Source organism: Streptomyces sp. NPDC006261 (assembly GCF_040613515.1).
Taxonomy (GTDB): Bacteria; Actinomycetota; Actinomycetes; order Streptomycetales; family Streptomycetaceae; genus Streptomyces.
On record NZ_JBEXSI010000044.1, the window covers coordinates 1 to 57,671 of the forward strand.

Below are 57,671 nucleotides of genomic sequence, written 5' to 3' on the forward strand. Positions count from 1 at the left end.
ACGACGTCCTGCGCCTCGCAGGAGCCCTGGAACACTCCTCCGAACACCCCATCGCCCAGGCCGTGGCAGCCGGCGCAACCGACCGCCTCGGCGGCCCCGACCCCCTCCCCACCCCCGAAGACTTCGCCAACATCCCCGGACTCGGCGCCCAGGGCGTCGTCGACGGCCACACCGTCCTCGTCGGCCGCCCCCGCGTCCTCGCCGAAGCGGGCATCGCCCTCCCTCCGGAGCTGACCGCCGCCCTGGCGGTGGCCGAGGAGCAGGGGCGTACAGCGGTGGCCGTCGCCTGGGACGAGGCGGCCCGGGGCGTGCTCGGGGTGGCCGACGCAGTCAAGGACGGCAGTGCGGCCGCCGTGGCCCAGCTGCGGGCCCTGGGGCTGCGGCCCGTCCTCCTGACCGGCGACAACCGGTCGGTGGCCGAGGCCGTGGCCCGCGAGGTGGGCATCGACGAGGTCCACGCCGAGGTGCTCCCCGAGGAGAAGGCGGACATGGTCAAGCGCCTTCAGGCCGAGGGCCGGAGCGTCGCGATGGTCGGCGACGGGGTCAACGACGCGGCGGCCCTGGCCACGGCAGACCTGGGGCTGGCGATGGGCACCGGGACGGATGCGGCGATCGAGGCGAGCGACCTCACGCTGGTTCGTGGAGATCTCAAGGTGACCGCTGACGCAATCCGCCTTTCCAGGCGTACTCTTTCCACCATCAGGGGCAACCTCTTCTGGGCCTTCGGCTACAACGTCGCGGCACTGCCCCTGGCTGCAAGTGGCCTGCTCAACCCTATGATCGCGGGAGCCGCCATGGCGTTTTCGTCCGTGTTCGTCGTCACGAACAGCCTTCGGTTGCGTGCCTTCACGTAACTTCCACAAAGAGATTTAGATCACACCGTTCTCAGGGTAACCATCCGGTGCGTTCGTGAGTCTTAGAGTGCGATGCCAAGGATGTCTTGGGGGACGTCCGATGGAGTGTCTTGGGGGACGCTCCTGTGGCAAGCGTTGAGCCGGGGCACGTGCACCGGGGAGCTTTGAGCGGCCCTCCCGTGCGTACGTACCCCGGCAGACCGCAGCACAACAACGGGGGCTCCGGCTCCCTGCAGACGCCCGGCCGGATCCCGTGGGGGGAATCCGCTCCGGGATATGGGAAGCGCCCTGACCGTCGACCCGTGGGGGGATCGGCGGCAGGGCGTTTCTCGCTCCGGACCGATCAGACCGGCCCCCGGGCCCGCAGCTTCACGTCACGGGACACTCACGGGGCTTACGAGGCCCCCGAAAGGCCGAATCGCCCCGGACACCGCGCTCTGTGCGAAGCGCGGTACGCGGGGCGAAGGCAGTCGGCCGAAGAGGCCGGGCACTACGGGTGGTGCGGTGGTACGCGACCGGTGAGGTCAGCGCCCCTCGACGGGGACGAAGTCGCGCAGGACCTCGCCCGTGTAGATCTGACGCGGGCGGCCGATGCGAGAACCCGGCTCCTTGATCATCTCGTGCCACTGCGCGATCCAGCCCGGAAGGCGGCCGAGCGCGAAGAGCACGGTGAACATCTCGGTCGGGAAGCCCATGGCCCGGTAGATCAGACCGGTGTAGAAGTCCACGTTGGGGTAGAGGTTGCGCGAGACGAAGTAGTCGTCGGAGAGCGCGTGCTCCTCCAGCTTGAGCGCGATGTCGAGCAGCTCGTCGGACTTGCCGAGCGCGGACAGCACGTCGTGGGCGGCGGCCTTGATGATCTTGGCGCGCGGGTCGAAGGACTTGTACACCCGGTGGCCGAAGCCCATCAGGCGGACGCCGTCCTCCTTGTTCTTCACCTTGCGGATGAAGGAGTCGACATCGCCGCCGTTGGCCTGGATGCCTTCCAGCATCTCCAGCACCGACTGGTTGGCGCCGCCGTGCAGGGGGCCCCACAGCGCCGAGATACCGGCGGAGATCGAGGCGAACATGTTCGCCTGCGAGGAGCCGACCAGACGCACGGTGGAGGTCGAACAGTTCTGCTCGTGGTCCGCGTGCAGGATGAGCAGCTTGTCCAGCGCCGAGACGACGACCGGGTCCAGCTCGTACTCCTGGGCCGGGACCGAGAAGGTCATGCGCAGGAAGTTCTCGACGTACCCGAGGTCGTTGCGCGGGTAGACGAAGGGGTGCCCGATCGACTTCTTGTACGCGTACGCCGCGATCGTCGGCAGCTTCGCCAGCAGGCGGATCGTCGAGAGGTGGCGCTGCTCCTCGTCGAACGGGTTGTGGCTGTCCTGGTAGAACGTGGACAGCGCGCTGACCACCGAGGACAGCATGGCCATCGGGTGGGCGTCACGCGGGAAGCCGTCGAAGAACCGCTTGACGTCCTCGTGCAGCAGCGTGTGCTGGGTGATCTCGTTCTTGAAGGTCGCCAGCTCGTCGACCTTCGGAAGGTCGCCGTTGATCAGCGTGTACGCGACCTCGAGGAACGACGAGCGCTCGGCGAGCTGCTCGATGGGGTATCCGCGGTAGCGCAGAATGCCCTGTTCACCGTCGAGGTACGTGACGGCGGATTTATAGGCGGCGGTGTTGCCGTATCCGCTGTCCAGCGTCACCAGGCCGGTATTGGCCCGGAGCTTCCCGATGTCGAAGCCCTTGTCGCCGACGGTGCTGTCGATCACCGGGTAGGTGTACTCGTCATCGCCGTACCGCAGTACTACAGAGTTGTCGCTCACGTCATCCCTCACCGACGTAGTGCCTCTTCTTCGAGGTGCCCTGACTGTCTCCACCCTCCCCCATTCGGCTCAGGAGAGTGCACTCGGGGTCGTCCATTGGACCTACTGGCGGCACTGAGTGCCGCCAACTTACTCATCCTGCCCCCTTGACTGCGGTTCCGGAAGACCTCCGTGATGTTTCCCACCGATTTGATCGATCATTTCTGCGCGGGGATCACGAGAAGTCTTCTCCTGAGCCGCCCCGGAGCCGAAAATCCAGTGCCGTACACCGTCTGCCTGCGGAAACCGTGCGGACGGCCTGACCGATCGCCTTACGGGACCCGACCAGGACGACGAGCTTCTTGGCCCGCGTCACGGCCGTGTAGAGCAGGTTGCGCTGGAGCATCATCCAGGCGCTGTTGGTGACGGGGATGACGACGGCGGGGTACTCGCTGCCCTGGGAGCGGTGGATCGTCATGGCGTACGCGTGGGCCAGCTCGTCCAGCTCGTCGAAGTCGTAACCGATCTCCTCGTCCTCGTCGGTGCGGACGGTGAGCTTCTGCTCGTCGGCGTCGAGGCCGGTGACGACGCCGACCGTGCCGTTGAAGACGCCGTTCTCGCCCTTGTCGTAGTTGTTGCGGATCTGGGTGACCTTGTCGCCGACCCGGAAGACACGGCCGCCGAACCGCTTCTCGGGGAGGTCGGGCCGGCCCGGGGTGATGGCCTGCTGGAGCAGCCCGTTCAGCTCGCCGGCCCCGGCGGGCCCGCGGTGCATCGGCGCGAGAACCTGCACGTCGCGGCGCGGATCGAGACCGAACTTGGCCGGGATGCGGCGGGCCGCCACATCGACGGCGAGCTTGCCCGCGTCCGCCGTCTCGTCCTCCACGAAGAGGAAGAAGTCGCTCAGCCCCTCGGTGAGCGGGGGCTGCCCCGCGTTGATCCGGTGGGCGTTCGTCACGACGCCCGACTGCTGCGCCTGTCGGAAGATCCGGGTGAGCCGGACGGCGGGGACCGGGCTGCCCTCCGCGAGCAGGTCGCTCAGCACCTCTCCCGCCCCGACCGAGGGCAGCTGGTCGACATCACCCACGAGAAGGAGATGGGCACCGGGTGCCACCGCCTTCACGAGCTTGTTGGCGAGCAGTAGATCGAGCATGGACGCCTCGTCGACGACGACCAGGTCGGCATCGAGCGGACGGTCCCGGTCGTACGCCGCGTCCCCGCCCGGCTTCAGTTCGAGCAGCCGGTGAACGGTCGACGCCTCGGCCCCGGTCAGCTCGGCAAGCCGCTTGGCGGCCCGGCCCGTGGGCGCGGCCAGCACCACCTTCGCCCGCTTGGCCCGCGCCAGCTCGACGATGGACCGCACGGTGAACGACTTCCCGCAGCCGGGCCCGCCGGTCAGGACGGCCACCTTCCGACTGAGCGCGAGCCGCACGGCCTCCTCCTGCTCGGGCGCCAGCGAGGCCCCCGTACGGGTCGCGAGCCAGGCCAGCGCCTTCTCCCAGTCCACGTCCTGGAAGGCCGGCATCCGGTCCTCCCCGGTCCGCAGCAGCCGCCGCACCTGCCCGGCGAGAGACAGCTCGGCCCGATGGAACGGCACCAGATAGACGGCGGTGATCGGCTCACCACCCTCCGGCGACGGCACCTTCTCCCGCACGACACCTTCCGGATCGGCGGCGAGCTCTGCCAGGCACTCGATGACGAGGCCGGTGTCGACCTGGAGGAGCTTGACCCCGTCCGCGATGAGCCGCTCCTCGGGGAGGTAGCAGTGCCCCTGGTCGGAGGACTGGGACAGGGCGTACTGAAGGCCGGCCTTGACCCGTTCGGGGCTGTCGTGCGGAATGCCGACCGCCTGGGCGATCTTGTCGGCGGTGAGGAACCCGATGCCCCACACGTCGGCGGCCAGCCGGTAGGGCTGGTTCCTCACGACGGAGATCGAGGCGTCCTCGTACTTCTTGTAGATGCGGACGGCGATGGAGGTGGAGACGCCGACGCCCTGGAGGAAGACCATGACCTCCTTGATGGCCTTCTGCTCCTCCCACGCCGTCGCGATCATCTTCGTCCGCTTGGGGCCGAGGCCGGGGACCTCGACGAGCCGCTTCGGCTCGTTCTCGATGATGTCGAGGGTGTCGACGCCGAAGTGGGTGGTGATCCGGTCGGCCATCACCGGCCCGATGCCCTTGATCAGCCCGGAGCCGAGATAGCGGCGGATGCCCTGGATGGTGGCGGGCAGCACGGTGGTGTAGTTCTCCACGGTGAACTGCTTGCCGTACTGGGAGTGCGAGCCCCAACGGCCCTCCATCCGCAGCGACTCGCCGACCTGCGCGCCGAGCAACGCACCGACCACGGTGAGGAGGTCACCCGCCCCGCGCCCGGTGTCGACGCGGGCGACCGTGTATCCGTTCTCCTCGTTGGCGTAGGTGATCCGCTCCAGAACACCTTCGAGGACGGCCATGTTGGACATGACCCGACGCTACCGGGTGCCACCGACAACGCCGTTCACGCCCCGGAATCCCGTCACGCGGGATGGGGAGCGGGCCCGCCGTCCCGCCACTCGTCCGCGAGCAGGGCGTACCTGGTCGACCGCAGCCGGCCGATGAAGTCTCCGAACCGCTGGATCTCCTGCGGCGAGTACGCGGACATCGCCTCGGCCATCCGTTCCGTGTACGGCCCGAAAAAAGCAGTCGCGGCGGACGGCGCCGAGGGCCGGATGGTGACCATCCTCGACGGCGACGGCCTCGGCGACCACTGGGAGCGCCACCCCGCCGGCGACGAACTGGTCGTCTGCCTCAGTGGGTCGGTGACCGTCACCCGCGACGTTGACGGGGTGCCCGACCGCGTTGTGCTCGGGCCGGGCGAGGCCACCGTCAACCCGGCCGGGGCATGGCACGCGGTCGACATGGCGGGGCCGTCGTCCATCCGGGCGCAGGCATCGCAGGCGTACAGCCGGATGATCGCCGAGGTTGCCACCGCCGACGATGCGACCTGCCTCCCGCTCCACGAACGCCGGATCGAGGAACTGCGCCGAGCGGACCCGCCGCCGGTCCCGTACCGGGAGCTGACACCCATGGCCGGCGTCGGCGTCCTCGTCCGGCACGCCGTGCCGCGCCGCAGCCTGGACACGGTCTCGCGGCGCCGAGGTCTCGTGCTCACGACCGGCCACATCCACCAGAACAGCCGCGGTACCGCCCTGGTCGCTGAGGTCATCGACACGTGTCTGCCGACCAGGAGCGCGTAACTGGGGCCCGGTGCGGGACCCTCTCCGCATGCGCGGGGACGGTCCCTCCGGGCGGGCAGCCGCACCCGTCCCGGTGTGCTGTTACCCGGCCCGCGGGAGGCAGCACGCCTTCGGCGCACACGAAGCCGACGACTTCACCACTACCCTCGCGGTTCGCCTTGCCCAAGACGCCGGCTCACGAGCGCCTTCATCGGGATCTGGGCCTACGGGCTGATCTCGCTGTCCGTTGCAGACGGACGGCTACGCGCGCGCCCTGTTCGAGGCCTACCGGCCCAACCACCCCCGGGCAGAGGTTGACCAAGACGTCGCCATTCGAACAGAACGTGCGCTCGTGTTCTTGACGGGCCGATGGCATTGGGTGTTGTGGACCCCCGCTGGACGAGGCGGTGCTGCGGCGGCAGGTCGGCGGCCCCAGGTGACGGCAGCGTGGTTGCGGAGGATAGCGGACATGGCCGAGGCCGGACGACTGCGGCCGCACGTGCTGCCGTTCGGAGCCGGCGCCCACTCCCCAGGACTGGACCCGGTTCGTCACCGCCGTCAAGGGCGGCGAGTTCCCCGCCTGACGCACGGCGACTCCCCGGCGGACCCGTCACGGTCATCGGCCTGACGGGGCCGTTGTCATGACTCATCACCCAGCTGCTCAAACTTGACCAGGGTCGAGGTCATCACCGAGAAGACCATCCCGCTGCTGCCCTGCCGGACGGAACTGATCCAGTCCGCGGTCGCCTTCTGTACAGCCCTGGGCTGCCTCGACGCCTCGAACTCACCTATTTTCCGGACAAGCTCGACGGATTCGAGCTGCGCGTGCCCGTACTGGTATCACCCGGCGTGTTCGGTACACGGGTAATCCGGTTAACGTGCGGTGGCTCGGAGTTGACCAGCACATCGAAGAAGGGCACCACTCATGGCGCAGTCCCTCGCCGATCTCGCATCGGCAAGAGTGCGGAGGATCTTGCGGTTCTTTCCCGAGAGCTCGCAGGCCGAGCGCGAGGAGTTGCGTGCCACGGCGCGGGGACTGCTCGACATCCACGGCGAGAAGGTGCTCACCGGCCTCCGGCCGGCCGAGCGTGTCATGTGGTACCTCGCGGCCGAGGGGCGTGCCGAGGATCTTGCCGAGGTGGTCCGGAACCAGCGCAGGGACCCGGGCGGCTTCCTCGTGGCAGGCGTCCGGCGGCCCCGGCTGGTGCTGTCAGGGCTGCGGGGCCTTGCGCTGCCGGGACGGATCACCGCGCTCGGGCGTCGTGACCTGCCGGTGACGGCGCAGCTCACCTCGGTCGAGTGGCGTGGTGACGATCTGGTGTGGGGAGGGTACGCGTTCGTCGCGAACCTGCCGCGTCCGTCGGGTCGCGTGATCGGCCGGTTCGCGGTGCTGGAGCACGGTGAGACCGGTCGTCGCATCAAGCTGCGCCTGCGCCGCACCAGGAGTGAGCAGGCCACCGTCGCTTCCGGGCAGGCGCTGCACTGCTACGACCAGACGGGTTTCGAAGTCGTCGTCTCCGCGCGTCGGCTGCGCGAGCTCGCCGGACGGGGAGCCGGCCAGTGGTTCCTGTACGTCGGGGTACGGGGGCCGGGCGGGATCTACGGGGCGCGGGTGCGCCAGCGCGATGCGGGTACGGCCGGGCACAACCAGGTGCGTCATCTGGCGGACGGCTCGCGTCTCGTGGTGGGTTTCACCAAGGACGGCGTGGGCATCACGGTGGAGCAGCCTCCTGTCGAGGTCGAGTCCTGCACCGTCGTGGACGGCGAACTGCACTTGGTCGCCAGGGCACGCAGTGGCGCCGACGTCCCGACCGCTGTGCGTATCGCCGAAGGCGACACCCGACTCGACAGCCCCCTCACACCTCTGCCCGAGTCCGGTTCCGCCGACGCGTTCCGGCGCTACCTAGCGGTCTTCGGTCTTGACCGGCTGACCGCGGACGACCTGCCGGGAATCAAGACCCGTTCTTTGAAGGTGACCTTCAGGGACGCCGGCGGCAAGGGCCAGGAGGCCCGCCTCGCCGAGGGCTTCACGACCGGCAGGCACCGGCACGCCCCCGGCCGCGAGCTGGCCATCCACAGCAACGGGCCCGGCAGGCTGGCACTGGCGACGCGAGCCGTCCGCCCGGTGGTCGACACGATGACCGCTACGGGCACGGGAGAGTTGGTGCTCGGGGGCACGTATCCCCGTGAGGAGGCGGCCGGGAAGAAGGTCGTCCTGCGGCACGGCACCCGCTTCGAGGAGAAGGAGCTGCCGGTCGAGTTCGCCGACGGGCGGTTCACGGTCCGGATCCAGCCCGAGGCGGCCCCTCAGGTGGACGGTCCGGAGCTTCCTCTGTGTCCCGGCCGCTGGTACCTGTTCTTCCGCGACGCGGAGGCCTGGGACAAGTCCGGGGATGTCCCGGTGACCTTGCGTCCCGAGCAGGTGGGGGAGCTGCCCATGCCATTCAGCGGCCCGCAGCGTGCCTTCACCGTCGACCGCCGCAACTTCGACCGTATCTTCATCGAGCCGCAGCGCCGGCACGGTCCCGACGAGCACGGCGCCTACCGGCAGCGCATCCTGCGCGAGGCGTACTTCCACGAGCAGCGCGAACTCCCCTTGCGCAACGCGGTGCTCTACCAAAGCTTCGAGGGCAAGCAGTTCTCGGACTCGCCCCGTTCGGTCTACGAGGAGCTGGTGCGCCGAGGCGTCGAGGTCGAGCACATCTGGACCCAGGACGCGGGGTTGCCCGAGATGCCGCCGGAGGCGCGTGTGGTGGCCTGGGGCAGCCGCGAGTGGTACGAGGCACTGGCCCGCAGCCGTTACGTCGTCGTCAACACGGCGATCGGCGACTGGTTCGTCACCCGCCCCGGACAACGGGTCGTGCAGACCTGGCACGGCACGCCGCTGAAGAAGGTCGGCAAGGACCTGCTCAGCTCTCCCCAGGCGAATCCCGCCTATATCGCCGGCCTGCCGCACAGCTACCGGCAGTTCGACTTCGTGGTCTCGCCGAACGCGCACACCACGGAGATCATGCGCAGGGCGTACTCCATCGAAGGCGAGATGCTCGAGAGCGGCTATCCGCGCAACGACGTCTTCCATGCACCCGACCGCGAGGCGCGGGCCGCGCGGGTCAGGGAGCGGCTCGGCCTGCCCGAGGGCAAGAAGGTGGTGCTCTACGCCCCGACCTGGCGGGAGGACCAGCGGCACGCGAGCAAGCTGTACAAACTCGATCTGCGGATCGACCTGGCCGCGGCGCAGGCCGAACTCGGTGACGATCACGTACTGCTCTTCCGCAAACACTCAAGCGTGCACGGCAACGTACCGGGTGCCGGACGCGGTTTCGTGTGGGATGTCACCCGCTACCCGGACATCGCCGATCTGTATCTCGTCGCCGATGTGCTGATCACCGACTACTCCTCGGCGCTCTTCGACTTCGCGCACTCGGACAAGCCGATGCTCTTCTTCACCTATGACCTGGAGCACTACCGCGACACCCTGCGCGGCCTGTACTTCGACTTCACCACCCGGGCGCCCGGCCCGCTGCTGGAGACCTCCGAAGAGCTGGTCAAGGCGCTGCGCGACATCGGCGCCGTCGAGACGGACTACCGGGAGAAGTACGCCCAGTTCAAGAAGGACTTCTGCGAGCCCGGCGACGGACTCGCGACAGCGCGCGTCGTGGACCGCATGCTCGCCGACGGACCGCACTCCGCAGCCCCGACCGACGGCTGAGCCTGGCACACGGCAGGGCAGCTCCAGAAGCAGGTGGCGCGGCAGCCGACTTTCAGCCTTTCGTGTCCGAACTTCCCCTCCTGCGCACCGAGTCCACCTGGCTCTTCTATGCTCTACAAGCCTGTAGACGGTATCGGGGCGGAACGGAAGTCCGTGCTGCCCTGACAGACGTGCGCGCGCTTCGTGGGGAGCGCGGCCTGAGGAGGGGACCGAGCGTGACTTCGATCGATCTGGGCAAGGTGCTGGACAAGGCGTGGGCGGACAAGAGTGTGCCCGAGGTGCTGGCGGCGCCGGTGTCGGCGCTCAAGGGGGTTTCCGACCGTCAGGGTGACCTGTTGAAGGAGGCGTTCGGCATCAAGACCGTCGCTGATCTCGCGGACCTGAAGTACGTCGGCTGGGCGCAGGCCCTGGCCGCGCTGGACGCGGCGAAGTAACGGCCCTTCGGTCGCGCCGCGGTGCCGCGGAGAGAGGGCCTTTCCCGCGGCACCGCACTCCACCAGAACCTCATGCACCGCACCACCCACAGGCAAGACGAAGGGGTACGACCCGATGGTGTTCAAGCGACTGCTCGGCTCGGTGGGGGTCGGCGGCCCGTCCGTGGACACGGTCCTCGCTACCGGAGCCGCGCTGCCCGGCGGACCCCTGGCGGGGGACGTTCGCTTGAGCGGCGGCCGGGCCGGCTTCGAGATCGAGCACATCACGCTGGAGCTGCTGGCGCGCGTCGAATCCGAGCATGAGGACGGTGAGCGCGATGGGCCGGTGATCTTCGAGCGGTTCAGTGTCGGTGGCGGCTTCCGCCTGGCCGAGGGCGAGCAGCGCACGGTGCCGTTCGCGATCACGCTGCCCTGGGAGACGCCCGTCACCGAGCTCTACGGCCAGCCACTCGGCATCGTCCTGGGCGTACGCACCGAGCTCGCGGTGAAGGGTGCCAGGGACAAGGGGGACCTCGACCCGCTGACGGTCGGTCCCCTGCCGGTGCAGGAAGCGGTTCTGGAGGCCTTCGGGCAGCTCGGCTTCGGCTTCCGGTCCGCCGACCTCGAACACGGCGGTATCCGCGGCAGCGGACAGCAGCTGCCGTTCTACCAGGAGATCGAACTCACCCCGCCCCCGCACTACGCCCATCAGGTCGACGAGATCGAGGTGACCTTCCTGGCCGATCCCGCCGGAATGGAGGTCGTGCTGGAGGCCGGCAAGCGCGGCGGCCTGTTCTCCGGCGGCCACGACGCCCTGAGCCGGCACCGGGTCAGCCACACGGACACGGCTCGCAGCGACTGGAACACGGTGGTCGGCTCCTGGATCAGCCAGCTCATCGACGCGCACACCGCCCGCCTCTCCCACCAGCCGCACGTGCACAGCGACGTCCATGGCTCCTACGCCGACAAAGGCGAGCGCAGCCACCACCATCATGACGGCCACCACGACGGCCACCGGTCCGGGCCCGGGATGGGCACTGCCGTGGCCGCGGGTGCGGCGGGCCTGGCCGTCGGCGTGGCCGGCGGCATGGTGGCCGCCGAGGCGGTCGATGAGATCGGTGACTTCTTCGAAGGCGACGAGGACGAGGAGGCGTAAGCCACTAGCCTCACCGGCAGCTCCACCACGTCGTCCAGGCGTCGACGCGCCGCACGGTGCGCCCCGCGGTACGAGGAAGCCGCATGGGGAGTACGCACCGCCCGACGGCGGGACACTCGCCGAGCGCGACCGTATGGGCGAGGGCCGGGCCGTGCGGCGACCGGCCGCGCGCGACGCCCGGACATCCTCGCGTCGTGGCGGGGTAGGCGGACGGTATACCGCCCGAGAAGTCTCGTTACGGAGGAACCATGTCCGGACTGATCGCCCGCCTCACGCAGTTCACCCGCAGCCCCCAGGGTCGGCGGACGGTCGCGTCGGCCCGACGTGCCGCGTCCGACCCGCGCAAGCGCGCCCAGGCTCGCCGCCTGTTCGGCCGACTGCGCGGACGCCGTTGACGTCAGCGCTTCGGTCAGGGCGCCGGCCCGACGATGACGTCCGGCATCGCTCGCCCCACCTACCGGGGAAAGCGGAGCGGCTCTGCTCGCCTTCCACGGCACCCGCCGACGGGCGGCCCGGCGGCAGGCCAGGAGCGCCGGGCGTAATTCGGTGGCCCGTCCCCCGCCCCCGTTGTTACGGTGCTCCCGCCTCGACGCGGTGCCGACCGCAGGTGACCTCTGGGCCGTGTGCCCTGGAAAGCAGTTGATGTATGCCCCGGCCAGTGACTCCGAGCCTCCCTCGTCGCGCCCACGGCGCCGGGGCGACCGGGCCTGACCGCATGCGCAGCCGTACGTCCACCGTCTGCTGACGCTCCACGGCCTGCGGCCCCTCCCCCCGCCCTCCGACGCTCCGACGCGAGGGGTGCTCGGTACTTCCCTGCTGCTTCGTTCCTCACCTTCGGCAAGGAGTATCCGGGTGTCATACGACAACCCCCGCCACCGCTCACCCATGTCCTCCCTGGACACCTTCACCTGCGTCCGCTGCGGACTGACCGTCGCCGCGTCCGCGCCCGACGGCAGTCGGCGCAACCACTGCCCCAGCTGCCTGCACTCCCGGCACCTCGTCGACCACGTCGAGGGCGGCCCCTCCGACTGCGAGGGCCGGATGACACCGATCTCCATCGCGGTGCTCCGCACCGGTGACTGGATGGTCGTCCATCGCTGCACCCGCTGCGACGAGCTGACCTCGAATCCCGTCTGCGGGGACGACAACCAGCTGATCCTGATGCGGATGGCTGTACGTCCACTGGCGCAGCCGCCCTTCCCGCTCGAAGCGTTCGGCGACCTGTGACGCGGCGGAGGGCCCGGCCGACCGGGCAGCGCCGCCCCCAGCGGTCGAAGGACGTCCTCCACGGGCCGGCCGGGGCGCGCGGCGACGCGTTCCGGTGCGTCGGCTGCCGGCTTGACGTCTCAGTGGTTGCGCCGGGCACCGCCCATCGCAACCACTGCCCCTCCTGCCTGGTCAGCCTGCACGTGGACCGGCGGGTGCCGGGCGACCGGGCGGCGGGCTGCGGCGGACGGATGACGGCGCTGAGCCTGTCGGTACGGCAGGACGGGGAGTGGATGCTCATCCACCACTGCCTGACGTGCGGCGAACTCAGCGCCAACCGCATCGCGGGCGACGACAACGCGCTGGCTCTGATCCGGCTGGCGCTGCGGCCGCTCGCGGACGCCGGTATCCCCGCCCGGGTCCTGCTCGCGCTGTGATCCGGGGAACCTTCATGTGATCGGGGGGAAGTGATCGGGGGCCGCCCGGTGATCGTCGGGCGGCCCCGGTCTGTCCCCCGCCAGGCCGGAAAGCAAGCATCCGGAAAGCAAGAATGGGGCCCGGCCTTGCGGCCGGACCCCCCTCGCTTTCCCCCCGTCGGGCCTTCCCGTTCCCCCCGGACCCCTCCCCGGAAGTCCCGACGCCATGTGTGACCCGGGAGGGTACGCAAAGGTTGCAGCCCTTTGCGATCTCTTTACCTCTGGTCTCGTGCAGGGCTCTCAGCAGGCATGTTGCGCATAGCGCTCCGCAACCTCGGCCAGGACCTCGGCCCCGTCCCGGTCCCACAGCGCCTCGTTGAAGATCTCCACCTCGACCGGGCCGTCGAAGCCCGCCGCCTCCACTGCCGCACGGAACGCGCGGAAGTCCACGCTTCCGTCGCCCAGTTGGCCCCGGCCCAGCAGGACCCCCGCCGGGAGCGGGGTGATCCAGTCGGCCAACTGGAAGGAGTGGATGCGGCCGCCCGCCCCCGCCCGGGCGATCTCGGCGGGCGCCCGGTCGTCCCACCAGACGTGGTACGTGTCGACGACCACGCCGACCTGCTCGGCCGGGAAGCGCTCCGCGAGATCCAGGGCCTGGGAAAGGGTGGAGACCACGCAGCGGTCCGACGCGAACATCGGGTGCAGCGGTTCGATCGCCAGGCGTACGCCGCGCTCCGCCGCGTACGGGGCGAGTCCGGCCAGCGCGTCCGCCACCCGTTCGCGGGCGCCGTACAGGTCGCGGCTGCCGGGCGGGAGGCCGCCCGAGACCAGGACCAGGGTGTCGGTGGACAGGGCCGCCGCCTCGTCCACCGCCCGGCGGTTGTCGTCCAGGGCGCGGGTCCGTTCGGCCGGGTCCAGGGCGGTGAAGAAGCCGCCCCGGCAGAGGCTGGTGACGGTGAGGCCCGCGTCCGCGATGAGCCGTGCCGTGCGCTCCACGCCGTACGCCTGGACCGGCGCCCGCCACAGGCCGACCTTTCCGATGCCCGCCTTGACGCAGCCCTCCGCCAGCTCGGGCAGCGACCACTGCTTGACGGTCTCCTGGTTGAGCGAGAGGCGGGAGAGCTGGTCGTTCATCGTGTCCCTCCGTGGACCGCGAGGAGCGCGCGCATACGGTCTGCAGCCAGGTCCGGGTCAGGGAACAGGCCCAGCCCGTCGGCCAGTTGGTACGCCTTCGCCAGGTGCGGCAGCGAGCGTGCCGACTGAAGGCCGCCCGCCATCGTGAAGTGCGCCTGGTGACCGGCCAGCCAGGCCAGGAACACCACGCCCGTCTTGTAGAAGCGGGTGGGGGGCTGGAAGAGGTGGCGGGAGAGCTCGACCGTGGGGTCGAGCAGGGCGCGGAAGCCTGCCACGTCGCCGGTGTCCAGCACCCGTACCGCGTGCGCCGCCAGCGGGCCCAGCGGGTCGAAGATGCCCAACAGCGCGTGGCTGAAGCCTCGTTCGTCGCCCGCGATCAGTTCCGGGTAGTTGAAGTCGTCGCCCGTGTAGCAGCGCACCCCGCTCGGGAGGCGGCGGCGTACGTCGATCTCGCGGGCCGCGTCCAGGAGGGAGATCTTGATGCCGTCGACCTTGTCCGGGTGTTCGGCGATGACTTTCAGGAACGTGTCCGTGGCGTGGTCGAGGTCGGCGCTGCCCCAGTATCCCTCCAGCGCCGGGTCGAACATCGGGCCCAGCCAGTGCAGGATCACCGGCTCGGAGGTCTGACGCAGGAGGTGCGCGTAGGTGGCGAGATAGTCCTCCGGTCCTTGTGCCGCCTTCGCCAGTGCGCGGGACGCCATCAGGATCGGCTGTACGCCACTCTCCTCGGCGAGAGCCAGTTGCTCCTCGTAAGCCGATTCGACCTCGGCGAGGGTTGGTTCGGCGGTCGGGGGCAGCTGGTCCGTGCCCACGCCGCAGGCGATCCTCCCGCCCACCGCCTTCGCCTCCGCCGCCGATCGGCGGATCAGCTCGGCCGCACCCGCCCAGTCCAGGCCCATCCCGCGCTGCGCGGTGTCCATCGCCTCCGCCACGCCCAGGCCGTGCGCCCAGAGGTGGCGGCGGAAGGCGAGCGTGGACTCCCAGTCGACGACCGCCGGGTCGTCCGGGCTGATGTCCGCATACGGGTCCGCGACCACGTGTGCCGCCGAGAAGACCGTACGGGAGGTGGGCGGGAGGGACGCGGGGGCGAGGTCGAGCGGGGCCGTGCGCGGGGTGTACGGGCCCTGGGGCAGAAGCACGGGAGCCGTCACAGCGTCAGCTCCGGCACCTCGAAGCGGCGGCCCTGCGCCGACGACTTCAGGCCCAGCTCCGCGAGTTGGACGCCCCGCGCGCCGGCCAGCAGGTCCCAGGTGTACGGCTCACCCAGCGTCACATGGCGCAGGAACAGCTCCCACTGCGCCTTGAAGCCGTTGGCGAACTCCGTGTTGTCCGGTACCTCCTGCCACTGGTCGCGGAACGGCTCCGTGACCGGGAGGTCCGGGTTCCAGACCGGCTTCGGTGTCGAGGAGCGGTGCTGCACACGGCAGTTGCGCAGGCCCGCCACGGCGGAGCCGTGCGTACCGTCCACCTGGAACTCCACCAGTTCGTCGCGGTTGACCCGGACCGTCCAGGAGGAGTTGATCTGCGCGACCGCCCCGCCCGCCAGCTGGAAGATCCCGTACGCCGCGTCGTCGGCGGTCGCCTCGTACGGCTTGCCGTGCTCGTCCCAGCGCTGCGGAACGTGCGTCTGCACATGGGCCGTTACGGAGGTGACCTGGCCGAACAGCTCGTGGAGCACGTACTCCCAGTGCGGGAACATGTCCACGACGATGCCGCCACCGTCCTCCGCACGGTAGTTCCACGAGGGGCGCTGGGCCTCCTGCCAGTCGCCCTCGAAGACCCAGTAGCCGAACTCCCCCCGCACCGAGAGGATGTCGCCGAAGAAGCCGCCGTCGATCAGGCGCTTCAGCTTCAGCAGGCCCGGCAGGAAGATCTTGTCCTGGACCACGCCGTGCTTGATGCCGGCGTCCCGGGCGAGGCGGGCCAGGTCGAGGGCGCCCTCGACGTCCGTGGCCGTGGGCTTCTCGGTGTAGATGTGCTTGCCCGCGGCGATGGCCTTCTTGATCGCCTCCACCCGGGCCGAGGTGACCTGGGCGTCGAAGTAGATGTCGATCGTGTCGTCCGCGAGCACCGCGTCCAGGTCCGTCGACCACTCGGTCAGGCCGTGCCGGGCCGCCAGCTCCTCCAGGGCGTGGGCGCGGCGGCCGACGAGGACGGGCTCCGGCCAGAGCACCTCTCCGTCGCCCAGGTCCAGGCCGCCCTGCTCGCGGATCGCGAGGATCGAACGCACCAGATGCTGCCGGTATCCCATGCGACCCGTGACGCCGTTCATGGCGATGCGCACTGTCCTGCGTGTCACGAAGTTCCTCCATACAGCCGTAGCAAGCGCTTTCTATGCGAGATGACGCTAGCCTGCGGACAGCGGCCGGACAAGAGGGCGCCGCACGTGACCTCACGGAGGAAAGCGATGACAGTCACCCTGGCGGACGTGGCGGCCCGCGCCCGGGTGTCCCCGGCCACCGTCTCCCGCGTGCTGAACGGCAACTACCCGGTCGCCGCGTCGACCCGGGAGCGGGTCCTGCGTGCGGTGGACGACCTGGACTACGTGCTCAACGGGCCCGCCAGTTCGCTGGCCGCCGCCACGTCGGACCTGGTCGGCATCCTGGTCAACGACATCGCCGACCCCTTCTTCGGGATCATGGCGGGGGCCGCGCAGACCCAGATCGGCGGACCCGGGGACGGCTCCGGGCGGGCGGGCGGCGAGAAGCTGGCCGTCATCTGCAACACCGGCGGCATCCCCGAGCGCGAGCTCACCTATCTCACCCTCCTCCAGCGCCAGCGCGCCGCCGCCGTCGTCCTCACCGGAGGCGCGGTCGAGTACCCGGCGCACCAGGCGGCGATGTCCGTGAAGCTGGCCAAGCTGGCCGACGCCGGCACCCGGATCGTCTTCTGCGGGCGGCCCCCGCTCCCCGAGGGGGACGCGCTCGTCGCCGCGCTCGCCTTCGACAACCGGGGCGGCGGGCGGCGGTTGACCGAGCACCTGATCTCGCTGGGCCACCGCCGGATCGGTTACGTCGCCGGGCCCCCCGAGCGCACCACCACCCGGCACCGCCTCGAGGGCCACCGCGAGGCCCTGCGGACCGCCGGGCTCGGCACGGAACCCGGGGACGAGGAGCGGCTCACCGTGCACGGGCCCTACGACCGGCGCTCCGGATACGAGGCCACCCTCGAAATACTGCGCCGGGAACCGGGTGTGACCGCCGTCGTCGCGGCCAACGACACCGTGGCGCTGGGTGCTTGCGCCGCCGTTCGGGACCAGGGGCTGCGCATCCCGCAGGACATCTCGGTGGCGGGCTTCGACGACCTGCCGTTCTCGGTGGACGCCGTACCCGCCCTGACGACCGTGCGGCTGCCGCTCTTCGAGGCGGGTGCGCGGGCGGGCCGGCTCGCCATGGGCAAGGAGAACCCGCCGCCCGGAGGCATCGCCACCATCGCGGCAGAGCTGATGATCCGGGGGTCGACGGCTCCGCCCCGGGTGGGGTGAGGCCCCCTGGGGCGCGGCCGCCGGGCCCCCTGCGCGCCGGGCGCCTGCGGGCAGGGGGCGAAAGATGGGGGCAACTCCCCCATGTACGCCGGGAGTCCCCCCGCCAGGATGGTGCGTGAGCGGTCCGGTGGGCCGCTCCCGACCTGGGAGGTGCGGTGGAGAAGGAACTGATCGGCAGCGGCGGTACGGGGGCTGCTGCCCGTCTCGCCCTCCCGGGGACCAATGGGCCCGCCGTGGCGCACGGGGCCGTCCGGCCCGCCGGACCTGTCGGGTCCGCCGCGTCTGCCGCGTCTGCCGCGTCTGCTGGAGCGGCACGCACGGACCAGGGCAACACGAACTACGCGAGCACGAACCGAGCGCGCACGAACACGGGCCGGGCGCAGACGAACACAGCGCACCAGCCGAACGGCAGCGCCCCCGCCCACCGCGCCGACCCCTGGTGGCTCCCCGGCATCGTCGGGGAACCGCCCATGGGTGAGCCCGACTGGGTCGCCTTCGTCCGGGCCGTCATCGCCGACGCGCCGGCCGAGGCCGTCGTCGCCGAGCGGGAGTACCCCGGGCTCTCCGGATTCGCCCTCGTCGTGGCCCCGTTCGCCGAGCGGGCCGCCGGGCGGCTGCTGACCTCGCCGTCGCACAACGCCGTACGGGCCGGGACCGCCGTCGGGCTCGCCCCCGTACTGGAGGACTTCCGGTCCCATCTGGTACGGCGGCTGGCCCGGCTCGCGGCGCGGACGCTCGTGCTGGAGCTGCACAAGGCACGGCGGGCGGGGCGGCTGGCCGGGGAGGGGCCGAAGGAGCGGTTCCGGGACTTCGTGCGGCGGACGGCGGGGCGGGACGGGCTCGCGGCCTTCCTCACCTCCTATCCCGTGCTGGCCCGCATCCTGGCGCGCACCAGCCTGGCCGCGGCCGACGCCTTCACGGAGATGCTCGGCCGGCTCGCCGACGACCGGGATCTGCTCGCCGCCTCCGGCGTGCTGGGCGAGCGAGGACCGGGCGCCTCGCCGGGGACGCTCGCCGCCGGGCGGGGGCCGGGGGCGCTCACCGGGGTCGACGCCGGCGCGGGTGACAGTCACCGCGGGGGCCGCTCGGTGATGCTGCTGCGGTTCACCGACGGCACCCGGCTGGTCTACAAGCCGCGCCCGCTCGCGGCGCACCGGCACTTCAACTCCCTGGTCGAATGGTTCGGTTCACTGACCGGGACGCCATCCCTGCGGGCGCTGCGGGTGCTGGACCGGGGCGACTACGGGTGGGTGGAGTTCGTCGAGGAGCGGCCCTGCTCGTCCACCGCGGAGACCCATCTCTTCTACCGGCGCCAGGGCGCGCTGCTGGCCCTGCTCCACCTGCTGGACGGGACCGATCTGCACCAGGAGAACCTCATCGCCTGCGGGCCGCACCCGGTCCTGGTCGATGTGGAGACCCTGTTCCATCCGCCGCTCGCCCAGGCGCACTCCGCCGACCCCGCCGCCCGCGCCCTGCATGCCTCCATCCACCGGGTCGGGCTGCTGCCCCAGCTGCTGGTCGGGGACTCGTCCGCGCTCGACGTCTCCGCGATCGGCGGCGGCCGGGCCGCCGCCTCCCCCATCGAGACGGCCGACTGGGCGGACGCGGGCACGGACACCATGCGGCTGGTACGGCGCTCCGCCCGGTTCACCGAGTCCGCCAACCGGCCCCGGCTGGAGGGGGTCGCGGCCGATCCGTCCGCGTACACCGACGCCCTGTGCGAGGGGTTCCGCGCCGGCTACACCGCCATCAGCGACCACCGCGACGAACTGCTCGGCAGGCACAACCTGTTGACGGAGTTCGCGCAGGACGAGGTACGGGTCGTGCCCCGGCCGACCTGGACCTACACCACCCTGCTCGACGAGTCGACCCACCCCGACCTGATGCGGGACGCCGCCGAACGCCACCAGGTCCTCTCCCTGCTGCGCACCCCCGCCCTGGGCGTGCCCGCGCTGCCCGGGCTGGAGGACGAGGAGATCGAGGAGCTTTGGGCCGGCGATGTGCCGGTCTTCCTCACCCGGCCCGGCTCCACGGACCTGTGGAGCGGCACCGGGCGCGAGGTGCCGGCCGCACCGGGGCCCACCGGTCTGGCCCGGGTCGAGGCGAAGGTGCGGGCCATGGACACGGTGGACCGCCAGGACCAGGAACGGATCATCCGGGCCGCCATGGTGTCCACCTCCCCCGAACCGCCGCACCGGGCGGAGGGCGGCACGCGGGCCCGGACGGCTGCGACGGCCCCCGAACCGGAGCAACTCCTGTCCGCGGCACGGTCGGTGGGCGACCAACTCGTCTCCCTCGCCTACCGGCACGAGGCCCGCACCAACTGGATCGGCCTGGAACTGCTCGGCGAGCGCTACTGGCGGCTCACGCCGATGGCGGCCGATCTGGCGAGCGGCTACACCGGCCCCGCGCTCTTCCTCGCCCAGCTGGCCGCCCTCACCGGCGCCGACCGGTACGCCGAGGCGGCCCGTGAGGCGCTGGCGCCGGTGCCCGGGCTGCTGGACGCGCTGCACGGCCGGGCGGACGACCTCGCGGTGCTGGGCTCGGGTGCCTTCGCGGGCCTCGGCGGCATCGCGTACGCCCTGGCCGAGGTGGGTTCGCTGCTCGGCGACCGTACGGTGCTCGACCTGGCGGGCCCGGCCACCCGGCTGGCCTGCGCGGCGAGTGCCGCCGAGGACGGGTACGGGGTGCGCGGCGGGGCGGCCGGCGGGCTGGTCTCCTTGCTCGCGGTGCACCGCACCACCGGCCGGGCCGAGGCCTGGCGGGGCGCCGAGCGCTGCGCCGAGCGGATCTCCGTGGCGCCGCACCCGGCGGCCGGGGGCTTCGCGGAGGGGGCTGCGGGCATCGGCTGGGCGCTGCTGCGCTTCGCCGCGGCGGGGGGCGGTGAGCAGTACCGTACGGCGGGGCTGCGGGCCCTGCGCCGGGCGACCGTCGAGGTGACGGCGGTCCGGGCCTGGTGCGAGGGGGCCGCCGGGGTGGCCCTCGCGATCGCGGACAGCCCGGACGCGCTCGTCGATCCCGACCTGTCCTGCTGGCTTGCCGAGCGGGCCGGTGAGCTGGCGGACTGTGCCCCGCTCGCCGACGACAGCCTCTGCCACGGCGAGCTCGGTCTGCTGGAGCTGCTCGGACACGCGACCCTGACCGGCGACCGCACCCCGTGGGTGCGCCGGGCCGGGATGCTGCTGGCCGCTGCCGACCGGGAGGGTCCGCGCTGCGGGACCCCCGGCCACGTACCGCACCCGGGGCTGCTCACCGGCCTTTCGGGTATCGGGCACGGACTGCTGCGGGCGGGGTTCCCCGACCGGATCGGCTCCGCGCTGCTTCTCAACCCGTCCGCGGGGGTCGCGTGAGGGGCCCTCCAGCGGCCGGATCCGGCCCTTTCGACCGTGGTCCCTTCGACCGTGGCCCTTTCATCCGCACCGCACCTGTCGTCGACCCACCGTAAGAGACCCTCGGTTCAGCGTTCATTCCGTTCAGGATTCAGCACCCAGCAGAGAATGAGGCAGAGATGACGCACATCAGCGAATCGGCGATTCAGGGATCCGGCAAGCTCGCCCACGAGGGCGCGTACGACCACCCGGCCGGGCAGATCTCCCTCGGTATCGGCGGCGGGCTGGGGATGCGCAGCAGACTCCTCAGCGCCTCGGAGGGCGAGACCGGCAACACGATCGACCTGCCGTGGACCACCATGATCCCCCTTTAGCCACACCTCGGCCCGCATTGTGGCGCATTGGTCCACTGCCGCATGAGTTACGACTCAAGTAGCCTGCGCCCATGCGAGCCACTTCGCCGGTCATCGTCGGGCGGGACGAGGAGACCGGCCTGCTGAGCAGCGCCCTGAACGCCGTACAACGGCGTTCAGGGCGCGCCTTGTTCTTCCTCGGCGAAGCGGGGATCGGCAAGTCCCGGCTGGTGGGCGAGTGCGCCTACCGGGCCTACGGTCTCGGCATGCCCGTGCTGCGCGGCCGGGCCACGTCGACCGGTCTCGTCGTCCCTTTCCGGCCACTCGTGGAGGCTCTCTCCTCCCGTTTCCGGGCCGCCGGCACGCCGACCGACCCCGAGCTCGCCCCCTACCATCCCGCCCTGGCCCGGCTGGTTCCCGAGTGGCGCCAGGAGGCCTCCCCCGGCTATCCGGAGACCGTCGTCGAGCTGGCGGAGGCGCTGCTGCGGCTGCTGTCCGTGCTGGGCCGGGATTCCGGCTGCGCGATCCTGCTGGAGGACCTCCACGACAGCGACACGGAGACCGTCGCGGTGGTCGAGTACGTCATCGACAACCTCGCCGACCTGCCGATCCTGCTCCTGGGCACCCTGCGCCCGGAGGCGGGGGCGGCGCTCGATCTCGTACGGTCAGCCGAGCGCCGGCAGGCCGCTGCCGTACGGGAGCTGAAGCCGCTCGCCGACGACCAGACGCGGGTGCTGACGGGTGCGTGTCTGGAGTCGGCGCCCGAGGAGATACCCCCGGCGGTGCACCTGCGGCTGGCCGAACGGGCGGGCGGCAACCCGTACCTGGTGGAAGTGCTGCTCGCGGATCTGCTCGACACCGGCCAGTTGCGCCGGGCGGAGAGCGGCTGGGTGGCGGCCGAGCACCCCGGCGGGCCCGTCCCCTCGGGCATCGTGCGGACCTGGACCCGCCGGCTCGACCGGCTGGACGAGCCGGTCCGGGATCTCTTACTCGCGGCGGCCACCCTGGGCGGTCAGTTCTCGGTCTCCGTGCTCCAGACCGTCACCGGTTTCGAGGACCGGGCTCTCTTCACCCATCTGCGGTCCGCCGTCGAAGCGGGCGTGATCGCCCCCGACGGCGCCGCCCCCGACCGGTACGCCTTCCGCCACTCCCTCACCGCCGAAGCCCTGATCTCCTCGCTCGCCCCGGCCGAGCGCGCCTCGCTCGCCCGCCGCGCCGCCGGGGCCGTGGAGCACTCCGGCCACCCGCTCGACGAGGACGGGCAGCAGCTCGTCGCCTCCCTGCACCTGGCCGCGGGCAACCGCTCGGGCGCGGCCCTGCGGTTTGCGGACGCCGGGAGACGGATGCTCGCCTCAGGGGCCCACGGTTCGGCCGTGGTGCTGCTGGAGCGGGCCTGCCCCCTGGCCGCCGACGCCGACCGGGCCGCCATCTCCGAATCCCTGGCGGTCGCCCGGGCCGAGGGCGGCGACCTGGACGCCGCGCTGGAGCTGGCCGAGACGCTGCCGCCGGTTCCGGCGCGCACCGAGGCCGCCGACCGGCGCGGCGAGGTCCACATCAAGATCGCCTGGGTGGCCGTGATGGCCGAGCGGGCGGCCGACGCGGCCCGCCAGATCGAGGCCGCCCGCACCCTGCTCGGCCAGGACCCGGCGCCCGGCCGCCACGCCGCGCTCGCTGTCGCCGATGCCCACCTCGCCCTGTTGCCCGGCCAGGAGCACCGGGACCCCGCGGAGACCGAGCGGGCCGCCCGCGAGGCCGCGGAGATCGCCGAGGCCGAGGGGCTGCCCGTCGTCGCCTGCCAGGCCTGGCAGTTGCTGGCGCTGCTGCTCCGCGAGAAGGGGTTCGACCAGGCGGACGCCTGCCTGGAGCGGATGCTCGCGCTCTCCACGGATCACGACCTGCCCGTCTGGCGGGTGGAGGCGCTGGTGCGGCTCGGGGCGAACGCCTTCATGCGCACCGGTGACGCCTCCCGGCTGCGCTCGGCGCGGGCCGCCGCCATCGAGCTGGGCGCGCTGCTGCTGACGCAGACGGTGGACGGGCTGCTCGCCATGAACGCGGTGCTGTGCGGCCGTTGGGAGGAGGCGCAGAAGATCATCGACCGTTCACTGGAGGCCAGTGTCCGGGTCGGCAACCTCTCCGCCCACCGCTATCTGCTCCTCTCCTCCGCCACGATGGCCGCGCACCGGGGGCGGCGGCGCGACATGGACCGGGCTCTGGCCACGTTCCGGCGGGCGGGTGGTGAGCAGTCCCTGCTCGTGCCGCACCAGCTGGGCTTGTGCAAGGCGATCGGCGCACTCCTGGAGGAGGACCGGGAGCGGGCGCTGGAGGGGCTGGACGCGGTGCTGGCCTGGGAGGGGGACCACCCCAGCTACTTCTACCTGAGCGGGAGTTACGGGCTGCGCCCCTTCCTGCGCGTGCTGGCGGGGGCGGCGGACCGGGCGGAGTACGAGTCCGTACGCGCATCGCCCGGGGCCGGTCTGGCGTGGAACGGGCAGTTCCTGGAGCTGGCGGAGGCGGTGCTGCTGGGCCGCGCGGGCGACCGGGCCGGGGCGGCCCGCCTGGTGGCCTCCTTCGACGCCCGGTCCGTGCCCTTCCCGGTCGCCCGCCACCTCGGCCTGCGCCTGGTCGCGGACGCGGCCGGCACCGACGGCTGGGGCGAGCCGGTCTCCTGGCTGCGGCGGGCCGAGGAGTTCTTCTACGGGGTCGGGGCGCAGGCGGTCGCCTCGGCGTGCCGGGCGGCGCTGCGGCAGGCGGGGGCGAGCGTCACCCAGCACCGGGGCGGCTGGGACCGCATCCCGCTGTCACTGCGGACCAGCGGGGTGACCCCGCGCGAGTACGAGGTGTTCGTGCTGCTCCCGGAGCGGCCGGGCAACCAGCAGATCGCCCGGCGGCTCTCCATCTCACCGCGCACGGTGGAGAAGCACATGGCCAGCCTGCTCAGCAAGACGGGCCGGGCGGACCGCTCGGCGCTGTGCGAGTTCGCGGCGGAGTGCGCGGTGGAGCCGGCCTGAGGCCGGCACCCACGCGTACCTCCGTCCGGTGCCCCGACAACATGGGGGCGCGGGGCCATTTCGGTCGGGTGTCCCGGCGGAACATGCGGGCGGTCCCCCGATGTGCCGGTGGCCGTACCGCTCCAGGATCGAGGGGTACGTACGGCAGTCTGCCGCCCGTCCCCGCTTCCGGAGGCCCGCTGATGATCCGACCTCCCGTCCGCCCGGTCCCCGCCGGTGCGGTGTACTTCTCGCTGCTCGGCCCGCTCACCGCCGTACGGGACGGCCGCCCGCTCCCGCTCGGCCCGCGCAAACAGCGCCTCGTCCTCGCCACGCTGCTCGCCCGCCCCAACACCCCGGTCCCGGTGGACGTGCTGACGGACGCGGTGTGGCCCGAGGACCCTCCCCGCACCGCGCGCAAGAACCTCCAGGTGTACGTGAGCGCCGCCCGCGCCCTGCTCGGCTCCACCGGCGACGACGGCCGGGACCGGGTCGTCCACGGCTGCGGCGGCTACCGGCTGACCATCGACGAGGGCGAGCTGGACACCCTTCGCTTCCGGACCCTGGCCCGCGCCGGGCGGGCCGCCGGTGAGCGCGGCGACCTGCGGACGGCCGCGCGGCTGCTGCGCGAGGCACTGGACCTGTGGGAGGGGCCGCCGCTGAACGACCTGCGGGACTCCACCGGGGTGGCGGAGGAGGCCGAGCGGCTGGAGGCCCGCTGTCTGACCGTGTACGAGGACTGGGCCGAGACCGAGATCGAGCTCGGCCGGGCCGCCGTCGCGGTGGACGGCTTGCGCGATCTGGTGGAGCGCCACCCGCTGCGGGAGCGGTTGCGGGTGGCCTGGATGAACTCGCTGCACCAGTCGGGGCGGCAGGCCGAGGCGCTGGCGGTCTACGACGACTACCGGCAGTTGCTGGCCCGGGAGCTGGGCCTGGAGCCGAGTCCGGCGATGGCGGCCCTGTACCGGGCGATGCTGGGCCGGGGCCGCGCCGCCCGGCCTCCTGCGGCCGACCGGGACACCGCGCACGGTACGGCGCTGCCCGCCGCGCCGAGGGACTTCACCGGCCGCCGTGAGGAGCTGCGGGACCTGCTGGCGCTGCTGGGCTCCCCGGACGAACGGGTGGTGGTCGTCTCGGGACCCGCCGGCTCCGGCAAGTCGGCGCTGGCCCTCCGGGCGGCCCACCTGCTCGGCGACGGCTTCCCCGACGGGCGCTTCCACGTCCAGGTCCGGCGGGAGGACGGCTCGGCCCGCACCCCGGGCGAAGTCCTGGGCGAGCTGCGACGGTTGTCCGGGGTGCGCGTCCCGGAGGTTACGGCTGACTCGACGGGTTCGACGGTGTCGCAGGGGGCGGCGGACGCATGGCAGGTATGGCTGTCGCTGCACCGGGCGCTGATCGTCCTCGACGACGTACCGGACGAGGCCTTCGTACGGGGGCTGCTGCCCCGTTCCGGCCCGTCCTCGGTGGTGCTCACCGCGCGCGGGCAGCTGGCGGGGCTGGCCCCCGTGCACCGGATCGCCCTGGCCGCCCTGGCGGACGGCGAGGCGCTGGAGCTGCTGGGCAGGCTGATCGGGCCCGGGCGGCTGCGGACCGATCCCGCGGCGGCCCTGCGGATCGTCCGGGCCTGTGGCGCTCTGCCGTTGGCGGTGAGGGTGAGCGGGATGCGGCTGGCGGTCCTGCGCCATCTGCCGCTGGGGGAGTACGCGGACCGGCTCGGCGATCCGTCGGCCGCCCTGGACGAGCTGGTCGCCGGGGACATCTCCGTACGCCTGCGGATGGCGTCCGGGTGGCAGGACCTGTCGGCGGACGACCGGCGGGCGCTGGGGCGGCTGGCCGGGCCCGCGCAGGAGGGCGGCTTCACCCTGGACGGGGCGATGGAGGCGCTGGGGTGCGGGGAGCGGGCCGCGATCCGCACCGTCGAGTCCCTGATCGACGCGGGGGCGGTGACCTCGCCGACCGGGGAGGTCACCGCCCACGCCGCGCTGTACGAAGTGCCGCGGCTGCTCTGTCTGTACGCGCGCGAGCGGGAGGCGGGGTGAGGGACCGGGGCCCTCACCCCGGGGCCTCACCCCAGGGTGAGCAGCTCCAGCAGGCCGGGCGTCCCGCCGGTCCCGCCGGTGCCCCCGGAGAGGAAGTGCAGGGCCAGCAGCAAGCCCGCCGCGCCCGTCCCCAGGTCGGCGGAGCAGCGCCGCAGCCTCGCTCCCGGCACCAGCAGCCGGTCCTCCTGGGCGATCAGGTGCCAGGACAGGTTGCGGGCGGAGGCCAGGACGTCGGGCTCCGTACGGCCCTTGGGCGACAGCTGGCCCGCCGTGGCCATGAGCCCCGCGCGGCCGGTGAACAGGCCCGGCTCGCGGACGAATTCGAGGACACAGCCCTGCCGTACCCCGGGGAGCAGCGCCGCCAGGGCCGGTGCGGCGCGGCGGGCCAGGTACTCCTGGGCCACCAGCGCGACGCCGCCGCTCCCCTGGTCCAGGTAGAGCAGGTGGCGCCGGCCGTCCTTCACCTGGACGGTGCCGCCCGGCATCGTCACGCAGTGCCCGGCCTCCCGCTCCAGGGCCCGGCCGGCGGCCCGTAGGAACCGGTCCTCGCCGGTCAGGGCGTGCAGTTCGAGCTGGAGCAGGGCCGCGCCGCTCAGCCCGCGCAGCAGCCCCGCCGACGCGGGGGCGGCCAGTCCCGGTACGGGCTCGCCGCGCACCAGGAGGTCCAGGTCACCGGCGGTCCGTACGGCCAGGTCGACGAGGCCGTGGTCGACCTTGGCGTCGGCGTCCGGCGCCGCGCCCCCCTCACCGGCCGGCCGGGCCAGGCGCAAGGCGGCGAGCGCGATGCCCGCGCGGCCGGATCGCAGGTCGGCCGAGGCGGACGGGGGCGCGGCGGCGGCCCGCTCGAAGAGCTCCCGGCCCTCCTCCCGCCTGCCCAGCAGCGACAGCACGACCGCCGTGCCCGGCAGCCCGTCGTAGAGGCCGCCGGGGGCGGCGGGGTCGCGGCGCCCGGCGGCGTCGGCGAGCCAGTCGGTCCAGGCGGCCTCCACGGGGGCACCGACGCGGTGCAGGGCGTACAGCACCCCGGCCGCACCGTGGGCGACGTCGACCCCGCCGGTCGCGAAGGCGCCCGGGTCGCCGGGGAAGAGGCGGTCGGTGCGCTCGGGGGTCGCCCCGGCGTGGATGCCCGCGAGCAGCCGGGCCCGCAGCTCCGGCCAGTCCGGGGCGGGGCCGTCCAGCAACGCGGCGATCTCGCTCTCGCCGCCGGAGCGGCTCTCCGCCGCCCGCAGCGCGGCGGGGCGGGGCGGGCCCGCCTCGGACGCCAGGCCGTACCGCCGGCGGGCCCACCGTTCCAGGGTCAGGGCCTTGGCCCGGTCATGCCCGGCCATCTCCATGAGCGGCATCAGCATGGAGAGCCAGGTCGCCCAGAGCGCGTAGGCGTCGGCCTCGGCGCCGGGGGTTCCGGTGGGCGCCTGGAGGCCGGGAGCGCCCGCCACCGGTGTGTCCTGGTCGTCGAGGGCGGTGGCGTACTCGAAGTCGATGAGGGCGACGCGGCCGTCGGGGCGGACGATGACGTTGGACGGGTGGAGGTCGCCGAAGCGCAGACCGCGCGCGTGGATCGCTGCCAGGGCCTCGGTGAGCCGCTCGGTCACGGAGTCCACCCAGGCCACATACGTGGCGAGTTCGGCGGCCGTGCCTGACCCGTGGAGGAGGGCGAAGCGGGCGACGATCTCCTCCAGGAGGGTGGCGCCCTCGATGTGCTCCTCGATCAGGAAGTGGTGCTCCCACACGCTACGTACCCCGTGCACCTCGGGCACGCAGTCCAGCCCGGCCAGGGCGGTCAGCGCCCGGTGCTCGCGGTGCAGCCGCGTCACCGCGTCGTCGCCCACCGCGTCAAGACCGCAGTGCGGCCGGGCCTCGCGGAGCACCACCCGCCGGCCGGTCTCCCGGTGCCGGGCCAGGTAGATCCCGCCCGCGTTGGAGAACTGGAGGGACTCGGTGACGGTGTAGGGGAAGGCGGTGTCCCCGGCGGCGGCACGGGCGGCGAGGTGCGGGCGCAGCACCTCGGGTACGGTGACCCACGGCGGCACGCGGAAGACGACGCCCCGCTCGTCGGGCACCAGCTCGCCCGAGGGGTGGCGCAGCGCGTGCACCCGCTCGCCGTCGGCGTCCACGCACCAGCGGGCGACGAACGCCCCGTACCGGACGTACACGGGGGCGTCACCGATCCGCAGATCGCTGAGGATGTACGGGCCGCGGCGTCCGGCGAGGGCGTGGGTCAGCTCGTCCAGCACCCGCAGGAAGACGGTCTCGTCCGGCGGGTAGAGCGTGAGGAACTTCCCCGCGCCGGAGCGGGCCATGTACTTGTCGGACATCAGCAGGAGCGCCTGCTCGCTGCGGAGGAACTTGAACGGCACCCCGTGGGCGAGGCAGATCCGGGCGGTGTCGCGCAGGGTCGCCTCGGCCTCCTCCGGGACGGTGGAGACGTGGATCTTCCAGCCCTGCCCGGCCGGTTCGCGGTCCTTCGGCAGCAGCGAGGTCCACAGCCCGCCCCGGACCCGGCGCCAGCCCTCGGGGGGCGGGACGGAGTCCAGCGGATAGCGGGTCTTCTCGTCCGGGAGCCGGGCCGGGGTCTCGTAGTACGTGGGGTCGGCGAGGCAGTAGAGCTGGGTCTGCTGGATACCGGACACGGACACGGTGTGCCTCCTCAGAGTGCGCCGGGACCGGCGGCGTCGCGAGCGGGTGGGGCGGGGGTGGGGGCGGGGGTCTTCTCGAGCGTCTCCGGCCGCTCCGGGGGCGGGGCCGCCCCGGCCCGGACGGCGGAGGACAGCGTCACCACGGCCGCCGAGACGGCCAGCACGCACCCGATGACGCCGAAGGCGGAGCGGCTGCCCAGGGTGGCCAGCAGGACACCGCCCGCGAGAGGTCCGAACGGCTGGACGATCGAGGACAGGAAGCCCGCGGCGCTCTGGACCCGCCCGATCCGGTCCTCCGGAGTGACGATCAGCAGGGTCGAGAGGAAGCCGATGCTGGCGATCGTCGAGAGGCACATGCAGAGCGCGCAGAGCACTCCGGCCAGCAGGGCGCTGCTCAGCCAGGCCAGGGCGGCGGCCGTCAGGACGCAGGTCCAGCAGGTGGCGACGATGAGAGCGCGGGCGTGGCGGTCCGGTGCGATCCGGGGGGCGAGCAGCGCGCCGGCGAGTGAGCCGGCCGAGACGCAGGTGATGACGAAGCCGCTGCCGAGGCCGGAGGTCCCGTTGTCGGAGAAGACGGCGAGGGCCGTGAAGGTGAGGGCGCCGAACGCGAAGTTCATGCCCAGACCGAAGACGAGCAACACCGTGCGGAGGTACGGGAGCTGCCAGAGGAAGGTGAGCCCGGCGGTGAGTTCGCGGCGGCTGAACACCGAGCCTGCCCGGGTCCTGGCCTCGGAGCGGGTGCGTACGAGGGCGATACAGACGGTGGAGAGGAACAGCCCGAGGAACTGGGCCGCGAAGGGCAGGGCCTCGTGGATTCCGAACAGCGCACCGCCGACGAGCGGGCCGACCATCCTGACCGTGGCGGTGCGCGCCTGGAGCCGCGCGGTGGCCGTGCCCATCTGGTCCGGCGGCACGACCGCGCGCATCAGCCCGAAGGCGGCGGGGGCGTAGACGCTGCTCAGTACGGCTCCCGAGGTCGCGACCAGCAGGACGAGCACCATGGGGGCGTGCCCGTACCAGACCGCGACGGTCAGTGCGGTGACGGCGGCCAGGCTGCCCGCGTCGCACAGCCGCATCAAGCGGCGGCGCTCGACGCGGTCGGCCATGACCCCGCCCGGAAGCATCGTCACCAGCAGCGCGCAGACGGAGACCGTCCCCACGGCGCCGGCCTGCACGGCGGAGCCGGTCGTCCTGAGTATCAGCAGGGGCAGGGCGAGGGCGCTCATCTGGCCGCCCAGAACGGCGAAGAGGCCGCTCAACCAGAGCAGCCGGAAATCCCGGTTGGAGCGGAGCGGCGTTGCCATCGGGGGCTCCCGTCGATCGTGTTGTCCTTCATCTCTTATTTGTCTTCCTGTTGGCCGGACGCAGGGCGGGGCGGCCTCCGCGGTGCGCGGAGGCCGCCCCGACTCCGACCGGTCAGCCCAGGACGAGGCTCACGGTGCTGACGCAGTTGCCCGGCACGATCTCGCGGTCGATGACGCCCGGGGTCTCCTGGAGGTCCAGCACGGAGTGCGCCTCGACCTCGGGGGTCTCGGTCTCGTTGTTGTCGTCGGCCGCGGGCTTGGTGTTCTCGGACATGGTGGTCTCCGTCCACTCGTCGTGTGCCGGCCCGGTTCTCGTGGCTTGCGCCGCGGCCCGTTGCCTGCCGTTGCCGAGAAAGTTAGGAGCGGCGGCCTGGGAGACGCTTCGCCGCCGGTATGGGTCCGGTATGGGGCCAGTACGGCGCGGCCGGGCGGCCGCTCCGCCGGGGGCCGGGGCGGCCACCGGGCCTCGCTGAGCTGGGCGCATACCGGTCCTGAAGCGATGGCAGACCGCCCGTGAACCGGTACGGCACAGCCTGGGCGGGTGCGTACCGGCCCCTGAAGCCCGGGCGCGCCCCAGCCCCCGAAGGAGGCGGCCCGTATGGAACTCGCCGAACTCGTCGGACTCCGGCCCTTCCCGGCCGCCGGTCTGCTGCTCGGCCTCACCCGCCGCTGCCCCCTGCGGTGCGGGCACTGCTCGACCGGGTCGGACCTGACCGTGCGGGAGGAGCCGGACGCCGGTCAGCTGCTTCGCTTCGTGGGCTCGTTCACTGCCGAGAACCGCCCGGACGTCGTCATGCTGACGGGCGGGGAGCCGCTGCTCCTGCCCACGCTCGCCGGCGAGCTGAGCTTCCTGGCGCGTCGCGCCGGATCGCGTACGGCGGTGCTGAGCGGGATGTTCTTCGCCCGCTCGAAGGAGATCCCGCCCGCGATCCTGCGCGCGATCGCCCAGGCCGACCACTTCTCCGCGAGCCTGGACGTCCACCACGAGCGGGAGGTGGCGCGCGCGGATGTGTTCCGGGCCCTGCACCGCATCCGCGATTCGGGGGTCTCCGTCAGCTTCCACCTCACCGGGACCGGCGCCGCCGACCCGTACCTGGCCGACATCACCCGGGCGATCGAGAAGGAGTTCGGCGGCCGGGTGCCGTCCCTGGTCAACGAGGTGCGGCCGTTCGGCCGGGCCGCCGCCTGGGCCCGGCCCGCGCGCACCGGCCCTGACCCGTCGGTGGCGGCGCCGTGCTCGATGGCCGCCTGGCCGGTGGTCGCGTTCGACGGTACGGTGCTGGCCTGCTGCAACCAGGACACGGTGGACCGGCGGCCCGCCCCGGCCCATCTGGACCTCGGGCACATCGGCTCCGACGACTGGGAGACCGTACGCCGACGGGCCCTGGAATCACCGGTGCTGCGGATGATCCGCACGGTCGGGCCCACTCATCTGGCCGCTCGCTCCGGCGTCGCGCCCCAAGCGGGCTCCTACTGCGACGGCTGCCGGGCGCTGGGCGGCGACGAGGCGGTGGCGGCCGGGGCCCGTGCGGTGGCAGCGGGCCCGGCGGGTGCACTGCTCGACCTGGCCGCCGCCGAGCGCGGTGCGCGGGGCGGGCCGGAGGGGGTCGTCCGGCGGCACGGCTGCTCGGCGTACGCCCCGCTGGTGGGCGCCCGGAGCGCACGGTGAGCATCACGTGGACCAGCGCCACTGCACCCGGAAGGACTTCGACGCGCCTGCGGACCAAACTGCTTCTGCTGGAACCGGAGTTCCGGGGCGCCACGGCCCGTATGTGGCGCCCCGAGGACCTGTTGCCGCGCTACCGGACGTACCTGTGCACCATGCACGCCGTGATCCGGGCCTCCGTGCCGCTGATGGAACTCGCCCTGCGGCGTACGGCGGTCAGACCCGGCGACCCGTTGTCGGAGCCGCTGGCCGCCTATCTGGCGGAGCACATCCAGGAGGAGGCCGGGCACGACACCTGGCTGCTGGAGGATCTGCTAGCGGCGGGCGCCGCCCCCGAGGACGCGCTCGGCCCACAGCCGCCGCCGGACGTGGCCGCCCTCGTCGGCCCCCAGTTCTACTGGATCGAGCACCACCACCCGGTGGCCCTGCTCGGCTACATCGCCGTGCTGGAGGGGTACGCGCCCGCCCCCGGGCTGACCGACCGCATCGGCAGATCGACTGCTCTGCCCGCCGCGGCCCTGCGGACCGTACGGGAGCACGCGGCGCTCGACACGGACCACCTGGACGAGCTGTACGCGCTGCTGGACCGGCTGCCGCTGACCCGGGACCAGGAAGCGGCCGTCGCGGTCAGCGCGCTGCACTCCCTCGACGCGCTCACCCGGCTGTTCGTCCGGCTCGGGCGCTCCGCACCGGCGCCGTCGCTGCGGGGAGCCGGACCCACCCCACCGACGGGAGTCACCCGATGACCGGACCACCTCAGAACCCGAGCCGCCCCGAACATCCCCCCGTGGAGGCGGTGTTGTATGGGGCGGGCTTCCCCGTGGACCTGCTCACCGAGGAACAGCGCCTGGTGCTGAGCGAGCTCACACCGCAGGAGCTCACCCTCCTGCTCGACGTCAAGAACCGGCTCGACGCGGTGGGCCCCGAGGTCCAGGCCCACGGCGAGATCGCGGGCGGCGCGCTGTTCTAGCGGCGCCCGGGGCGCCCGCGCCAGGACGGGGGTCCGGCGCGGGCGCCCCGGGACCGGATCAGCCACCATCCCCCCGTTCGAGGAGAGCCCTTCTTCCGGGGCGAGTTGGACCAGGAGAGTTGAGGACCCGCCATGACCTGCCCCTCGTGCCGACAGGAGCTCCCCTCCACGGCCCGGTTCTGCTCGTCCTGCGGGACGCCGTGCGCCGGCCCTGCGGCGACCCCCGCCCCCGTGGCTCCTCCCCCGGAGGACGAACGCAAGCCGGTGACCGTGCTGTTCTGCGATCTCGTGGGCTCGACCGCACTGTCGGGGGTGCTGGACCCGGAGACCCTGCGGGCGGTGACCCTGCGGTACTTCGAGGCGATGAGCGCCCAGATCGTGGCGCGCGGCGGCACCCCGGAGAAGTTCATCGGGGACGCGGTCATGGCGGTGTTCGGCGTACCGGTGGTCCGTGAGGACGACGCCCGGCGGGCCCTGGCGGCGGCGCTCGGGATGCGCCGGGCGCTGGACGCCCTCAACGAGGAGCTGCACGCCTCGCTCGGCATCCGGCTGACGACCAGGGTCGGGGTCAACACCGGTCAGGTCGTGGCCGGTTCGGATGCCACCGCCCGCCAGGCCCTCGTCTCCGGCGAGGTCGTCAACATCGCCGCGCGCCTTGAGCAGAACGCGGGCCCGGGTGAGATCCTCATCGGCCCGCAGACCCTCCTCGCCGCCGGCCCCACGGTGACGGCCGAGCCCACCGGCCCCCTCCGGCTCAAGGGCAGGCGCCAGAGCGTGGAGGCCTACCGGCTGCTCGCGCTGGGGGCGGACGACCCCGAGCTGCTCCGCCGCTTCGACGCCCCATTCGTCGGCCGCGCCACCGAACTGCGCGCCCTGGAGCGGGCCTTGGAGGAGGCCGTACGTGATGGCCGCCCCGGGCCGCTGCGGGTGACCGGCGAGGCGGGCATCGGCAAGACCCGGCTGGTACGGGAGTGGCTGACGCGCCGCGGCGGCGCGGGCGCCTTCGCGTACGGGGCGGGCCGCTGCCGCACCTACGGGGACCACGGCACCCTGGCCCCCCTCGCCGACGCCGTACGCTCCCTGCTCCCGCAGGCCCACGCCCCCGGGGACGAGGCGACCGACGACGCCATGGCCGTGCTCTCCGGGGGCCTCCTGCGCGACGGCACGCCGAACGCCCCCTTCGAGGACATGTGCGCCGCGCTGACCGCGTTCCTGAAGCGGACGGCCCGGGACCGGCCGGTGGTCCTGGTGTTCGACGACTGGCATGCGGCGGCGCCTCTGCTGGTCCGGACGGTGGACCGGCTGACGGGCAACGCCGGGCCCGGGCGCGTCCTGGTGCTCTGCGCGGGCCGCCCGGAAGAGGAACAGGTGACGGGTGCGGCCGGCGCACAGCAGGGGCACCTCCAGCTCACCGGTCTCCCCCGGGAGGAGGCGGCCCGGCTGGCCGCCGGCCTGGCCCGGCTGGATGGCCGTCCCGCCCCGGCCGACGACCGGCTCCTGGCCCGCTCCGAAGGCAACCCGCTCTACCTGGAACAGCTCCTGGTCGGCGACGGGACCACCGCCGCCCCGGGGCCGGAAGGGGAGCTGCCGCCCACCCTCCAGGCCCTCCTGGGTGCCCGGATCGGCGCGCTGGCCCGGGCCGAGCGCGGGGTGGTGGACCTGGCCGCCGTGATCGGCCGGGAGTTCGCGGCGGCGGAACTGGTGCGGCTGGAGCTGTCCGTGCGGACGGCGGAGCAGTCCGGGGCCGTCACCACCGCCGTCACCGGGCAGGGGCCCAGGGACCGGCACCGCGTCGACGAGGCGCTCGCCGCCCTGGCCCTGCGGCGCCTGGTGGAGCCCGCGCCGGCCGGGGCCGGGGAGCCCTCGGCGTACCGGTTCAGCAGCGGGCTGGTCCATGAGGTCGCCTACGCCTCGCTCTCCAAGCGGGCCAAGGCGGAGCGCCACGCGTGGGCGGCCGAGCTGCCGAGCGTGCTGCGGACCGGCGACGGCGCGGTCGGGGGCCATCTGGAGCGCGCCTACCGCTACCGCACCGAGCTGGGGCTGCTGGACGACCGGGCCCGGCTGCTGCGGGACCGGGCCGCCGCCGCGCTGGGCCGGGCCGGGGCCCAGGCCGCCGCCCGCTCCGACCTGCACTGGGCGCACGGGCTGCTGGAGCGGGCGGTGGAGCTGCGGCCGGACGCGGCGGGCGCGCTGCTGGGGCTCGGAGAGGTACGGGTGGCGCTCGGCCGGGTCGCGGAGGGCGCCGAACTGCTGCGCAGGGTGCGGGACTCGGGCTCGTCCCCGGTGGAGGCCGCGCATGCCCGCCTCGCGCTGGCGGTGCTGGACCCGGCGGCGAGCCCCGGCCCCGCCGCCACGGCCCGCTCGGTGCTGCCGGTCTTCGAGGCGGCCGGGGACGCGGCCGGCCGGGCCCGGGCCCACCTGCGCCTCGCCCAGCAGCTCCAGCAGTCGGGCCGCCACGAGGAGGCGGAGCGCGACCACGCGCGGGCCCTGGAGCACGCGGTGGAGGCCGGGGCCGAACCGGAGCGGGCCGGGGCCCTGGGCGCGATCGGCATCTCGCTCTGGCGCGGTCCCGTCCCGGTGCCGGAGGCGGCGGAGCGCTGCCGCGCCCTGCTGGCGGCCCACGGGTCCGGCCGGCCGACGGTCCGGGTCACGCTCAACTGTCCGCTGGCCGTGCTGTACGGGCTCCAGGACCGGGCCGACGACGCGTACGCGTGCCTGGCAGAGGCGGAACGGCTGGCGGGAAAGCTCGGGTTCGCGGAGGCGAAGGTGTTCCTGCCGGTGTTCCGGGCGACCGTGGAGGCGCTGCTCGGCCGGAGCACGGAGGCCCTGGCCCTGCTGGCCCGGGCGGACGCGGCGGCCCGGCGGATGGGGGCGGCGGGGATGCGGACGGCCGTGGCGCTGGACGCGGCCCGGCTGGAGCTGGACGCGGGGGGCGAGGACCGGGCGGCAAGGTGGCTGGCGGGCATCGGCGACGCGTCGGAGCTGAGCCGCGCGGACGCCGTCGACCTGGAAGGGCTCCGGGGCCGGCTGGCGGCCCGGGACCGCCCGGACGAGGCGTTCCACCACGCCGAGAGGGCCGTACGCGCGTCCCTGCTCACCGACTCGCCGCTGGTGCGGGCCTCCGCCGAACTGGACCGGGCCCGCACACTCGCCGCGCTGGACCGCACGGCTGCCGCCCAGGCGGCGGCCCGGAGCGCCGGGGCGCACTTCGCGGGCAAGGGACACCTGCCGGGGGCCCGCCGGGTGGCGGCCTTCCTCACGGCACTTGCGGGAACCACGGCAATGGTCACGACGAGGGAAGGGAGCTGACCGATGGGCACCGCGGGAGAGACGACGGCGACAGCCGGAACGAGGGCTGCCCCAGGGCAGGGCCTGACCTGGAGCCTGCGCGGGCGCGGCCCCGAGGACGTGCCCGTCCTGGGCGACCCGGGACCACCGGGCGGACACCCCGCCGGGCCCGCCACCGGACGCGGCGTCCGTGTGTGCGTGGTGGACTCGGGGGTGGAGCGCGACCATCCGCTGGTCGGCGAGCCGGCCGCCTCCTGGGTGGTGGTCAAGGACGCGGAGACCGGGGAGATCACGGTCGAGCCGACGACCACCGGTGACACCTGCGGGCACGGCACCGCGTGCGCGGGCATCATCCGCCGGACCGCGCCGGAGTGCGAGATCCACAGCGTCCGGGTGCTGGGCGAGCGGTTCTCCGGCACGGGGGACATCCTGATGGCGGGGCTGCGCTGGGCGGTCGAGCAGCGCTTCGACGTGGTGAACCTGAGCCTGTCGACCACCCGCACCCGGTTCGCGCAGGAGCTGCACTCCCTCGCGGACAGCGCCTACTTCGCCCGTACGGTGATCGTCGCCTCGGCCCACAACACCCCGGTGGAGAGCTTCCCGTGGCGGTTCGCCTCGGTGATCTCCGTCGGCAGCCACCAGGAGGACGACCCCGGCCTCCACCTCTACAACCCTGAGCCGCCCGTGGAGTTCTTCGGGCCGGGCCAGAACGTCACCGTGCCGTGGCTGGGCGGCCGGACGATCCGCACCACCGGGAACAGCTTCGCCACGCCCTACGTCGCCGGGCTCTGCGCGCGGATCCTGTCGGCGCATCCCCGGATGACGGCCTTCCAGCTCAAGAACGCCCTTTACCTGTCGGCGGCCAACGTGCGGCACGAGCCGAGCACCGAACACCCCCCGCGTCCTTCAGACCCCCCGCGTCCCTCAACAGCGGCAGGAGATACCCGCGATGACTCCGAAGACTGAATCCGCCCCGGCGTCCCCCCTCGCCCCCGCCTCCTCCGACACACCCCGCAACGAGCTGCTCCAGTCGGTCGTCGACGTGGCCCGTGCCATCTTCGGCGCGGCCGCGAGCTCGGTCCTCCTGCTCGACGAGGAGACGGACGAACTGGTCTTCCGGGCGGTCTCCGGGGAGGGCCAGGAGTTCCTGGTGGGGCGCCGGTTCCCGGCCGGGCGGGGGATCGCCGGCTGGGTGGCGACCTCGGGCGAGCCGATGGTGGTGGACGACCTGTCGACCGACCCGTCGTTCGACCGCTCGCTGGCCGAGTCCACCGAGTACGTCCCGGACTCCCTGATGGCAGCCCCGCTGATCAGCGACTCCCGCGTCCTGGGCGTCCTCGAAGTGCTGGACGCCTCACCGCAGGCCCGCTCCAGCGTGCGGGAGCTGGACCTGCTGGCGATGTTCGCCCGGCAGGCCGCGGCCGCCCTGCGGGTGATCACCCCGGAGCCGGTGGCCGCGGCCTCCGGCGGGCGGGCGCTGGAGGGGGCGGAGCGCGAGGACGCGCTGCGGCTGCTCGGTAGCCTGGAGCAGGTGCTGCGGGGCACCGCACAGCGGCCCGGGGCCGCATAGCAGCCCGGGCGGCGGGCAGGAGCCGGGGGAAGGGCGCCGGACACACTCCCGCGCGTCACGATGGGAAGGACACGCACGTGAAGCTCGCTTTCTCCACTCTCGGGGTGCCGGGAATGCCGGTGGCCGAGGTCGTCCGGCTCGCCGCCGAGCACGGTTACGAGGGCGTGGAACTGCGCGCCCACGCCGAGGAACCGGTACACCCGGGCCTCTCCTCCCTCGAACGGGCCGATGTGGTCGAGGCGTTCAAGGGGGCCGGAGTGGAGATCCTGACGGTCGCCGGGTACGTCCAGGTGGCGGCCGAGGGCGACGACGAGGCCATCTCCGCCGGGCTGGCGGACCTGGTGAAGCTCGCCCGGGACCTGGGCGCCCGGTACGTCCGGGTCTTCCCCGGCGGCGGTGACCAGGACCCGGCGGACGCCGACGCGACGGCCGCCCGCCGCCTGGGCGCGGCCGCCCCGGCCGCCGCCGACATGGGCGTCGGCATCCTGCTGGAGACCCACGACTCCCACCGTGCGGGCGCCGACGTGGCCCGGGTCGTGGGCACCGTCGGCCACCCCAGGATCGGGGCCGTCTGGGACGTCCTGCACACCTGGCTGGCCGGCGAGGACCCGGCCGCCGGCCACGCGGTGCTGGCCCCGCACCTCGGCTACGTACAGGTGAAGGACGTCGCATCGGCGGACGACCTCACTCCGCTCCCCCTGGGCGCGGGGGTGCTGCCGCTGGCCGCCTGCCTGGAGCCGCTGGACCCGGAGACGTGGGTGTGCTGGGAGTACGAGAAGCGCTGGCACCCGGGCGCGGCGGAGCTGCCGGGCCTGCTGCGCGCGGGGCGGGACCACCTGCTGCGGCTGGGGGCGCCCAAGCAGTAGCGCCCGCCCCGCTCCCCGACCACCCCATCGCGCGCGTGTCGCTGCCGTTCCGCTCCCGCCCCCTTGACCGAAAGTTACTTTCCCTATATCCGTATCATCTTGGAAGTTTCTTTCAGTCAGGGAAGGAGCTCACGTGCCCCACCGCACCTCACGACGCACCCTCCTCACCGTCGGCGCCGCCGCCACGGCAGCCGCGGCCACCGGCGTCCTCTCCGCCACCGGCACCGCATCCGCGCACCCCACGAACGCCTCCACCGACCGTCGGCTGCGGCGGATCATCGCCGGGATGAGCCTGGAGGAGAAGGTCGGCCAGCTCTTCGTGATGCGGGTGTACGGGCACTCCGCCACCGACCCCGACCAGGCCGACATCGACGCGAACCTCAAGGAGATCGGGGTCCGCACCGCCGCCGAGCTGGTCGCCACCTACCACGTCGGCGGGATCATCTACTTCGCCTGGGCGCACAACACCCGCGACCCGCACCAGATCGCCGCCCTCTCCAACGGCATCCAGCAGGCCGCCCTCGGCAAGCCCTCCCGCGTACCGCTGCTCATCTCCACCGACCAGGAACACGGCATCGTCTGCCGGGTCGGTGAGCCCGCGACCCTGCTGCCGGGCGCGATGGCCCTGGGCGCGGGCGGCTCGCGGTCCGACACCCGGCGGGCGGCCTGGATCGCGGGCGCCGAACTGGCCGCGCTCGGCATCAACCAGAACTACGCGCCCGACGCCGACGTGAACGTCAACCCGGCCAACCCGGTCATCGGCGTCCGCTCCTTCGGCTCCGACCCGCAGGCGGTGGCGGACCTGGTCGCGGCGCAGGTGAAGGGCTATCAGGGCGCCGGGGTCGCGGCCACCGCCAAGCACTTCCCCGGGCACGGCGACACCAGCACCGACAGCCACACCGGGCTGCCCGTCATCGAGCACACCCGCCAGGAGTGGGAGGAGCTGGACGCGCCGCCGTTCCGGGCCGCGATCCGGGCCCGCATCGACTCGGTCATGACCGCGCACATCGTGGTCCCCGCGCTCGACCCGTCCGAGGACCCGGCCACGCTGTCCCGGCCGATCCTCACCGGCATCCTTCGCGAGGAGCTGGGCTACGACGGGGTGGTGGTCACGGACTCGCTCGGCATGGAGGGCGTGCGCACGAAGTACGGCGACGACCGCGTCCCGGTCCTCGCACTGCTGGCGGGCGTGGACCAGCTGCTGAACCCGCCGAACCTCTCGGTCGCGTGGAACGCGGTCCTGGAGGCGGTGCGGGGCGGTGAGATCAGTGAGGCGCGGGTCGATGAGTCGATCCTGCGCATCCTGCGGCTCAAGACCAGGCTGGGGCTCTTCCGCGACCCGTTCGTCACCGGCCGGGGGGTGGACCGTACGGTCGGCATCCGCAAGCACCTCCTCGACGCCGACCGGATCGCCGAGCGCACGACGACCCTGCTCGCCGACCCCGGCACCCTGCTGCCGCTCTCCCGCCGCACCCACCGCCGCCTCCTCGTGGTGGGCGCCGACCCGGCGTCCCCGTCCGGTACGACAGGCCCGCCGACCACCACCCTGGCCGACGCCTTCACCGAACTGGGCTTCTCCGCAACGGCCTTGTCCACCGGTACGGCCCCGAACCAGGCGAAGACCGCCGAGGCGGTCGCCGCCGCGCAGGGCAGGGACGCGGTGGTCGTGGCCACGTACAACGTCACGGCGGGCAGTACGCAGCGCACCCTCGTCGACGCCCTGGTGGCGACCGGCGTCCCGGTGGTCGCCGTCGCGATCCGCAACCCGTACGACGCCGCCCACCTCACCGGCCGGGGGGTCGCCGCGATCCTGGCGTCCTACTCCTGGACGGACGTCGAACTCCGCGCCGCCGCCCGGGTGATCGCGGGCCGCGCGCATCCGGAGGGCAGGCTCCCGGTACCGGTCCAGCGGGCGGACGACCCGGCGCGGGTGCTGTACCCGGTGGGCCACGGGCTGTCGTACTAGCGCGGACCGCGGCAGCACTGTGCCCGCCGGCTCCCCTCCGTACGGAGGGGAGCCGGCGGGCACGAGCGGTTACGGGCGGATACTCACGGGCGCAGGACGCCCTCGTCGCGCTCCACCTCGCCGTTGAGCTGGTCCAGCCTCGTGTCGAACTCGGCCAGCGGCTTCGCCTTCGCCGGATCCGCCTGGACGGCCGCCGGGGCGACCCCCGCCCAGCGCTGGATCGCGGCGGTGGCCTTCGCCCTCTGCTCTTCGGTCAGACCGGAGATCCGGGCGCCGTGGTTGCCGCCCGGCACGGTGTGGACGTAGCTGTCCTTGGCACCGCGCCCGAGGCGGAAGGGCTCCGCGCGCCACGGGTCGTTCTCCCCGTAGACGTACAGCATCTGGTGGGCGTTGTTCCGGACCCAGCTGTCCACGTCGCGCATCGCGCCCCGGTCGAACGTCATGGGGATGGAACGGGGCACGAAGTTGCGCGGGGGCTGGTAGCCGTAGCGGCTCAGGTTGCCGAGCCAGGGCTGCTTGATGTCCGGCGATCCGAGCTGGGTGCCCGCCTGGTAGTAGTACGGGGTGTACTTCTCCAGCTCCTGGTCGGAGTAGTAGCCGAAGCCGGAGATCGCGTCGACGGCGTCCCAGATCCCGTCATCGGTGGCGCTCTTGGCGTCGGGCAGGATCTCGGCGCAGTCGGCGAGCGTGCTGTACTGCCAGAACGCCCAGATGTAGTCCATGACGGCGGCCTCGTAGGCCCCGTCGACGGAGCCGAGGGTATGGAAGGTGAGGCCGTTGGCGGCGGCGTACTCCTTGAACTTCTTCTGGAGCGGGGCCCGGCGGATCAGCGCCTCGCGCTGCACCGCCTGCAGCTTGTCGCGGCACTCCTTGGTTCCGACGTTCCGGAAGAACCGGTCGTACGCGGAGTCCTCGTGGTCGACGACGTCGTTGGGCGCCACGTACGCGACGACGGCGTCCATGTCCTTGGGGTAGAACCGCTCGAAGTACGTGGCGGTCATCCCGCCCTTGGAGCCGCCGGTGGCCAGCCACTTCTGCGCGTAGATCTTCTTCAGCGCGGTGAACACCCGGTGCTGGTCGGTGGCCGCCTGCCAGATGTCGAGCTTGGACCAGTCGGCGGGGGCCGGACGCGACGGGGTGAAGAATCGGTACTCCAGGGAGACCTGGTTCCCGTCGATGATCTGCGTCGGCTCGCTGCGGCCGGGGTTGGTGGAGACGTTGTAGCCGCTGGTGGAGAAGACCGTCGGACGGGCGGTGTCCTTGTGCAGCACGGTGATCCGCTGCTGGAAGGTGCCCTTGGACGGGCGCCGGTGGTCGACCGGCTGGGTGTAGTTGAGGACGAAGTAGCGGTAGCCCGCGTAGGGCTTCTCCCCGATCAGACTCATCCCCGGAATCGCCAGGATGCGGTCCTTGATGTCCTCGTTGCTCGCTTCGCCGCCGCGTACGGCAGCGAGGCTGTTCTGACTCGCGTCCGGTTCCGCGGCGGTGGCCGCACCGGCCGAGGCTCCCGCCGCTCCCACCGTGCCGATGAGCACCGCGAGCGAGAGAACCCCTGTGAGCGCCTTGCGCATGCACCCTCCCCTTGATTCACAACAGTCGCCGTGAACTTAGCGAGGGCAACGCACTGCGCGCCAGACCCAGTTGCGCGTGTCCCGGTTCCTCACGCGTTTCCCTTACAGGGCCTTACGGCTCGGTCAGCACAGGATCCAGCCGGTCGAGGCCGACTTCCCGGCGACCGCTCCGGTGGCCCGGACGCAGCGGTTGAGGGCGTTGACCGTCACCGGACCGGCCATCTGCGTGAACGAACCGCTGTCCTTGACCACCCGCCCGCCGCGCGGCTGGAGCGTGACGCTCATCGCCCGCCGCTTGCCCGGCTTCTTGGCGACGGTGACGGCACACGCGTGCGCCCGGCTCTTGTAGACGCGCAGCTCCCCCGTCGCGAACGTGACGGTCTTCGCGGGGCGGCCGGAGCAGCCGGGTGCGGCCTGGGCCGCCGTCGCCGGGGCGCCGGCGAGGAGTACGAGACCGGCCAGCAACGGCACGACGAGGAGGCGCGCCGCCACCCCCTCGCGCCGGGACCGTCTCTGCGATCCCCTGGTTCCCGCCGCCCTGTCGAACACGTTCGCCCCCACCTGACATCTGTACGCACCTGTGCGTCCTTGGCTACGACGCAGCAGACCGCCGGGAGGTTGCGTGGGCGGGCCCGAAGACCGGTTCAGACACCCGCCGGCTCGTCCTCCCCTATGTCCTCGCCCATGCCCTCCCCTATGAACGTGCGCCACAGCCGGGCGTACCGCCCGTCCCGGGCCAGCAGCTCGTCGTGCGTGCCGTCCTCGGCGACGCGGCCCTGGTCCATCACCACGACCCGGTCGGCGCGGGCGGCGGTGGTCAGGCGGTGCGCCACCACCAGCGTGGTGCGGCGGCCGGTGAGCCGGTCGGTGGCCTGGTTGACCAGGGCCTCGCTGGCGAGGTCCAGGGCGGCGGTGGCCTCGTCCAGGAGCAGGATGTCCGGGTCGACGAGCTCGGCCCGGGCGAGCGCGATGAGCTGGCGCTGCCCGGCGGAGAGGTTACGGCCGCGCTCGGCGACCTCGTGGAGGTAGCCGTCCTCCAGGGTGGCGATCATGTCGTGCGCGCCGACCGCGCGGGCGGCGGCCTCCACCCGGGCGTCGGTGGCGTCGGGCAGCCCGTAGGCGATGGCGTCACGGACCGTGCCGGGGAAGAGGTACGCCTCCTGGGGGACGACGCCGAGGCGGTGGCGGTAGGCGGTCATGTCGAGCCGGCGCAGGTCGGTGCCGTCGGCGGTGACGCGCCCGCTGGTGGGGTCGTAGAACCGGGCGACGAGCTTGACGAGGGTCGACTTGCCCGCGCCGGTCTCGCCGACGAAGGCGACCGTCTGTCCGGCCGGGATGCGCAGGTCGACGCCGGTGAGGGCCTCTTCCGCCTCATCCTCCTTGTCGTACGCGAAGGAGACGTCCTCGAACGCGATCTCGCCGCGCAGGGAGTGCACGTCCAGCGGTTCGTCCGGGTCGGCGGTGGAGGTGGGCTCGCGCAGCAGCTCCTGGATGCGGCCGAGGGAGACGGTGGCCTGCTGGTAGCCGTCGAAGACCTGGGAGAGCTGCTGGACGGGCGCGAAGAACAGTTCGATGTACAGGAGGTAGGCGACGAGGGCGCCGGTGGTCAGCGTGCCGTTGTCGACCCGGCCCGCGCCGACGATGATCACGGCGGCCGCGGCGATCGAGGCCAGCAGCTGGACGAACGGGAAGTAGATCGAGATCAGCCACTGGCCGCGCACCCGGGCCTGGCGGTAGCTGGCGCTGCGCTCGGCGAAGCGGGCGGCCCCGTCGTGCTCCCGGCCGAAGGCCTGGACGATACGCAGACCCGAGACGGACTCCTGGAGGTCGGCGTTGACTCCGCTGATGCGCTCACGGGCCAGCTCGTACGCCTTCACGCTGCTGCGGCGGAAGAAGAAGGTCCCGATGATCAGCACGGGCAGCGTCGCGAAGACGACCAGGGCGAGCTGGATGTCCAGGACGAGCAGGGCGACCATGATGCCGAAGAAGGTGACGACGGAGACGAACGCGGTGACCAGGCCGGTCTGGAGGAACGTGGAGAGCGCGTCCACGTCCGTGGTCATCCGGGTCATGATCCGGCCGGTCAGCTCGCGCTCGTAGTAGTCGAGGCCGAGCCGCTGGAGCTGGGCGAAGATCTTGAGGCGCAGCGAGTAGAGGACCCGCTCGCCGGTCCGGCCGGTCATCCGGATCTCGCCGGTCTGGGCCACCCACTGGACGACCACGACGGCCAGCGCGATCGCGGAGGCCGCCCACACCGCGCCGATCGACACCTGGGTGACACCCTCGTCGATGCCGTACCGGATCAGGACCGGCAGCAGCAGGCCCGTCCCGGCGTCGACGGCGACGAGCCCGAGGCTGATGAGCAGGGCGCCGCCGAAGCCGCGCAGCAGCCGGCGGAGCCCGTAGGAGTCCTCGGACCGTACGGCGTTCGCCTCGTCGACCTGCGGGGTGTCCGTCGCGGGCGGCAGAGCCTCGACCTGGGCGAGCAGCTCGGGGGTCGCGGGCATCCCGGCGACGGTGGCGTCCCGGTCCTCCTCCTTGCGGATCCACAGCTCGGGCGTGACCCCGCGCTCGGCGTCGAACTCAACGTCCAGCTCCTCCTGCAGGGCGCGGTCGCCGTCGGGGTCCGCTTCGGTGTGCGGCGGCCGGTGGCCCGGGGAGGTGCCTCCGAGCTCGTCGGGGTCGGTGAGCAGGCGGCGGTAGAGCGGGGAGGCGCTCTCCAGCTCCTCGTGGGTGCCGATCGCGGCGAGCTTCCCGCGGTCGAGGACGGCGATGCGGTCGGCGAGCTGGAGGGTGGAGCGGCGGTGGGCGATGAGGAGCGTCGTACGGCCCTCCATCACCTGCTTGAGGGCCTCGTGGATCTCGTGCTCGACACGGGCGTCGACGGCGGAGGTGGCGTCGTCCAGGAGGAGGAGGCGGGGGTCGGTGAGGATGGCGCGGGCGAGGGCGACGCGCTGGCGCTGGCCGCCGGAGAGGGTGAGCCCGTGCTCGCCGACCGTGGTGTCGTACCCCTCGGGCAGCGCGGAGATGAACCCGTGGGCCTGGGCGGCCCGGGCGGCCTGCTCGATCTGCTCCTGGGTGGCGTCGGGGAAGCCGTAGGCGATGTTGGAGCGGACGGTGTCTGAGAAGAGGAAGCTGTCCTCGGGGACGAGCCCGATGGCGGCGCGCAGGGACGCCTGGGTGAGCTCACGGACGTCGTGGCCGCCGATGAGGACGGCGCCGTGGGAGACGTCGTAGAAGCGGGGCAGCAGGAGCGAGACGGTGGACTTGCCGCTGCCGGAGGCGCCGACGATCGCGACGGTCTCGCCGGGTTCGACGGTGAGCGAGAAGCCGTCGAGGACGGGCCGCTCCTCGTCGTAACCGAACCGCACGTCGTCGAACTCGATGCCGGCCGGGGCGTCGGCGGGCAGCTCCTTGGTGCCGTCCTGCAGGGAGGGCTCGGTGTCGATCAGCTCCAGGACGCGCTCCACGCCGGCGCGGGCCTGCTGGCCGACGGTGAGGACCATGGCGAGCATCCTGACCGGGCCGACGAGCTGGGCGAGGTAGGTGGAGAAGGCGACGAACGTGCCGAGGGTGATCTCGCCCCGGGTGGCCAGCCAGCCGCCGAGGGCGAGCATGGCGACCTGGCCGAGCGCGGGCACGGCCTGGAGGGCGGGGGTGTAGCGGGAGTTCAGCCGGATGGTGCGCAGCCGCCCGGCGAAGAGCCGTCGGCTGACCTCTCGGAGCTTGCCGGTCTCCTGGTCCTCCTGGCCGAAGCCCTTGACGACCCGGACCCCGGAGACGGCTCCGTCGACGACGCCCGCGACGGCGGCGGCCTGGCCCTGGGCGTACCAGGTGGCGGGGAAGAGGCGCTTACGGGAGCGGCGGGCGATGGCCCAGAGCGCGGGGGCGACGGCGAGGGCGACGAGGGTGAGCGGCAGGGAGAGCCACGCCATGATCACCAAGGACATGAGGAAGAGCAGGACGTTCCCGATGGTCATCGGGAGCATGAACAGCAGCCCCTGGATGAGCTGGAGGTCGCTGGTGGCCCGGCCGACGACCTGCCCGGTGGAGAGCTCGTCCTGGCGCTTGCCGTCGAGCCTGGTGATCGTCGCGTACATGTCCGTACGCAGGTCGTGCTGGACGTCCAGGGCGAGCCGGCCGCCGTAGTACCGGCGGATGTAGGTGGCGATGTAGACGAGGACGGCCGCGCCGATGAGGAGGCCGGTCCAGACGGCGAGCGAGCGCGTGTGGTCGGTGACGACGTCGTCGATGATCACCTTGGTGATCAGCGGGACGAGCGCCATGACGGCCATCCCGGCGAGCGAGGAGCCGAGCGCGAGCACGACGTTGCGCCGGTACCGCCACGCGTACCCGGTCAGCCGTCGGCCCCACCCCTGTTGCTCTGCGCCCGTCACGCGTTGCCTCCCGGCCTTCTCCGCTGATCCGCCTGTTCCGCCCGATCTTCCGGAAGGCACCAACACGGCGGGGAGCGGATTTCATCCCTCCGCAACGATCGCACCCGGCGAGCCGGGTCAACGCAGGGCGCCTCCCTCACTCGTGCGGCGGACTTCCTGCCCACTTCGGACAGATATACGCTGGCGGATATATACGCTCCTCCATATGGAAGAACCCTTCATCGTCGAGATCGGGCCGGAGGTCCGACTGTGGCTGACGAACCTGTCGGCGAGTGCCTACGGGCGGGCGGCCCACGCGGCGGGCAGGCCGGCGCGGAGTGCGACCATGCTGGGCGAACCGCACTCGCGGTTCATCGGGGACGGAGTGCGGGAGCTCAGGTTCGGGATGGGACGCGATCGCGGGGCCGTACGAATGTCGTGCTGGCTGGCGCCGGGTCGCCGGGTCGTCATGCTCACGGTCTTCCGCAGGACGCGGCAGCGCGAGAATGCGGAGATCGCTCGCGCCAGGCGCGCCAAGGCGATCTGCGAGACGGAGCAGGAGCCCGCCCACGACACATTCATCCGCGATGTCTGGACGCGACGTCTGGACGCGACGTCTGGAAAGGAAGAGCCACATGGTGAGCCACGCACAATGGAAGCTTGCCCGGGACCGGAAGGTCGCCGAGAGCATCTCGGAGGGCGAGGACAGCGCCGAGAGCGCGGAGCGCGTACGGCGCCGCCTGGAGCTGGATCTGGCCTGGGACCTCGGACAAGCCGTCTACGACCGTCGTACGGAGCTGGGGCTGGCCCAGACCGAGCTGGCCCGGCGGGCGCGGATGAGCCAGCCGCAGGTGTCCAAGCTGGAGCTCGGGGGCTCCATGCCGACGGTGCCCCTGCTGGCCCGGCTCGCTCGCGCCCTGGACGCAGACTTCAGTCTGACGCCGCTGGGTGAGGGCGTCCGGGTCTCCTTCACCCCTCACGATCCCGCGCATACGAAGGCCGGCACAGAGCCGTCCTCCATGGAACACGCGTCCGCGTCCGCCGCCGAAGCGGAGGCGGAGGCGGACGCGAGCGCGGAGAGGACGGCGGCCACGGGCTGAGGGGGCGGGTCCGGCTGAAAAATGCCGGCCTCCCGCCCCCGCCCGGTCTACAGGTGCGTCGGCTCGAACATCCGCAGCAGGGCCGGAAGCACGACGACGGACGGTCCGGGCTCGGCCAGCGCCTTGCCCAGGTCCGCTGCGAGCGACTCCGGTGACGTACGGATGGCGGGCACGCCGAAGGACTTGGCGAGGGCGACGAAGTCCGGGCGGGACAGCTCGGTCCCCGTGGCCTCGCCGAAGGCACCCGTCATGTACTCGCGCAGGATGCCGTAGCCCCCGTCGTCGACGATCAGCCACGTCAGCGGCAGGTCGTACTGGCGCGCGGTGGCCAGCTCCGCGATGGAGTACATCGCCCCGCCGTCGCCGGAGACCGCGAGGACCGGCGTGGTCGGGTCCGCGGAGGCGGCGCCGATGGCCGCCGGGAAGCCGTAGCCGAGGCCGCCCGCGCCCTGGGCGGAGTGCATGGTGTTGGGGCGCCGCGCGTCGAACGCGGACCAGGCCCAGTAGGCCAGGATCGTCATGTCCCAGAAGCTGGGCGAGGCGTCGGGCAGCGCCTCACGTACGGCGGCGAGGACCTGCTGCTCCAGGGTGAGCTCCTGGGCGTCGATCCGGACCCTCACCTTCTCCAGCACCGTACGTACACGCTCAGCCGCACCCGCGTCCTCGCGCCGCTCCACGGTCTCCAGCAGCTCGGACAGCGCCTCGCGGGCGTCGGAGTGGATGCCGAGGGCGGGGTGGTTGGACTCCAGCTTCCCGGCGTCCGCCTCGATCTGGATGACCCGGCCGCGGGGGCGGAAGGTGTGGTAGTTCGAGGAGAGCTCACCGAGCCCCGAGCCGACGACGAGCAGGACGTCCGCGTCCTCCAGGAAATCGGTGGTGTGCCGGTCCTCCAGCCAGGAGCGCAGCGAGAGCGGGTGCTCCCAGGGGAAGGCGCCCTTGCCGCCGAAGGTGGTGACGACGGGGGCGTCGATCTTCTCGGCGAGCGCGCGCAGCTTGCCGGAGGCGTCGGAGCGTACGACGCCGCCGCCCGCGATGATCACCGGCCGCTCGGCGTTGGACAGCAGGTGGGCGGCGGCGATCGTCAGTTCGGGGCGCGGGTAGAGCTCGCGCGGGGTGGCGTCCATGGCGCTGACGACGGGCAGAGTGGTCACGGTGAGGAGCACGTCCTGCGGGATCTCCACCCAGACCGGCCCGTGCGGGGCGGTCAGCGCGGACTCCCACGCGGCGGCGATCGCGGACGGGATCTGCGAGGCGGCCCGCACGGTGTGCACGGACTTCACGATGTCCCGTACGGAGGCCTGCTGGTCGCGCAGCTCGTGCAGATAGCCGTGGCGCCCGCCGCCGAGCCCCGCCACGGGGATCTGGCTGGAGAGCGCGAGGACGGGCGCGGAGGCGGCGGCCGCCTCCTGGAGCGCGGCCAGCGAGGTGAGGGCCCCGGGCCCGGTGGACAGGAGCAGCGGCGCCACTTCCCCCGTGATCCGGCCGTACGCGTCGGCGGCGAACCCGGCGTTGTTCTCGACGCGGAGTCCGACGTAACGGAGGGAGGAGCGGCGCAGCGCGTCGAACATGCCGAGCGCGTGCTGGCCGGGCAGTCCGAAGACGGTGGTCGCGCCGAGCCCCTGGAGGGACTCGACGACGAGGTCACCGCCGGTGCGGCCGGGCGGCGGGGTCAGGACGGCGGCGGCCTGCGCGGCGGTGAGCTGCGGCCGGTCGTCGTGGTCGTGGCTCACTTGGCTTCCTTGTTTCCCTTTGCCGCCGCGATCTGACGGGACATGATCGTCGTCAGCTCGTACGCGGTGTGGGAGGCGGCCACGGAGGTGATCTCGGCGTGGTCGTACGCGGGCGCCACCTCCACCAGGTCGGCGGAGACCAGGTGGCAGGAGGAGAGCCCGCGCAGAATCTCCAGCAGCTCGCGGGAGGTGAGGCCGCCGGCCTCGGGGGTGCCGGTGCCGGGGGCGTGCGCCGGGTCCAGGACGTCGATGTCGATGGAGATGTAGAGCGGCCGGTCGCCGATGCGCTGGCGCAGCTGGTCGGCGATCTCGTCGACACCGCGCCGCATGACGTCGGCGGAGGTGACGATGCCGAAGCCCATCTTCTCGTCGTCCGTCAGGTCCTGCTTGCCGTAGAGCGGGCCGCGGGTGCCGACGTGGGAGAGGGCGGAGGTGTCGAGGATGCCCTCCTCGACGGCGCGGCGGAAGGGGGTTCCGTGGGTGTACTCGGCGCCGAAGTAGGTGTCCCAGGTGTCCAGATGCGCGTCGAAGTGGAGCAGGGCGACGGGCCCGTGCTTCTTGGCGACGGAGCGCAGGAGGGGCAGGGCGATGGTGTGGTCGCCGCCGAGGGTCATGAGGCGGGCGCCGGTGTTCAACAGGTCGTCGGCTGCGGCCTCGACGGTCTCCACGGCCTCGTTGATGTTGAACGGGTTCGCCGCGATGTCCCCGGCGTCCGCGACCTGCGCGAGGGCGAACGGGGAAGCGTCCTGGGCCGGGTTGTACGGGCGCAGCAGCCGGGACGCCTCACGGATGGCGTTGCCGCCGAAGCGGGCGCCGGGCCGGTAGGAGACCCCGCTGTCGAAGGGCACGCCGACGACGGCGACATCGGCCCGCCCGACCTCGTCGAGCCGGGGCAGCCGGGCGAACGTCGCGGGCCCGGCGTACCGGGGGACGCGGGAGGAGTCGACGGGGCCGCGCGGCGATTCGTTGCTGCTCATGGGGGTGGAGTGCCTTTCGTTTCAGGATTCGTACGGGTTTCGTACGGTGTCAAGTGTGCGGGACCCACGGGGCCGGGCGGCGACCTCGAGCCCGTCCGGCGATTGAGGACGGAAGCGGTCCGTCTCGCGCAACAGGTGCAGTGCGGGTGGTGCAGGTGCGAGGAAGACGGTAGGTGGCCGAAAGGCAGCGTTGAAGTGTACGTTTCCTCCACTCTCACCGCCGTGAATGGACGAACCCTCCATGCCGACATCGCCCGCCCACTCCCCCGGCCCGCCGGCCCCGCCCATCCCCCTCGCCGCACTCCTGGCGAGCAAGGAGCTGGGCTTGCGCCGGATCGCGGGCCCGGCCGACGCCGACCTCCTCTGGGTGCACACCTCGGAGATGGCCGACCCCTACCCGTACCTCCTCGGCGGTGAGCTTCTGCTGAGCGCCGGGGTGCTGCTGACAGATCCGGACCACTATGTGGCGCGGCTGGTGGAGGCGGGCGCGGCGGCGCTGGGTTTCGGCGTCCGCCCCGTGTACGAGGCGGTCCCGGAAACCCTCGTCGAGGCGTGCGACCGGCACGGGCTGCCGCTGCTGGAGGTGCCGCCGGAGACCCCGTTCACGACGATCGCGCGGGCGGTGTGGCGGCTGATGGCGGAGGCCCGCCACCGGGAGCTGCGCCGGGTGACCCGGGCCCAGCAGGCCCTGGCGACGGCGGCGGCCCGCCCCGACCCCGTACCGGCGGTCCTCCACCAGCTCGCCACGCAGCTGAGCGGCCGGGCGGTGCTGCTGACGGCGCGGGGCGAGGAGGTCCACGCGGCGGGCCGCCGCCCGCCCCCCAAGGCTGCGGCAGCGCTGACGCGGCTGGCCCGTGTGGTCGCCCGCGAACGCCCCGGCTCCCCCGCCTCGGCCACGGACACCCACGGCGACACGCACCTGGCGGCGTACGCGCTGGGCGGCGGCGAGGGCCTCGTCCTCTCCCTGGCGACCCGGCAGCGGGAATCGGGCGACCACACGGTGGCCGGGATCGCGGTGGTCCTGCTCTCCCTCCTGGCCGCCCCCCACCAGGGTGCGGACGCGGCGGACCGCTCGGCGGCCCTGGTACGGCTGCTGCTCGGCGCGACGCCCGCCGAGGTGGCCCCGCTCCTGGGCCCCGACGGCCCCTGGACGGTGATCCACGCCCGCCGCAGCGACGGCACGACGCCGGACGCCCTGACGGCGGGGGCGCTGGGGGCGTCGCTGGGCTCGGCACTGGTGGACGCGGTCCGGGAGGACGACGACGGCACCGTACGGGTCCTGCTCCCGGCGACCGCGAGGGAGGCGCCCCCGCATCCGAGCGGCGCCGTGGAGCCCGGGGAGCCTGGGGAGCCCCCGCGAGCCCCCACCGTGCCTCAGCACCCGGGCTGGACCCTGGGTGTCTCCGCCCCCACCCCCCTCTCGGCCCTGGCCGCCGCCGACACCCGGGCGGCCCGCGCCCTGGCCCACGCGGAGGCGACCCGCACCACGCTGAAGGCGGACGCCCCGGTCACCGGCCTGGCCGCCCTGATCCCACCCGGCCAGGCGGCCGCCCACGCCCGCACCCTCCTCGCCCCGCTCACCCCGCCCCTGGCCGACACCCTGCGCTGCTGGCTCTCCCTGCACGGCAGCTGGGACCGCACGGCGGTGGCCCTGTCCGTGCACCGCAACACCGTCCGCCAACGCATCGGGCGGTGCGCGGAGTTGCTGGGCGTGGACCTGAACGACATGGACGTACGGACGGAGTTGTGGTTCGCGCTGCGGCGGGAATAGCGTCCCGGCGCGGGGAACGGGCCCTGAGGTGTACGGCCCGCTCGGCCATGCCTTATGTTGCAGTGGCAAAGGGGGAGCGCATGGCAAGGGATTACGACAGCCAGCTGCTGGAGTCCGTGGGGGTGCGCCGGCGCCGGATGCGGGACGCCCTGCTGTTCGGCGTGGAGCGCGCACGGCGGACGGCGGACGAGCGGCTCGGCAAGGTTTTCGCGGGGATCGCGATCACGGCCGTGCTGTGTGCGGGGTGCGTGGGGTGGTCCTTCCTCCAGCACACCCTGGACAAGCAGAAGGCCGAGCAGCAGAAGCACCAGCAGCGGCAGGCGCAGCAGTACGAGCAGCCGCCGCATGAGTGGTGAGCGCCACTCCGCATTTCCTATCGAAGATAGGAAAGAGCGCGCAGTGCCTTATCGGTCAATTGGCCCGAAAGCTCGGAAAATCACGATGATAGGTTTCCGTAAGTGGTGAGCACAGCAATGACGTCCCGCTCGGAACTGAGCCGGGTGACCCTGGTCGGCGAGCGGCGCCGGGCCGACATCGTGCTGCCGTCCGACACCCCCATCGGCCAACTCCTGCCGGACATACTGCAGTTGCTGGACGACCGGGCAGCCTCTCGGCCACTGACCAGGCAGTTGCTCACGTCCGACGGCTCGGCCCTTCCGCACGACAGCACCCTGGCCTCGGCGGGCGTCAGCGACGGTGCCGTACTCCGGCTCGTCAGGATCCACGCCGCTCCGCCCGCCCCGGTGGTGCACGACGTCACGGACCAGGTGGCCGACACCCTCGATCTGCAGGCCTGGCGCTGGCGTCCGGCCGCGCGCAGGGTCGCCGCGGGGGCCTCGACCGTGGCGTTCTCCGTGATCGCCGCACTGCTGGCCCGGCGCGAATTCCCGCTGGACACCCTGGCCGGCGCGCTGGCGGCCGTCACCGCCGTCCTCCTCGTGGGGGGCGCGCTCTGCGCCCGGATCGGGGCGGGCAACCGCGGGCTGGCCACCGCGCTGCTGTTCGTCTCGGGCGGCCTCGGCGTTCTCACGGCGTGGACCGCCGCCGACGCCTACGACTGGTCGGGCCCGGCCCGGCTGGCCGCGGTGGCGGCGGCGGTGGCCCTGGCCCTGTTGCTGCTCGGACTCTTCTCCCCGCTCGGCCGCGGCGGCCTCATCGGGGCCGGGGCCACGGCCGCCGTCACCGCGGTGTGGCAGGCCGTCGCCGCGGTGGAGTCGGATCCGGCCCGGCTGGGCGCGGTGATGGCCGTCTTCTCCGTGGTGCTGCTCGGCCTGCTGCCCAGGATCGCGCTGATGGCGTCCGGGCTCACCGCTCTCGACGACCGGCGGTCGGGCGGGGCGTCGGTCAGCCGCCACGACGTGGCCAACGCACTGGCCGCCACACACCGCGGTCTCGCCCTCGCGACGGTGGTCACCGCGGTCTCGGCGACCTCGGCGGGCTGGCTGCTCACCCTGTCCGCGCGGCCGACCGTGTGGACGGTGCTTCTGCCGTCGGTGGTCGCGGTGGTCCTTCTGTCGAGGGCCCGCGCGTTCCCTCTGGTGGCCGAGGTGGTGGCCCTGTTCGCCGCCGCGGCGGTCCTCGTCGTGCGTCTCGTCATGCAGTGGATGGAGCAGGCGTCCGGGGGCTCGGGTCCCGTCATCCTGCTCGGAGTGGCGGCGCTGCTGCCTCTGCTGGCCCTGTCGGTGGAGCCTCCCGAGCATGTACGGGTGCGGCTGCGGCGCACCGCCGATCTGGTCGAGTCCATCGGCATGGTGGGGCTGTTCCCGCTCGCGGTCGGTGTGTTCGGCATGTACGGCCAGTTGCTCGACAAGTTCTGACATGGGTGCGCGCGGGCTCCGGTCGGGGCATCGCGGCGGAGGAGAAGGGCAGACATGCCGAACGGGGACAACTGGCAGGGCGATGTGCTGCGCGACCTGAGGGGCGCGTCCGGGCCGCCTGCTGCGGGCACCGGCGGGCCGCCGGCTTCCGTACCGCCCGCTCCACCCAGCGCGGCGCAGGCCTTTGGAACGGACCGCATACCCGCGCCGACGCAGCCGCCCGCCCCCGCACCGACCCCCGCGCCCGCGCCTGCGCCCGCTCCCCAGCAGGCATCCACGCCCCAGCAGATACCCGCGCCGCCTCGCCCCCGCCGCCCCTCGGCTCCCGATTCGCGAGCCGTGGTGGACAGCTCGCTGAGCGGCACGGCCCGCCGCCCGCAGCGGGGTGAGCCGGTCGCCGTACGGGTCGCCCGGGCGGTGCGCCGGCTCGTTTCCTCCTCGGCGGCGCGCGAGGTCGCCGAGCTCACCCGTACCGCCGAGGCGCTCCAGCAACCGGTCACGACCGGGCGACAGATCGCCGTCACCTCCATACGGGGCGGCGCGGGCAAGACGACGGTGGCGGCCCTGCTCGGCACGGCGTACGCGCACTACCGCCAGGACCCGGTCCTCCTGGTCGAGGCCGACCCGGCGCTCGGTTCGCTCCCGCTGCGGCTGGGCGCGGAGACGCTGCGCTGGACCACGGCCGACCTGGCGGACATCGTGGAGCCGCAGATGTCGCTGCTCGACGTCACCGGCTACCTGGTCCAGCTCCCCGAGAACGCCTGGCTGCTGCCGGGAAGCCAGGGGCAGATCGGGGCGATGCTGGACACGTCGACGTACGAGCGGGTCATGGTGGCGCTGCGCCGCTACTTCGGGGTGACGGTCGTGGACTGCGAGACGCTGCCCGCCGAGGTCGCCCGGGTCGCGCTCTCCGCCTCCCAGGCCCGGGTGCTGGCCGCCCCGGCGACCCTGGACGGCGTCACGAGCACGTACGCCGTGCTCCAGTGGATGCAAGGACTCCCCCGCCACATGATCGACGGAACCGTCGTCGTGCTCTGCAGCACGGTCGCCCGCCCCGGGATCGACGTCGAGGCGGCCGCCGAGAAGCTCCGGTCCACCGGCGCGGGCGTCCATGTCCTGCCGTACGACCGGCACTTGGCCGCCGGGGGCGTCCTGCGTACCGAACTGCTCGGACGACCGACGCGGCTGGCCGCGACCCGGCTCGCCGCCGAGGTCTTCCAGCTCTCCCAGAAGCGCCGGTGACTTCGATGCAGTCCGTGAACCACGAGCCGACCGCCAACGCCGGACGAAGCCGATGAGCACCCGACTGATCCACCGCCCCGCCCGGACCACCCGCCCGCCGGCCGCTCCCGCGCCGCGCACCATCGAGGCCCCGCCGAACCTTCCCGAGGGGAAGGCGGGCAACATCGCGATGTCGCTGCTGCCGGTCGCCGGGGTCATGTCGTCCGTCGTGATGATGACCGTCGTCCGCAACAGCCAGTTCGCCGCGCTGGGCGCGATCATCCTCGTGGTCACCGTCATCGGTTCCGTCGCCCTGCTCTTCTCGCAGCGGGGCAAGGCCCAGCGCACCCGGCGCACGCAGCGCGAGGCCTATCTCGCCTATGTGGAGGACCTGCGCGAGGAGTTGTCGGCCGAGGAGCGTGAGCGGCGCGAGCGGGCGGACGTGCTGAACCCGTCGCCGTACGCCCTGTACGACATCGTGCGCGACCCGGCCCGCCTCTGGGAGCGGCGACGGGTCGACGACGATTTCCTGCGGGTGCGGGTCGGCACGGGCGAGATGCCCGTACGGGATCTGCAGATAGCCGAGCCGGGGTCGTCGGTGCTCACGCCGCCCGACCTGTTCATGCTCAACGAGGCCTCGGCGCTGGTGAAGCGGTTCCGCAACGGCACCGAACTGCCGCTCACCGTCCCGCTGGACCGGATCGGCAACGTCAGCGTGATCGGGCCCCGCGAGGACTGCCTGCGGGTGGCCCGCGCGCTGCTCGTCCAGACCGCCGCGCTGCACGCCCCCGACGACGTGGCCGTCGCTCTCGCCGCGCCCGGCGACCGGATGGCCGACTGGGAGTGGGCCAAGTGGCTGCCGCATCTGCTCGACAGTGAGCAGTTCGACGGCCCGGTCGCCGCCCGCCGCATCGCCCCCTCCGCCCCTCAGCTCGCCCGGCAGCTCGGCCCGGAGCTGCGCCGCCGGGCCTCGTACGCGGCCGAGGTCCGCCGCGGTCTGGCCGGGCGGGACGCGCTGTCCATGAACTCCCGGCTGCTCGTCGTCACCGACGGGCACGGTGAGGACGCCGTGGACCTGCCGCGCCCGGACGACGCCGTCGGCCTGAGCGAGATGGGCGTCACCGTGCTGCACCTGCTGGAGCAGCGGGTGCAGGAGCCGGGGCAGGTCAGCGTACGGATCACCGTCGACGGCACCGACGTGGCCATCGAGGACCTCAGAGCGCCGGAGCCCCTGGAGGCCCAGGGCACGGTGGACGAGGCGGGGATCCCGTTCGCCGAGGGGCTGGCCCGGATGCTCGCGCCGCTGCGTCTGTCCGCCGAGTCCCTGGCCGACGCCCCGCTCTCCGGGCCGGTCGAGTTCGCGGCGATGCTCGGCATCGACGACGTGGCCCGCCTCGACCTGGACCGGCTGTGGGCGCCGCGCGGCGAACGTGCCTTCCTGCGCGTCCCGATCGGTATCAGCGACTCCCACGAACCGGTGCTTCTGGACCTCAAAGAGTCCTCGGAGCTGGGGATGGGCCCGCACGGTCTCTGCGTCGGCGCGACCGGTTCGGGAAAGTCGGAGCTTCTGCGGACGCTCGTCCTCGCCCTGGTGGCCACGCATCCGCCTGAGGACCTGGCGCTGGTGCTGGTCGACTACAAGGGCGGCGCGACGTTCGCCCCGTTCGCCGACCTGCCGCACGTGGCGGGGGTCATCACCAACCTGGAGAACCAGGCGGGACTCGTCGAGCGGGTCCACTCCTCCCTCGCCGGTGAGGTCAAACGGCGCCAGCAGGCGCTCAAGGACGCCGGGAACGTCGCTGACATCGGGAACTACGCGGCCCTGCGCGCCGAGAAGCGGCCGGACCTGGACCCGTTGCCGCACCTGTTCGTGGTGATCGACGAGTTCGGTGAACTGCTCACCGCAAAGCCGGACTTCATCGACCTGTTCCTCTCCATCGGCCGCATCGGCCGGTCCATCGGCGTCCACCTCCTCCTCTCCAGCCAGCGCATCGAGGGCGGCAAGCTCAAGGGCCTGGACACCTACCTCTCCTACCGGCTCGGGCTGCGCACCTTCTCCGCCGACGAGTCCCGTACGGTCCTGGACACCACGGACGCGTTCCACCTGCCCCCGCTGCCCGGCTTCGGCTATCTGAAGGTCGACACGAGCCACTACGCCCGGTTCAAAGCCGGTTACGTCTCAGGTGGTTACCGAGGCCCCGTCCGCCGCGCCGACGAGGAGGAGACCGGCCCGCTCGCGCTCCCGTACGAGGCGTTCAACACCCTGGCCGGACCGGACGAGGTGCAGCAGACCGCGGAACCGGCCTCGCGCCGCCGCGAGACGGGCCCGACGGAACTCGGCGTCATGGTCGAGCAGTTGACCGGCGCCGCGCCGCCCGTACGGAGCATCTGGCTGCCCCCGCTGCCGACCGCCACCTCCCTGGACACCGTCGCGGGCCCGCTGGACATCGGCCCGCGCGGCATGCGGCTCGCCGGTGCCGGGTCGTCGAGCGGGCCCCTGCGCGTGCCGGTAGGCCTGCTCGACGACCCGGCCAGGCAGTGGCAGGGCCAGTGGTTCCTGGACCTCACGGTGGCGGGCGGCCACGCGGCCGTGATCGGCGGCCCGCAGTCCGGCAAGACGACGCTCCTGCGCTCCCTGGTCCTCTCCCTCGCCCTGACCCACACACCGCGCGAGGTCGGCGTCTACGGTCTCGACCTGGTCGGTGGCGGCCTCCAGGCGCTCTCCGGACTCCCGCACGTCGGTGGCATCGCGGGC

The 57,671-nt window shown here is 72.9% G+C and carries 41 protein-coding genes and 1 pseudogene (1 of these 42 running past the window's edge); 29 read left to right on the forward strand and 13 right to left on the reverse strand.

The genetic code is table 11. The features are described from left to right. Nucleotides 1-854, forward strand: an 854-nt coding sequence (locus ABZ154_RS25455) for an HAD-IC family P-type ATPase (protein WP_356836278.1), incomplete at its 5' end; no start/stop codon positions are given. Between the two features lie 524 nt (nucleotides 855-1,378). Here the strand turns inward: ABZ154_RS25455 and ABZ154_RS25460 are convergent. Both ABZ154_RS25460 and ABZ154_RS25465 read right to left on the reverse strand, forming a co-directional pair. Continuing rightward, nucleotides 1,379-2,668 (reverse strand): citrate synthase, encoded by a 1,290-nt coding sequence (locus tag ABZ154_RS25460; RefSeq protein ID WP_356836280.1) that lies wholly within the window; start codon nucleotides 2,666-2,668, stop codon nucleotides 1,379-1,381. A gap of 214 nt (nucleotides 2,669-2,882) precedes the next feature. After that, entirely contained in the window at nucleotides 2,883-5,108 is a 2,226-nt protein-coding gene (locus ABZ154_RS25465; protein WP_356836281.1) for an ATP-dependent RecD-like DNA helicase, read from the reverse strand. A gap of 132 nt (nucleotides 5,109-5,240) precedes the next feature. Here ABZ154_RS25465 and ABZ154_RS25470 point away from each other — a divergent pair, with 132 nt between their 5' ends. The 8 genes from ABZ154_RS25470 to ABZ154_RS25505 all read left to right on the forward strand — a co-directional run bounded on the left by ABZ154_RS25470 (nucleotide 5,241) and on the right by ABZ154_RS25505 (nucleotide 12,782). Then, on the forward strand, nucleotides 5,241-5,882 hold the full coding sequence (locus ABZ154_RS25470; RefSeq protein ID WP_356836283.1) for a cupin domain-containing protein: 642 nt from the start codon (nucleotides 5,241-5,243) through the stop codon (nucleotides 5,880-5,882). Between the two features lie 226 nt (nucleotides 5,883-6,108). Next, nucleotides 6,109-6,489: a Scr1 family TA system antitoxin-like transcriptional regulator gene (locus tag ABZ154_RS25475; RefSeq protein ID WP_356836285.1), complete on the forward strand. Its 381-nt coding sequence runs from the start codon at nucleotides 6,109-6,111 to the stop codon at nucleotides 6,487-6,489. A 297-nt stretch (nucleotides 6,490-6,786) separates the two neighbouring features. Beyond that, on the forward strand, nucleotides 6,787-9,570 hold the full coding sequence (locus tag ABZ154_RS25480; protein ID WP_356836287.1) for a CDP-glycerol glycerophosphotransferase family protein: 2,784 nt from the start codon (nucleotides 6,787-6,789) through the stop codon (nucleotides 9,568-9,570). Nucleotides 9,571-9,785: 215 nt separating this feature from the next. Further along, nucleotides 9,786-10,004: a hypothetical protein gene (locus ABZ154_RS25485; protein WP_356836289.1), complete on the forward strand. Its 219-nt coding sequence runs from the start codon at nucleotides 9,786-9,788 to the stop codon at nucleotides 10,002-10,004. A 115-nt stretch (nucleotides 10,005-10,119) separates the two neighbouring features. Then, nucleotides 10,120-11,139: a sporulation protein gene (locus ABZ154_RS25490; protein ID WP_356836291.1), complete on the forward strand. Its 1,020-nt coding sequence runs from the start codon at nucleotides 10,120-10,122 to the stop codon at nucleotides 11,137-11,139. A gap of 248 nt (nucleotides 11,140-11,387) precedes the next feature. Next, complete coding sequence (locus tag ABZ154_RS25495) at nucleotides 11,388-11,534, forward strand: hypothetical protein (protein ID WP_356836293.1); 147 nt, start codon at nucleotides 11,388-11,390, stop codon at nucleotides 11,532-11,534. Between the two features lie 490 nt (nucleotides 11,535-12,024). Continuing rightward, nucleotides 12,025-12,366 (forward strand): RNHCP domain-containing protein, encoded by a 342-nt coding sequence (locus ABZ154_RS25500; protein ID WP_356836348.1) that lies wholly within the window; start codon nucleotides 12,025-12,027, stop codon nucleotides 12,364-12,366. Beyond that, nucleotides 12,363-12,782, forward strand: coding sequence for an RNHCP domain-containing protein (locus tag ABZ154_RS25505; protein WP_356836295.1), 420 nt, complete (start codon nucleotides 12,363-12,365; stop codon nucleotides 12,780-12,782). The genes ABZ154_RS25500 and ABZ154_RS25505 overlap by 4 nt, the downstream gene beginning before the upstream one ends. Before the next feature lie 279 nt (nucleotides 12,783-13,061). On the opposite strand, the gene ABZ154_RS25510 is transcribed toward ABZ154_RS25505, so the two are convergent. The 3 genes from ABZ154_RS25510 to ABZ154_RS25520 are packed head-to-tail and all read right to left on the reverse strand — an operon-like array spanning nucleotide 13,062 to nucleotide 16,194. Next, nucleotides 13,062-13,895, reverse strand: coding sequence for a sugar phosphate isomerase/epimerase family protein (locus tag ABZ154_RS25510; RefSeq protein ID WP_356836296.1), 834 nt, complete (start codon nucleotides 13,893-13,895; stop codon nucleotides 13,062-13,064). Then, nucleotides 13,892-15,046, reverse strand: coding sequence for a dihydrodipicolinate synthase family protein (locus ABZ154_RS25515; protein WP_356836298.1), 1,155 nt, complete (start codon nucleotides 15,044-15,046; stop codon nucleotides 13,892-13,894). The genes ABZ154_RS25510 and ABZ154_RS25515 overlap by 4 nt, the downstream gene beginning before the upstream one ends. Further along, nucleotides 15,043-16,194, reverse strand: a complete 1,152-nt coding sequence (locus tag ABZ154_RS25520) for a Gfo/Idh/MocA family oxidoreductase (protein ID WP_356836300.1) — start codon at nucleotides 16,192-16,194, stop codon at nucleotides 15,043-15,045. The genes ABZ154_RS25515 and ABZ154_RS25520 overlap by 4 nt, the downstream gene beginning before the upstream one ends. A 108-nt stretch (nucleotides 16,195-16,302) precedes the next feature. Between ABZ154_RS25520 and ABZ154_RS25525 the strand changes: the two genes are divergently transcribed. The 5 genes from ABZ154_RS25525 to ABZ154_RS25545 all read left to right on the forward strand — a co-directional run bounded on the left by ABZ154_RS25525 (nucleotide 16,303) and on the right by ABZ154_RS25545 (nucleotide 26,087). Continuing rightward, complete coding sequence (locus tag ABZ154_RS25525; RefSeq protein ID WP_356836302.1) at nucleotides 16,303-17,379, forward strand: LacI family DNA-binding transcriptional regulator; 1,077 nt, start codon at nucleotides 16,303-16,305, stop codon at nucleotides 17,377-17,379. Nucleotides 17,380-17,534: 155 nt separating this feature from the next. Next, nucleotides 17,535-20,729 carry a type 2 lanthipeptide synthetase LanM family protein gene (locus ABZ154_RS25530; protein ID WP_356836304.1) on the forward strand — a complete coding sequence of 1,065 codons (3,195 nt, stop codon included), beginning with the start codon at nucleotides 17,535-17,537 and terminating at the stop codon, nucleotides 20,727-20,729. A 158-nt stretch (nucleotides 20,730-20,887) separates the two neighbouring features. Continuing rightward, nucleotides 20,888-21,082, forward strand: coding sequence for a hypothetical protein (locus ABZ154_RS25535; protein WP_356836306.1), 195 nt, complete (start codon nucleotides 20,888-20,890; stop codon nucleotides 21,080-21,082). A gap of 71 nt (nucleotides 21,083-21,153) precedes the next feature. Next, nucleotides 21,154-24,069 carry an AAA family ATPase gene (locus ABZ154_RS25540; protein WP_356836308.1) on the forward strand — a complete coding sequence of 972 codons (2,916 nt, stop codon included), beginning with the start codon at nucleotides 21,154-21,156 and terminating at the stop codon, nucleotides 24,067-24,069. A 182-nt stretch (nucleotides 24,070-24,251) separates the two neighbouring features. Next, nucleotides 24,252-26,087 carry a BTAD domain-containing putative transcriptional regulator gene (locus ABZ154_RS25545; protein WP_356836309.1) on the forward strand — a complete coding sequence of 612 codons (1,836 nt, stop codon included), beginning with the start codon at nucleotides 24,252-24,254 and terminating at the stop codon, nucleotides 26,085-26,087. Nucleotides 26,088-26,113: 26 nt separating this feature from the next. Here the strand turns inward: ABZ154_RS25545 and lanKC are convergent, their stop codons facing one another. The 3 genes from lanKC to ABZ154_RS25560 form a co-directional block, all read right to left on the reverse strand. Then, nucleotides 26,114-28,717 (reverse strand): class III lanthionine synthetase LanKC, encoded by a 2,604-nt coding sequence (gene lanKC / locus ABZ154_RS25550; protein ID WP_356836350.1) that lies wholly within the window; start codon nucleotides 28,715-28,717, stop codon nucleotides 26,114-26,116. A gap of 17 nt (nucleotides 28,718-28,734) precedes the next feature. Further along, complete coding sequence (locus tag ABZ154_RS25555) at nucleotides 28,735-30,027, reverse strand: MFS transporter (RefSeq protein WP_356836311.1); 1,293 nt, start codon at nucleotides 30,025-30,027, stop codon at nucleotides 28,735-28,737. A gap of 112 nt (nucleotides 30,028-30,139) precedes the next feature. After that, nucleotides 30,140-30,301: a hypothetical protein gene (locus ABZ154_RS25560; protein ID WP_179222669.1), complete on the reverse strand. Its 162-nt coding sequence runs from the start codon at nucleotides 30,299-30,301 to the stop codon at nucleotides 30,140-30,142. Nucleotides 30,302-30,625: 324 nt separating this feature from the next. On the opposite strand from ABZ154_RS25560, the gene ABZ154_RS25565 reads away from it, so the two are divergent. From ABZ154_RS25565 to ABZ154_RS25600, 8 genes are all read left to right on the forward strand, one after another. Beyond that, entirely contained in the window at nucleotides 30,626-31,696 is a 1,071-nt protein-coding gene (locus ABZ154_RS25565) for a radical SAM protein (RefSeq protein ID WP_356836313.1), read from the forward strand. Between the two features lie 101 nt (nucleotides 31,697-31,797). Continuing rightward, nucleotides 31,798-32,439 carry an iron-containing redox enzyme family protein gene (locus tag ABZ154_RS25570; RefSeq protein WP_356836352.1) on the forward strand — a complete coding sequence of 214 codons (642 nt, stop codon included), beginning with the start codon at nucleotides 31,798-31,800 and terminating at the stop codon, nucleotides 32,437-32,439. Further along, nucleotides 32,436-32,663, forward strand: coding sequence for an aroma-sacti cluster domain-containing protein (locus ABZ154_RS25575; protein ID WP_356836315.1), 228 nt, complete (start codon nucleotides 32,436-32,438; stop codon nucleotides 32,661-32,663). The genes ABZ154_RS25570 and ABZ154_RS25575 overlap by 4 nt, the downstream gene beginning before the upstream one ends. A gap of 132 nt (nucleotides 32,664-32,795) precedes the next feature. After that, nucleotides 32,796-35,972, forward strand: coding sequence for an adenylate/guanylate cyclase domain-containing protein (locus tag ABZ154_RS25580; RefSeq protein WP_356836317.1), 3,177 nt, complete (start codon nucleotides 32,796-32,798; stop codon nucleotides 35,970-35,972). 3 nt (nucleotides 35,973-35,975) lie between these two features. Further along, a complete protein-coding gene (locus ABZ154_RS25585) occupies nucleotides 35,976-36,917 on the forward strand; it encodes a S8 family serine peptidase (RefSeq protein WP_356836319.1) in 942 nt (313 codons plus the stop codon). After that, complete coding sequence (locus ABZ154_RS25590; protein ID WP_356836321.1) at nucleotides 36,901-37,521, forward strand: GAF domain-containing protein; 621 nt, start codon at nucleotides 36,901-36,903, stop codon at nucleotides 37,519-37,521. The genes ABZ154_RS25585 and ABZ154_RS25590 overlap by 17 nt, the downstream gene beginning before the upstream one ends. A 77-nt stretch (nucleotides 37,522-37,598) precedes the next feature. After that, nucleotides 37,599-38,387, forward strand: a complete 789-nt coding sequence (locus ABZ154_RS25595) for a sugar phosphate isomerase/epimerase family protein (RefSeq protein ID WP_356836323.1) — start codon at nucleotides 37,599-37,601, stop codon at nucleotides 38,385-38,387. Nucleotides 38,388-38,520: 133 nt separating this feature from the next. Next, entirely contained in the window at nucleotides 38,521-40,353 is a 1,833-nt protein-coding gene (locus ABZ154_RS25600) for a glycoside hydrolase family 3 N-terminal domain-containing protein (RefSeq protein ID WP_356836325.1), read from the forward strand. A gap of 83 nt (nucleotides 40,354-40,436) precedes the next feature. On the opposite strand, the gene ABZ154_RS25605 is transcribed toward ABZ154_RS25600, so the two are convergent. The 3 genes from ABZ154_RS25605 to ABZ154_RS25615 form a co-directional block, all read right to left on the reverse strand. Beyond that, nucleotides 40,437-41,924: a S28 family serine protease gene (locus ABZ154_RS25605; RefSeq protein WP_356836326.1), complete on the reverse strand. Its 1,488-nt coding sequence runs from the start codon at nucleotides 41,922-41,924 to the stop codon at nucleotides 40,437-40,439. Between the two features lie 123 nt (nucleotides 41,925-42,047). Continuing rightward, on the reverse strand, nucleotides 42,048-42,416 hold the full coding sequence (locus ABZ154_RS25610) for a hypothetical protein (RefSeq protein WP_356836328.1): 369 nt from the start codon (nucleotides 42,414-42,416) through the stop codon (nucleotides 42,048-42,050). A gap of 152 nt (nucleotides 42,417-42,568) precedes the next feature. Then, on the reverse strand, nucleotides 42,569-46,321 hold the full coding sequence (locus ABZ154_RS25615; protein ID WP_356836330.1) for an ABC transporter ATP-binding protein: 3,753 nt from the start codon (nucleotides 46,319-46,321) through the stop codon (nucleotides 42,569-42,571). A 205-nt stretch (nucleotides 46,322-46,526) separates the two neighbouring features. Here ABZ154_RS25615 and ABZ154_RS25620 point away from each other — a divergent pair. Next, nucleotides 46,527-46,823 (forward strand): annotated as a pseudogene (locus ABZ154_RS25620) (type II toxin-antitoxin system RelE/ParE family toxin); the annotation flags it as partial. A gap of 112 nt (nucleotides 46,824-46,935) precedes the next feature. Next, the gene (locus ABZ154_RS25625) at nucleotides 46,936-47,400 is read left to right on the forward strand and encodes a helix-turn-helix transcriptional regulator (RefSeq protein WP_356836332.1); all 465 of its coding nucleotides are present in this window, start codon (nucleotides 46,936-46,938) and stop codon (nucleotides 47,398-47,400) included. A gap of 47 nt (nucleotides 47,401-47,447) precedes the next feature. Here ABZ154_RS25625 and ABZ154_RS25630 read toward each other — a convergent pair whose 3' ends face one another. Then, nucleotides 47,448-49,130 carry a thiamine pyrophosphate-binding protein gene (locus tag ABZ154_RS25630; RefSeq protein WP_356836334.1) on the reverse strand — a complete coding sequence of 561 codons (1,683 nt, stop codon included), beginning with the start codon at nucleotides 49,128-49,130 and terminating at the stop codon, nucleotides 47,448-47,450. Continuing rightward, nucleotides 49,127-50,107, reverse strand: a complete 981-nt coding sequence (gene speB, locus ABZ154_RS25635; protein WP_356836336.1) for an agmatinase — start codon at nucleotides 50,105-50,107, stop codon at nucleotides 49,127-49,129. The genes ABZ154_RS25630 and speB overlap by 4 nt, the downstream gene beginning before the upstream one ends. A 226-nt stretch (nucleotides 50,108-50,333) precedes the next feature. On the opposite strand from speB, the gene ABZ154_RS25640 reads away from it, so the two are divergent. From ABZ154_RS25640 to eccCa, 5 genes are all read left to right on the forward strand, one after another. Beyond that, nucleotides 50,334-51,878 (forward strand): PucR family transcriptional regulator, encoded by a 1,545-nt coding sequence (locus tag ABZ154_RS25640; protein ID WP_356836338.1) that lies wholly within the window; start codon nucleotides 50,334-50,336, stop codon nucleotides 51,876-51,878. Nucleotides 51,879-51,958: 80 nt separating this feature from the next. Beyond that, nucleotides 51,959-52,234 (forward strand): hypothetical protein, encoded by a 276-nt coding sequence (locus ABZ154_RS25645; protein WP_356836340.1) that lies wholly within the window; start codon nucleotides 51,959-51,961, stop codon nucleotides 52,232-52,234. A gap of 117 nt (nucleotides 52,235-52,351) precedes the next feature. Further along, complete coding sequence (gene eccD / locus ABZ154_RS25650) at nucleotides 52,352-53,695, forward strand: type VII secretion integral membrane protein EccD (protein ID WP_356836354.1); 1,344 nt, start codon at nucleotides 52,352-52,354, stop codon at nucleotides 53,693-53,695. A gap of 54 nt (nucleotides 53,696-53,749) precedes the next feature. Beyond that, nucleotides 53,750-54,937 (forward strand): MinD/ParA family protein, encoded by a 1,188-nt coding sequence (locus ABZ154_RS25655; protein ID WP_356836342.1) that lies wholly within the window; start codon nucleotides 53,750-53,752, stop codon nucleotides 54,935-54,937. Between the two features lie 52 nt (nucleotides 54,938-54,989). Then, nucleotides 54,990-57,671, forward strand: partial view of a type VII secretion protein EccCa gene (eccCa, locus tag ABZ154_RS25660; RefSeq protein WP_356836344.1) — the 5' portion only. It continues 1,305 nt past the right edge of the window; the window shows 2,682 of its 3,987 coding nt (coding positions 1-2,682); it begins with the start codon at nucleotides 54,990-54,992; the stop codon falls past the right edge of the window.

Coding starts and splice junctions, on each gene's coding strand:
- ABZ154_RS25510 (WP_356836296.1), bottom strand. CDS start 13,895: ATGAACGACCAGCTCTCCCGCCTCTCGCTCAACCAGGAGACCGTCAAG.
- ABZ154_RS25555 (WP_356836311.1), bottom strand. CDS start 30,027: ATGGCAACGCCGCTCCGCTCCAACCGGGATTTCCGGCTGCTCTGGTTG.
- ABZ154_RS25580 (WP_356836317.1), top strand. CDS start 32,796: ATGACCTGCCCCTCGTGCCGACAGGAGCTCCCCTCCACGGCCCGGTTC.
- ABZ154_RS25640 (WP_356836338.1), top strand. CDS start 50,334: ATGGACGAACCCTCCATGCCGACATCGCCCGCCCACTCCCCCGGCCCG.
- ABZ154_RS25535 (WP_356836306.1), top strand. CDS start 20,888: ATGACGCACATCAGCGAATCGGCGATTCAGGGATCCGGCAAGCTCGCC.
- ABZ154_RS25465 (WP_356836281.1), bottom strand. CDS start 5,108: ATGTCCAACATGGCCGTCCTCGAAGGTGTTCTGGAGCGGATCACCTAC.
- ABZ154_RS25540 (WP_356836308.1), top strand. CDS start 21,154: ATGCGAGCCACTTCGCCGGTCATCGTCGGGCGGGACGAGGAGACCGGC.
- ABZ154_RS25560 (WP_179222669.1), bottom strand. CDS start 30,301: ATGTCCGAGAACACCAAGCCCGCGGCCGACGACAACAACGAGACCGAG.
- eccD (WP_356836354.1), top strand. CDS start 52,352: ATGACGTCCCGCTCGGAACTGAGCCGGGTGACCCTGGTCGGCGAGCGG.
- ABZ154_RS25545 (WP_356836309.1), top strand. CDS start 24,252: ATGATCCGACCTCCCGTCCGCCCGGTCCCCGCCGGTGCGGTGTACTTC.
- ABZ154_RS25565 (WP_356836313.1), top strand. CDS start 30,626: ATGGAACTCGCCGAACTCGTCGGACTCCGGCCCTTCCCGGCCGCCGGT.
- ABZ154_RS25625 (WP_356836332.1), top strand. CDS start 46,936: ATGGTGAGCCACGCACAATGGAAGCTTGCCCGGGACCGGAAGGTCGCC.
- ABZ154_RS25590 (WP_356836321.1), top strand. CDS start 36,901: ATGACTCCGAAGACTGAATCCGCCCCGGCGTCCCCCCTCGCCCCCGCC.
- ABZ154_RS25655 (WP_356836342.1), top strand. CDS start 53,750: ATGCCGAACGGGGACAACTGGCAGGGCGATGTGCTGCGCGACCTGAGG.
- ABZ154_RS25480 (WP_356836287.1), top strand. CDS start 6,787: ATGGCGCAGTCCCTCGCCGATCTCGCATCGGCAAGAGTGCGGAGGATC.
- speB (WP_356836336.1), bottom strand. CDS start 50,107: ATGAGCAGCAACGAATCGCCGCGCGGCCCCGTCGACTCCTCCCGCGTC.
- ABZ154_RS25570 (WP_356836352.1), top strand. CDS start 31,798: ATGTGGCGCCCCGAGGACCTGTTGCCGCGCTACCGGACGTACCTGTGC.
- ABZ154_RS25495 (WP_356836293.1), top strand. CDS start 11,388: ATGTCCGGACTGATCGCCCGCCTCACGCAGTTCACCCGCAGCCCCCAG.
- ABZ154_RS25490 (WP_356836291.1), top strand. CDS start 10,120: ATGGTGTTCAAGCGACTGCTCGGCTCGGTGGGGGTCGGCGGCCCGTCC.
- ABZ154_RS25525 (WP_356836302.1), top strand. CDS start 16,303: ATGACAGTCACCCTGGCGGACGTGGCGGCCCGCGCCCGGGTGTCCCCG.
- ABZ154_RS25575 (WP_356836315.1), top strand. CDS start 32,436: ATGACCGGACCACCTCAGAACCCGAGCCGCCCCGAACATCCCCCCGTG.
- ABZ154_RS25500 (WP_356836348.1), top strand. CDS start 12,025: ATGTCCTCCCTGGACACCTTCACCTGCGTCCGCTGCGGACTGACCGTC.
- ABZ154_RS25645 (WP_356836340.1), top strand. CDS start 51,959: ATGGCAAGGGATTACGACAGCCAGCTGCTGGAGTCCGTGGGGGTGCGC.
- ABZ154_RS25585 (WP_356836319.1), top strand. CDS start 35,976: ATGGGCACCGCGGGAGAGACGACGGCGACAGCCGGAACGAGGGCTGCC.
- ABZ154_RS25605 (WP_356836326.1), bottom strand. CDS start 41,924: ATGCGCAAGGCGCTCACAGGGGTTCTCTCGCTCGCGGTGCTCATCGGC.
- ABZ154_RS25470 (WP_356836283.1), top strand. CDS start 5,241: ATGAAGTCTCCGAACCGCTGGATCTCCTGCGGCGAGTACGCGGACATC.